We start from the raw sequence: 56723 nt of genomic DNA, 5'->3' as shown, positions 1-56723 counted from the left end.
GCGACCGCGGGCACCGCGACCGCGCCGCGGCCGAGCGGCGCGACGACGAGCAGACCCCGAGGAGCTGACGACGATGACCGACCGCGATCTGAACGACGGCCGTGACGAGCACGGCCACCCCGTCGAGACGGCCGAGAACGGCGACACCCGCGTCGCCGGCGGGCCCGCCGGCGAGGGCGGCTACGAGGAGAACCGGTACGAGGAGGAGCGGCGCTACGACGAGGACGGCGACGACGCCGGCCGCGACCGCACCGGCACCGGCGAGTTCGGCCGCACCGAGGCCGAGGCCGGAACCGGCGAGCGCGCCGGCGAGACCAGCACCGACGAGGTCTCCGCCGACGAGCGCGCGGACGAGCGCACCGGCGAGGACCGCAACGACGACGACCGCACCGACGACCGCACCGACGAGTACGCCGACGAGACCTCGGCGGACGCCCCCGCGGAGGCCTCCGCCGAGACCTCCACCGAGACCGCGGCCGGCATCCCGTCCGACCCGGCGGGCGAGAGCCCCATCGAGCGGATCCTCGACCCGGCCGAGGCGGACCGCTTCAAGGACCGCTGGCACGACCTGCAGTCGGCGTTCGTGGACGACCCGGGCGACGCGGTGCAGCGCGCCGGCGACCTCACCGACGAGGTCGTGGACGCCCTCACCCAGGCGCTCGCCAAGCACAAGGCCACCCTGGACGACTCCTGGACGGGCGGCGACAGCCCGTCCGACACCGAGAAGCTGCGGCTGGCCCTGCGCGGCTACCGCCAGTTCCTCGACCGCATCCTCGCGTCCTGACGTCCCGCACGCGCCGCCCGCCGGGTTCCTCGCCCGGCGGGCGGTTCTTTTTCGCCGCCCGCGGCGCCGATGCGTGATCGGACCGTCACCCCTGGCTAGCGTGGGCGCATGCGTCCCCGTACCGCCGCGACGGTCCTGCTCGCCGTTCCAGCCCTCCTCGCGCCCGTCCTCCTGCCCGGTCCCGCCGGGGCCGCCGCCCGCCCGCTGGACCTCGGCATCGGCGGCCGGGCCGAGCACCGGCGTGCCGTTCCCGACGAGACGCAGACCGTCACCTGGCAGGTGCGCAACTTCGGCGGCCTGCCGGTCGAGCGGGTCGTGCTGGACGCGCGCGTCCCCGCCGGCTGGTCCTGGTACAGCGGCTCCTGCGCGCTGATCGCGGCGGGGCGGCTGCGCTGCCCGCTCGGCCGCCTCGCGCCCGGCGCCGCCCGGACCGCGCGGATCGTCCTCACCGTGCCGCACCGCCCGAGCTTCGGCCCCGCCCGGCTGAGCGCCGTGACGCGCTTCGCCGCGAACGGCGTCGACCACCGCGGTCCGTCGGCCGGGATGCGCTTCGCCGTCGTACGGCATCGCTGACCGGGGGTGGCCGCCGGGCCCCGCGAGGTGAATACTGAATCGCGTTCGGTATGCCCCGCGAAGGAGGATCGGCGTGTCAGAGCACACCATGACCATCGGTGGCCGGGCGGTGGCCGCGCCCGCGACGTTCGGGGTGGTCAACCCCGCGACGGGCGAGGTCGCCGACCGGGCCCCGGACGCGTCCCGCGAGCAGCTCGACGCGGCGATGGCGGCCGCCCGCGACGCCTACCCGGCCTGGCGGAGCGACGAGCAGGCCCGCCGCAAGGCGCTGCTCGCCGCCGCCGACGTGCTGTTCGCGCGGTCGGAGGAGATCGGCCGGATCCTCACCCTGGAGCAGGGCAAGCCGCTCGCCGAGGCGACCATGGAGGTCGTCGGCGCCGGCGTCTGGCTGAAGTACTACGCCGAGCTGGAGCTCGCCCCCGAGGTCATCCAGGACGACGCCGCCGCGCGCGTCGAGGTGCACCGCCGCCCGCTCGGCGTGGTCGCCGCGATCACCCCGTGGAACTACCCGCTGCTGCTCGCCGCCTGGAAGATCGCGCCCGCGCTGGTGGCCGGCAACACCCTGGTCCTGAAGCCCTCGCCCTACACCCCGCTGTCCAGCCTGAAGCTCGGCGAGGTGCTGCGCGACGTGCTGCCGCCCGGCGTGCTCAACGTGGTGAGCGGCGGCGACGACCTCGGCGCGTGGATGACCTCGCACCCGGTCCCCCGCAAGGTCAGCTTCACCGGCAGCGTCGCGACCGGCAAGCGGGTCGCCGCCTCGGCCGCCCCCGACCTGAAGCGCGTCACGCTGGAGCTCGGCGGCAACGACGCGGCGATCCTGCTCGACGACGTCGACCCCGCCGCCGTCGCCGACCGGGTGTTCGGCGCCGCGTTCATGAACAACGGCCAGGTCTGCTCGGCGATCAAGCGCGTGTACGTGCCCGAGGCGCTGCACGGCGACGTCGTGGAGGCGCTCGCCGCCAAGGCGCGCGGCGTCAAGGTCGGCGACGGCTTCACCGAGGGCGTGCAGTACGGACCCGTCAACAACAGGCCGCAGTTCGAGCGGGTCGGCGAGCTCGTCGCCGACGCCCTCGCCGGGGGCGCGCGCGCCGCGGCGGGCGGCGGGCCCGTCGACGGGCCCGGCTACTTCTTCGAGCCGACCATCCTCACCGACGTCTCCCCGGACGCCCGGATCGTCGTCGAGGAGCAGTTCGGCCCGGCGCTGCCGGTCCTGCCCTACCGGGACGTGGACGAGGCGGTCGCGCAGGCCAACGGCACCGAGTTCGGCCTGTCGGGCTCGGTGTGGAGCGCCGACGCCGACCGCGCCGGCGAGGTCGCCGCGCGGCTGGAGTGCGGCACCGCCTGGGTCAACACCCACCTCGCGCTCGCCCCCCACCAGCCGTTCGGCGGGTTCAAGTGGAGCGGCGTCGGCGTCGAGAACGGCCCGTGGGGCCTCTACGGCTTCACCGAGCTGCAGGTGCTGCACCGCTCGAAGGGCTGATCCGGCCGCGGTGCACCGGGCCGCGCCGCCCGGTGCACCGGCCCGTCCCTTGATGGGACACTTTGCGCACCGGCGCGCCGACCGCCGCGCCGCGCGTGAGGGGAGGGCCGGATGGGCACCTGGGAGCTCATGCGCCAGGACGACAACGGCGTGGAGTACCCGATGGGCTCGCACGCCTCGCGGGCGGGCGCGCTCGCGCGGCTGCTGGTGTTCGAGAGCGGCGTCCCCCACAAGCAGACCTACTGGGTGGCGGGCCCGGCCGAGCCGGTCCTGCGCACCAACCGCGACCTCTACCTGCATCTGCTGCGCCTCGGGCAGGACCTGCGGGCCGCCTCCTGGTCGCTGTCGGGGTACCTGCGCGGGCTGTGGCGGGCGGCGGGCCCCCTAGCCGACCGCGACGAGCTCTCGCCGGACGACGTCGCCGCGCTGTTCAGCGCCGCGCAGCTCGTCCCGCCGGTCCCCTACAACGGCGCCTGGACCGTCACCGACTTCACGCTGCCGCGCGGAGAGCCGTCGTCCCACGCCGACTGGGAGCGGGTGGTGCTGTCCCAGATCGCCTACCTGGAGGACTTCGTCACCGCTCCCCCGGGGCCGCGCGCCCGCTTCGGCGCGGACGCGCCGCGGCCCCCCGGGTCGGGCCGCCGGGCGACGCCCGCCCGCTGGTGCAACTTCGACCCGGCCACCTACCTGGAGTGCGCGGTCGCCGGCAGCGTCGGCGGCTGGGACGCCGGCGACGGCGCCCGCGAACCGCGCGCCGGCGGCCCCGCCCGCTCGCCCGTCCGCGACCTCGCACCGTTCGGGTGGGGCGACCTCTGCCGCATGCTCGCCTGCGGGCAGCTCTACGAGTAGGCGTCCACGAGGAGGCGCCGCCGCTGTTCTGTCGGTGCCCGGTGCGACACTGGCCCCGTGGGCCGAAGACCGGTCGTGGTGGACGTGGGCGGCGGCTGGCGGCGGGCGACGTCCCCGCCCCACCCGGCGCTCCGCCCCTTCCTGCGCGTTTATGTGGGGTACCGAGGCCGGGCGGACGCGCCGGAGCGGGTGCGGACGCTGCCGACGCGGTCCGCCGTCCTGATCGTCAACTTGGGCACGCCGCTCCGCCTGGAGGCGCCCGCCGCGCCCGAGGCGGCCTTCGCCTCGTTCGTCGCCGGCCTGCACGACGGGCACGGCTCCTACACCAGCCCCGGCGGCCAGCGCGGCGTGCAGCTCGACCTGACGCCGCTCGGCGCCTACACGCTGCTCGGCGCGCCGATGTCCGACCTCACCAACCGGATCACCGATCCCGCCGAGCTGTGCGGTCCCGGCTTCGGCGAGCTCGTCGAGCGCATGGCGGCCGCCCCCGGCTGGCCCGAGCGGTTCGACCTGCTCGACGGCTTCCTGCTGCACCGGCTGGACATCGGCCCCTCCCCCGCGCCGGAGGTGCGGCGCGCGTGGCGGTTGCTGGCCGCCGCGCACGGCGGCGTCCCGGTCGAGCGGCTGGCGGACGAGGTCGGCTGGAGCCGCCGCCATCTGGCGGAGCGCTTCCGCGCGCAGGTCGGGCTGCCGCCCAAGGTCGCCTCCCGGGTGCTGCGGTTCCAGCACGCCCTGGAGACGGCGTCCGCGGGCGCCGAGAACTGGGCCGCGGTCGCGGCGTCGTGCGGCTACGCCGACCAGGCGCACCTGAACCGCGAGTTCCGCGCGCTGGCCGGCTGCACCCCCACGCGGCTGCTCGTGGCGCAGTCCGGATCCCTCTCCACCACCGCCGACCTGCGCTCGGACCCCGCACCCGCATGAAACGGCTCCTCCGGGCTATACCGGGAGCGACTCGTGGAGGTGCGACATGGTCTGGGCCGGTCTGCTGCTGATGGTCGTCGGCGTCACGCTCGCGTTCTACGTGCGCGGCGACCTCGGCGGCGTCGATCTCACCCTCGCCGGGGCGATCGCGATGGCCGCCGGGGCCGTGCTCGTCATCGCGGCGATCCTGCAGCTGCGGCGGGCCCGCCGCACCGGCGGCACCGGCCTGCGCGGCCGCGCGGCGCAGGGCTACTACAAGACCGGCAAAGGCAAGATCATCGCGATGATCGTGGCGGTCGTCTACATCGTCTCGCCCATCGACCTCGTCCCCGACTTCCTGCTGCCGATCGGCATCGTCGACGACGCGAGCGCGCTCACCTGGCTGCTGTTCGCGTTCGGCCAGGAGTACCGCCGCCGCCACGGGCAGGCGCTGCCGCCCGCCTGACGGTCTAGGCCAGGCCGGGGCCGATCGCCTCGAACACGCTCTCGTCGGCCGCCCACGGGGTGCCCGGCCGCGGCCAGTGCACGGCGATGTCGGTGATGCCGAGCGCGCCGTAGCGGCCGGCGAGGTCGGCGAAGGTCTGCGGCGACTCCAGCCACGGCTCGTCGTTGAACCCGGTGAGCAGCAGCCGCCGCACGTCGCGCGGGTCGCGGTCCTCCCGCTCGCAGGACCGCTCCAGCAGCGCGACCTTGTCGCGGACGACGGCGGCGAGGTCGCCGCCCTTGTTCACGGCGGCACCGCTGTCGATGATCCAGCCGTCGCCGACGCGGGCGGCCAGCGCGACGCCGCGCGGACCGGTGCCCGCGACGTAGATCGGGACGCGCGGCCGCTGCACGCAGCCGGGACCGGTGAAGGCCTCGCGGACCTCGTAGTACTCGCCCTCGAAGCTGGTCTCGGGGCCGCGCAGGATGCGGTCGAGCAGCGTCGTCCACTCGGCGTAGCGGTCGGCGCGCTGCCGCGGCGTCAGCTCGGGCCCGCCGAGGATGTCGCCGTCGGAGGTGCGGTTGGCGCCGCCCGCGCCGACGCCGAGGGTGAGGCGCCCCCCGCTGATGTGGTCGATGGTCTTGGCGGCGTGCGCGGCGAGGACGGGGTGCCGCAGGTTCGGGGACGTCACCAGGGTGCCGAGGCGGATGCGGGAGGTGGTCGCGGCGGCCGCGGCGAGGGTGGTGTAGGCGTCGTACCAGGGGGTGTGGCCGCGCCAGGCGGTGTGGTCGTACACCCAGGCGGTGTCGAAGCCCAGCTCCTCGGCGCGCCGCCACTGCTCCCCGGCCTGCGGCCAGGACTGCGTCGGCCACATCACGACGCCCACCCGCGGTGCGCTCACCGGTCTCCCCCTCCGCCTGCGGTCCTTCCGGCCCCTACTCCATCACGTCCGGTCCGCCGCGCCCGCACCGAGGTGGGTGCGGAGGGCCCACCACCAGTGGGCGGCGCCGGCGACGGCGTCGCCGCCGGCCGGGAGCGGCCGGCCGGTGATCTCGCGGAGCCGCCGCAGCCGGTACTTGACCGTGTTGGCGTGGACGTGCAGCGCCCGCGCGGTGACGTCGACGCGGCCGCCGTGGTCGAGGTAGGCGAGGGCGGTCTCGGCCAGCTCGCGGTGGAAGGCGTCGGCGGCGTCCAGGCCGGGCAGCAGCTCGGCGGCGAGCAGCCGGCCGAGCTCGGGTTCGGCCTCGGTGGCGGTGAGCAGCGCGAGGCCCGCGAGGGGGCGGAGGCCGGTGAGGCCGGCGGCGGTCCCGGCGCGCAGGGCGCGGCGGGCCAGGCCGTACTGGGCTCCGACGCGGGCGGGCGGCACCGCGGGCGCCGCGACGAGCAGGGGGACGTCCGCGGGCAGGTCGGGCAGGCGGGCGAGCAGCGCGGCGAGCCGCCCGTCGACCAGCCCGCAGAGCGCGGGCCCGGCGGCGGTGAGCGCCGTCTCCAGCCGGGACGCGACGGCCGGGTCGCTGACGTCGGAGACCACGCAGTGGTAGGAGCCGGCGGGGTCCAGCGGGGCGCCGCCGGGGACGGGCTCGCCGTGCAGCAGCAGCCGCAGCGCCTGCTGGCGGGCGTCGCGGACGGTGCGGGCCATCTCCAGCTCGGCGCCGCGGTGGGCGTGCACCATCCGGTGCACGAGGGCGCTGGTGATCTCGTCGATCCGGGTGACGCCCTCCAGCAGCACCTCGGCCGGGACGCCGGTGCGGCGGCCCTCCTCGACCAGGGCGCGGACCAGGTGGGCGCGGCCCGCCTGGAAGCCGTCGAGGAACGCCGCGACCGGGACGCCCTGGCGGGCCCGGTCGGAGCCGAGCCGCTCGGCGGCCGCGAGCACCTCCGGGCCGGGGCCGCCGTCGCGGAGGGCGGCGAGGACGCCCCGCACCAGGGCGCGGGTGTGGCGGCGGGTCTCCTCCTCGGGCAGCGCGGCGACGAGGTCGGACTTACCGCGCGCGGCGCGCACGGTCGCCTCCAGCAGCCCGGGGTCGTCGCTGCGGCCGGCGAGCAGCCGCAGGAAGGCGTCGTCCACCGCCCCACCCCCCGTCTTGTCGCTCGAGGACAACGGCCCCCGGCGGGCTTGGACCACATCACTCTAGGCGAGCCCCCCGCGATGGTGTTCGGTGGAGGCAGACGAAAGCAAGGAGTGCCCCATGTCCGACGAGGAGAAGTTCCTCGACAGCCTGGCGACCGATCTGATCTTCCGGCTGCCGCCCACCTTCGACGACGTCGAGGACGAGCGCCGCCACCGCAAGGAGCGCCTCACCGCGGCCCTGCGGATCTTCGGGAAGTTCGGCTTCGAGGAGGGCGTGGCCGGGCACATCACCGCCCGCGACCCGGAGCGCACCGACCACTTCTGGGTCAACCCGTTCGGCATGTCCTTCAAGCACATCAAGGTCAGCGACCTGATCCTGGTGAACCACGAGGGCAAGGTCGTGCAGGGCCGCTACCCGGTGAACGAGGCGGCCTTCGCCATCCACTCCCAGGTGCACCAGGCCCGGCCCGACGTGGTCGCCGCCGCGCACAGCCACTCCACGCACGGCCGCGCGATCTCCGCGCTCGGCCAGACGCTGGAGCCGATCACCCAGGACGTGTGCGCCTTCTACCAGGACCACGGCCTGTTCGACGACTACACCGGCGTCGTCACCGACCTGGAGGAGGGCAAGCGCATCGCCGCCGCCCTCGGGGACCACAAGGCCGTCATCCTGCGCAACCACGGCCTGCTGACCGTCGGCGACACCGTGGACGCGGCCGCCTGGTGGTTCATCACCATGGAGCGCTCGTGCCAGGTGCAGCTCCTCGCCAAGGCCGCGGGCCAGGTCGTCCCGATCGAGCACGAGAACGCGGTGCTGACTCACCGGCAGATCGGCAACGACCTCGTCGGCTGGATCAACTACCAGCCGCTGTACGACCAGATCACCCGCGAGCAGCCCGACCTGTTCGACTGATCTCCGGGAGGGCCCGGTCCCGCGCCGCAGGCGCCGGGCCGGGCCCTCGCCGTTCTCAGCGGACGCCGCCCGCGCGGGGGTCGTGGTGGGCCAGCACGCGCAGCAGCAGGGCGTGCAGCTGCGCGCGCTCGCCGGGGTCCAGCGGGGCGAGCAACTCGGCGTCCAGCCGTGCGGCCCCGGCCGTGACGGCGTCCAGCTCGGCCCGCCCCGCGGCGGTCGGCTCGACCAGGTAGCGGCGGCGGTCGGCCGGGTCGCGCTCGCGGCGGGCGAGGCCGAGGCCCTCCAGGCGGCCGACGACCTCGACCAGGTCGCTCGGGTCGATGCCGAGCCGCGTGCCGAGGGCGCGCTGCGAGACCGGCGGTCCTTCGGCGAGAGCGGCGAGCACCGCGACGTGCCACAGCCCGAGGCCGTGCCCGTCCGCCAGCGCGCCCATCCGCGCCCGCCCGGCCCGCCCCGCCCGGGCGAGCACGAAGGTCGTCACGCCCAGCAGCCGCTCGGGCAGCCCGTCGTCCATCCGGCCAGTGTAGGGTCGCACCAATCATTGGTGAACACCTACGATTGGACGACGATGGACGCCCTGTACCCGCGCCTGCTGGTGGACGACTTCCCGGCGTGCGCGCTCTTCTACGAGCGGGTCCTGCGCGAGCTGCTCGGCATCGAGCCCGCGAAGGTGGTGCCGCAGGCGCGCTACGCGTCCTGGGACGCCGAGGGCGGGACGCTGCTGTCGCTGTTCGACCGGGCGGCGCTCGCCGAGGCGGTGGGCGCCGGCGGCCCGCCGGACGCCGCCGCGCGCGACCGCGCCATGCTCACGTTCCGCGTCCCGGACGTGGACGCGGCGGCCGCGACGCTCACCGGGTTCGGCGCTCGGCCGGTGGCGGCGCCGCAGGACCGTCCCCAATGGGGGCCGGGCCTCCGGACCGCCCATCTCAGGGATCCCGAGGGAAACCTGCTGGAACTCCAGTCCTACTGATCCGCCGCGCCCCGACCTTCTCACCCGAGGGGAAGGCCGGGCGGCCGACTTTGCCAACGAAAGGCCTCACCCGACCCGATCATCACCCTAGACTGCGTACAGTCGTCGACTGATTACACAGAGTCGCTGAAGGTCCGGGCGGCGGCACGGTCGAGCGGACCGCACGCCGGGGCGGACAGGGCGGTGGGAGGACGCGGTGAACACCTCGGCGCGCGAGGCCGCCGACCAGCTGGTCCGGCTCACCCGGCTCGTCGTGCGGGCCGAGGTGCTCCCCGACGACGGCCGGTGGGACGGCCGCGCGGGCGCCGGCCCCGAGGACGGGGGCGGCGACCGCATCCTGCGGCACAACCAGGTGACGCTCACCGCCCTGGAGCAGCAGGTCATGGGCCTGATCGTGCAGGGGCGCTACAACGGCCGCCTCGCCGGCCTGCTGGACATCCCGCCGCGCGTCGTGGAGGACCACCTCGCGGCCCTGCTCCGCGACTTCGGGGGGCGGCCCGGGGCGGCGGCCGTCCCCGCGCCCGAGCCGCGGCGCGGCGGGCGGCGCGGCACCCTCACCCTGCTCCTCGCGCCGATCACCGCGAGCATCCTGGTCGGCGGCGCGGCCGCGGCGTTCGCGCTCCAGGCGCCGCAGGACGCGCCGCGCGCCGCCCGGAGGGCCCCGGCGACCGACGCGCTCAGCCCGCTCGCCGCCTACGGGGCGTCCGTCCAGGGCGGCCTGCAGCTGCGGCTGCCCGCCGACGTCGAGGCGTCCGAGGACCGCCTGCCGCGCGGGCTGTCCACCGCCACCTCGTTCTGGGACCGCTCGACCTCGCGCGGCGCCCCCATGTCCTACGCCACGATCGCGAGCCCGTACTGGCCGCTCGGCACCCGGGTCCGCATCACCTACGGCGGGCGGAGCACCGAGGGGATCGTGCAGGACTTCGGCCCGGCCGAGTGGGCGGTCGCGCAGCACCGCGTCCCGGCCATCATCGACCTGTCGGAGAAGATGATGGCCGACCTCACCGGCTCGGCGCGGAACACCGTCCTGGTGCGGTTCCAGGTCGTGCGGTGGGGCCGCGGCGAGGTGTACCGGGTGTCGGGCACCGGCTACCGGCTGGCGTTCGGCCGGGACTGAGCGCCCGCCGCGGCACCCGCGTCAGTCCTCGTCCGCCGCCGCGTCGTCGTCGCCGCGCTGCTCGGTGAGCGGCAGCCGCACCCGGAAGACGGTGCGGCCGGGCTCGGACTCGACCTGGATGTCGCCGTGGTGGCGGTCCACCACGATCCGCCAGGAGATGTCGAGGCCGAGGCCGGTGCCCTCGCCGACCGGCTTGGTCGTGAAGAACGGCGTGAAGATGCGGCTGAGGTCGTCGGGCGGGATGCCGTCCCCGGTGTCGGCGATCTCCACCAGGGCGTCGCCGTTCACCCGGCCGGTGCGGACGGTGAGGACGCCGACGCCGTGCATCGCGTGGAGGGCGTTGACGATGAGGTTGGTCCACACCTGGTTCAGCTCGGCCGCGTACACCGGGACGGGCGGCAGGCCGGGGTCGTAGTCGGTGACCACCTCCACCTTCTCGCCGATCTTGCGGCGCAGCATGGTGAGGGTGCTGCCCAGCAGGTCGCGCAGGTCGACCGGCTGGTAGGGGGCGCGGTCGAGCTGGGAGTACTGGCGGGCCGAGTCCAGCAGCGCGGTGATCCGCCCGGTGGCGTCGGCGATCTCGGCCTGCAGCGCGGCGACGGCGAGCACCTCGGCGAGCCAGCTCATCGCGGCGGGCAGCCGGTCGCCGGCGATCGCGGCGACCTCCTCGGCCTGCTCGACGCCGACGCCGGCGGCGACCAGCTCGGGGCTGAGCTCCCAGGCGCCGGCGACGCCGCGGTCCTCCAGCCAGTCGCCGAGCTCGTCCTCGGCGTCGTTGACCTGCAGGGGCGTGCGGTTCGGCGGCCGGGTCCCGCCGGGCTCGCGGAGCCGCTCGCGCAGCCGGACGAGGTCGCCGACGCGGTCGCAGTCGACGCCGCCGGACGCCAGCTCGGCGAGGCGCTGCTGCGCCACCACGAGCCGCTCGCCGAGCTCGCTGGCGGCCCGGGACGCGGCGGCCGCGGGGTTGTTCAGCTCGTGGGTGAGGCCCGCGGTGAGGGTGCCGAGGGCGGTCAGCCGTTCGCGCTGGTCGACGATGCGGCGCGCGGTGGCCGAGCCGAAGAAGGCGCCCTCCAGCAGGTGGGTCGCCATCGGGAACCACTTGCGGACCGCCATCGCGAACTTGCGGGCGGGCAGCACGAACATCTCGCTCGGCCGGACGGCGCGCAGCGAGTGCCCGTACCGCTGCTCGATGCGGTCGCCGATGTAGGCCTGGGTGGCGCCGCCGTAGGAGCCGATCTGGCTGCTGCGGGTGGTCTCGATGACGTTCCCGCGCACGTTCTGGAGCATCGAGATCTCGCCGTCCAGCAGGACGTAGAAGAACTCGGCCGGCTCGCCCTGCGCGCAGATGAGCGCGCCCGCGTCGTAGGTGCGGACCTTGCCGTAGCCGGCGAGCCAGGCGAGCTTGTCCTCGTCGAGGTCCTCGAACAGGAACAGGGTGCGGAGCCGCTCGGGGGTGACGACGGTCATGACTGCTCCAGGTAGCGGTGCACCAGTGCGACGGCCATGGCGCCGTCGCCGACGGCCGAGGCGACCCGCTTCATGGACTCGGCGCGCACGTCGCCCGCCGCGAACACGCCGGGCAGGCTGGTCTCCAGGTGGTAGGGCTGGCGGGGGACGCCCTCGGGAAGCCGCCCGGCGTCGATGAGGTCGGGGCCGGTCAGCACGTACCCGCGGTCGTCGCGCTCGACGACGCCGTCGAGCCAGTCGGTGCGGGGCTCGGCGCCGATGAAGACGAACAGGTAGTGCGCGTCGACGGTGCGCTCCCCCTCGGGGTCGCAGAGGCGCAGGCTCTCCAGCCGGTCGGTGCCGCCGCCGGCGATGACGGTGGTCAGCGGGTGCACCTCGATGTTGGGGATGCCCGCGATCTGCTCGATGAGGTAGTGCGACATCGAGCGCTGCAGGCCCTCGGCGCGGATGAGGATGTGCACCTTCTCGGCGATGCGCGCCAGGTTCACCGCGGACTGCCCGGCCGAGTTGGCGCCGCCGACGATGTAGACCTCCTCGCCCTTGCACTCGGGCGTCTCGGCCATCGCGGCGCCGTAGTAGACGCCGCGGCCGGTGAACTCGTCCACGCCCTTGGCGGCGAGCCGCCGGTAGTCCACGCCGGTGGCGAGGATCACCGCGTGCGCGGCGATCGTGCCGCCGTCGGCCCGGTGCACCACCCGCGCGCCGCCCGCCTCCTCCAAGCCGGTGACCTGGCCGGTGGTGATGAGCTCGGCGCCGAACTTCTCGGCCTGGCGGCGGGCCCGGTCGGCGAGCTGGGCGCCGGACACCCCGTCGGGGAAGCCGAGGTAGTTCTCGATGCGCGAGCTCTGCCCGGCCTGCCCGCCGGAGGCGTGCTGCTCGATCAGCACGGTCCGCAGCCCCTCGGACGCGCCGTAGACGGCGGCGCCGAGGCCGGCCGGGCCGCCCCCGACGACGATCAGGTCGTAGAAGTCGGCGGCCGGCGCCGTCGTCAGGCCGACGGCGGCGGCGACCTGCGCGTCCGTCGGCGCCGACAGGCACGTCCCGTCGGCGGTGACGACGATCGGCAGCTCCGGCGACCCGGCGGCCGCGACCAGCTCGGCCGCCTCGGGGGCGGTGTCGAGCAGGAAGGTGTAGGGCACCTGGTTGCGGGCCAGGAAGTCGCGGATCTCGTAGGAGCGCGCCGACCAGCGGTGCCCGACGACGCGCAGCTCCTCGGGCGCCCACCGCTCGGTGTGCTTCCACGCCTTCAGCTGGGCGTCGATCACCGGGTAGAACTTCTCCTCCGGCGGGTTCCAGGGCTTCAGCATGTAGTGGTCGAGGTCCACGACGTTGATCGCCCGGATGGCGGCGTCGGTGTCGGCGTAGGCGGTGAGCAGCACCCGCCGCGCGTAGGGGTAGAGGTCCATGGCCCGCTCCAGGAACTCCACGCCGTTCATCTCGGGCATCCGGTGGTCGGCGAGCATGATCGCGGTGTCCTCGCCGCGCAGCTTCAGCTCGCGCAGCGCGTCGAGCGCGACCGGCCCGGACTCGGCCCGCACCACCCGGTACCGCTCGGCGTAGCGGCGCCGCAGGTCGCGCGCCACCGCCCGGGACACGCCCGGGTCGTCGTCCACCGTCAAGATCACTGGCTTGGCCACGCAGTTCACATTCCCCTCAGACCAGTCAGGCAAGTTCAAATCGTACGTCGTGCGGGGATCGTTTTACCGATCCGTGCACCTGCCCACACCTGCCGCGGCGGACATCGGGAATGATCCCTCCATGACCCTCAACGTGGCTCTCATCGGATACGGCACCGGAGGGTCGGTCTTCCACGCGCCGCTCGTCTCGTCGGTCCCCGGCCTGCGGCTCGCCGCCGTGGTCACCGGGAACCCCGAGCGGCAGGCGCGGGTCCGCGACCGGTACCCGGACGCCCGGGTGCTGGACTCGGCCGACCGGCTCTGGGAGGCCAGCGGCGCCTACGATCTGGTCGTGGTGACCGCTCCGAACCGCCAGCACGTCCCGCTGGCGCGCACCGCCCTCACCGCCGGCGTCCCGGTGGTGCTGGACAAGCCGGTGGCGGCGTCGTCCGCCGAGGCGCGGTCGCTCGCCGCGCTCAGCGCCGTGCGCGGGCTGCCGGTGTTCCCCTTCCACAACAGGCGCTGGGACGGCGACTTCCGCACCGTCCGGCGGCTCGCGGCCGAGGGGGCGCTCGGCCCGGTGCAGCGGTTCGAGTCGCGGTTCGAGCGCTGGCGCCCCGAGATCAAGGACGGATGGAAGGAGAGCACCGATCCCCTCGACGCGGGCGGCATCCTCTACGACCTGGGCTCCCACCTGATCGACCAGGCGCTGGTGCTGTTCGGCCGCCCCGTCCGCGTCTACGCCGAGATCGACGCGCGGCGCCCCGGCGCCCGCACGCCCGACGACGTGTTCGTGGCCCTGGAGCACGAGGGCGGGGAACGTTCCCATTTGTGGATGAGCGCGACGGCCGCCCAGCTCGGCCCCCGCTTCCGCGTCCTCGGCGGGCGGGCCGCCTACACCGTGTCGGGCATGGACGTGCAGGAGGACGCCCTCCGCGACGGGGCGACTCCGCTGGACCCGGGCTGGGGCGAGGCATCGCCGGAGGACTACGGCACCGTCGGCACGCCGGGCGACGCCCGTCCCGAACCCACGGACCCCGGCGCCTACCAGGACTTCTACGCGGGGGTCGCCGACGCGCTGCGGCACCAGGGGCCGCCGCCGGTCGCCCTGGCCGACGCCATCGCCGGCCTGGAGGTCATCGAGGCCGCCCAGCGCTCGGCCCGCGAGCACCGCGTGACCGTCCCGGAGTCCCCGGGCCGCTGACGCGCCGCCCGGTCAGAGGACCGAGACGTGCACGTGGTCGTAGTGGTTGGCGGTGATGCTGCCGCGGTCCTCCATGGCCTTCCAGCCGCCGCTGCCGCGCATGTCGTAGATGCGCTGCCTCCAGATGACGTACTTGATGCCGAGGCTGGAGGCGTTGGCGATGACGTAGGCGGCGACGCGGTCGCCGTGGGCCTGCGCGGACGCGCTCGGCATCTTGCCGCCGGTGCTCTCCATGAAGTCGCAGGCGTGGCCGGATCCGTGGTCCTGCGGGTCGCCGGGCCGCGAGCAGCCGATGGTCGGGAACGGGCCGAAGCGGCCGTCGATCGCGAGAAGGACGGTCCGCATGCGGGCGGTCATGGAGTTGCCGACGATGGGCGACTTGCCACCGCTCGCCCCGTCGGGCCGTCCGGGGCCGCTCACCTTGGCCTCGTCGGGCTTGTACTTGGCGAGCAGCTTCTTGACCCGGGCGCGCTGCGACTCCAGGTCGTCGATCTCCTTGCGCACCTTCGCGATCTTGGTGGTGGCGTCCTGCCGGGACCGCGCGGCCTTGGCCGCGAGGTCCTGCAGGTTCTGCACGCGCAGGCCGTTGTTGCGGGCCAGGTGCCGCATGACGGTGGCGTCGCGGATGGCGCCGCCGGGGTCGCCGCCGATGACGATCGGCATCTCGCTGGTGCCGTTCATGTAGGAGGTGGCGGCGAGGCGGGAGACGGCCCGGCGGGCGTCCTCGGCCTCGGCGGCCAGGTCGCGGGCGTCCTTCTCGGCCTTCTCCGCGGCGTCCTTGGCCTGGTCCAGGGAGATCAGCTCGCCCCGGTACTCCTTGGACAGGGCGGCGGCCCGCTTCTTCAGCTTGGCGTACTCGCGGGCGTCCTTGTCCTTGGGCGCGGCGGGCGCGGCCGGCACCGTCAGCGCCGCCGTGGCGCCCGCGGGCAGGACGGCCGAGACCGCGACGGCGAGGACGACCGCCGAACCGGTCGCGCGGAGCCGCCGGGCGCCGCCCTGCTCACGTCGCGTTGGTCGAAGCGCCGCCACTGCCCTCTCCTCCGTCGCTGGCCGAAGATTGGCGGCACGCTATCACGATTGTCGCATTAGCAACGCTTTTCCGAACTAATACCCAGCGTCACCGACCGTACGGTATTCGCGGGCGCCCGAACGAAGGCGAGCCGTCCGGTGTTCCTGCCATCACGACCGCGATGGCGGGAGCACCGGACGGCTCGCTTGCGGCGGCGTCGGGTGTCAGTGGCCGACCAGCTCGTCCCAGCGCGGGACGCGCGGCTCGACGTTCAGGCGCAGGCCGGCCTGCTGCGGCGTCCGGTCGCCCTTGCGGTTGTTGCACCGGCCGCAGGCGAGGACGGTGTTCTCCCAGGTGTCCTCTCCCCCGCGGGACTGCGGGACCACGTGGTCGATGGTGTGGCCGCGCTTGCCGCAGTACCCGCACACGCCGCGGTCGCGCAGGTAGACGCCCCGCTTGCTCCACGGCGGGCGGCGGCCGTGCCGCCAGCGCATCGCGACGTAGCGGACGAGCCGCAGCACCTTCGGCACCGGGAAGGTACCGATCGTGCGGCCCTCCTCGGCCTCCTCCACGACGGCCACCTCCCGCACCAGCATGCGGATGGCGTGCCGCAGGTCCACCTTCTGTAACGGCTCGTAGGACGCGTTCAGGACGAGCACGTGCACGGGGTCACCTCCCTACCCTGTTCCGCCGCCGCTCCCCCGCGCCGCCAGGGTGCATTACCGCATTGGCGGCAGGGCGCTCCGAGGCTGAATCGCAGGAGAATGGACGGGCAATTCCCGGGCTCGCCGTTTCCGGGAAGCCCCCCTCAGAGTGCCGACGCCCCGCCCCCCGGGCAACGCATTTTCGGCCCTCCCCTTGCCCCTCCCCCGACCGCCGCTACCCACCCCGACCCACACCCTCGCAACACCCCGCACCACCGCCCCGCACCGCCCCGCACCGCACCGCCCCGCGGCACCACCACACCGCCACGCCACGCACGCCGCACCACGCCGCACCACGCCACGCCGCACCACGCCGCGCACGCCACGCCGTGGACGCCACGCCGCACACGCCACGCCGCACACGCCACGCCGCACCGCGTCGTACCGCCACACCCGCGCACCGCGTCGTACCGTCACACCCGCGCACCGCGTCGTACCACCGCACCCGCGCGCCGCGTCGTACCACCGCACCCGCATCGCATTACTGCGGCAGGATGTGCCACTCCGCTTCCGCTCACCGCGTGGACCGGATCGGGCTCAGACCGTTTCCTTCCGCACGACCATTCGGCCGCTCGGAGTCGCGCCTTCCCGCGCGGGCTCGGCGGCCGGGAGGAGGACGGCGGGGACGACCGCGGCGACCGTGATGCCGACCGTCCACCAGAACGCGCCCTGGAAGGCGCCGGCTGCGCCGTGGGCAAGGAGTGACTGCAGGGCGACGGCGACAATCGCGGTGCCGAACGAGGCGCCCACCTGCTGCACGATGCGGGTGTTCATGGTGGCGTGCGGGATGTCCACCGGCCGGGTGTCCTGGTAGGCCACCGACATCGGCGGGATCAGCACCGCCCCAGTCCCGAGTCCGCGGACGAACAGCACGGCCCCCAGCCACCAGGGGTTCGTCCCCGGACCGGCGAGCGCGAAGGGGACGGTGGCGACGGCGGCGAGCAGGAAACCGGCGATCGTCACGGTGCGCGCCCCGAACCGGTCGACCAGCGCGCCGACCACGAAGCGCGAGGCGAGCGCGCCCACCCCTTGCGGGATGAGCAACAGCCCGGCGGCCAGCACGCTCTCACCCCGCAGCTGCTGGTAGTAAAGCGGCAGCAGGAACATCCCGGCGTACATCACCGCGCCGGCGGTGAACAGGACCGCGGACGCGCTGCCGAGCGACCGCAGGCGCAGCAGGCGGACGTCGACGACCGGCCGGCGCGCGCCGGGCCGCGACGCCCGGAGGACGAACACGATCAGCAGCGCGATCCCGGCGAGCAGCGGCGCCAGCACATCGGCGTGGCCGATCCCGCCGTCCTCCGACAGGCGCGAGAGGCCGAGCAGCATCCCTGCCAGCGACGGCGCGAGGAGCGCCAGGCCGATCCAGTCCAGGCGCGCGGCGCGCCCGGCCTGGGATGCGGGCCGGTCCGCCGGCAGGAACCGCCACGCCAGCAGCAGGCCGACGGCGATCAGCGGCACGTTCACCAGGAACAGCCATCGCCAGCTCAGCCAGTTCAGGATCACGCCGCCGATCACCGGCCCGAGGATCGGGCCGAGCGCGATCGGCAAGCTGACGGCCGCCATCAGCCGGCTGCTCACCCGCCCACCGGCGGCCCGCACCGCGAGCGTCTGCATCAGTGGCAGGATCAGCCCGCCGCCGAAACCCTGCAGCACACGGAAGCCGACCAGGCTCGCGGCGTTCCAGGCCACGGCGCACAGCACCGAGCCGAGCAGGAACAGCACCAGCGCGGCAGTCCAGACCTGCTTACCGCCCCAGCGCCCCTCCGCCCACCCGGTGACCGGGATGGCGACGGCCATCGCGAGCAGGAAGCCGGTGGTGACCCATTGGACCGTGCCGGCGGTCGAGTGCAGCTCCACCACCAGCGTGCGGATCGCCAGCGTCACCATCGTGGAATCGAGGATCGCCGCGATACCGCCGACGACCAGTGCCAGCAGCACCCCCTTCACCTCCGGCGACAACTTCGTCCCGGTGTCCTCCACCATCGCTCCACCCCTCCGTTAAGAGAATAATTCATCTCTTATCAGAGTAGGTCGCCGCGATAAGGAAAGCAAACCTTCCTTATACTGGTCCCATGGACACTCCTTCCGCCGCTCCCTCGCGCCGCCGCCGGCGCGGGCCCGAACTCGAGGCCGCACTGCTGGACGCGGCCTGGGACGAGCTGGTCGAGGCCGGCTTCGCGAAGCTGACCATGGAGTCCGTCGCCTCCCGCGCCGGTACCGGCGTCGCCGTGCTGTACCGCCGCTGGGCCAACAAGGACCAGCTCGTGCTCGCCGCGCTCGAGCACCAGCGCGCCAGCCACCCGGTGGAACTCCCCGACACCGGCAGCCTGCGCGGCGACCTCCTCGCCGCGCTGACCGGCATGGGCGAGGCCCGCGCCGGCTTCTTCGCCGTCACCGCGGCCGCCGCCTTCTCGGGGCTGCTGGTGGGCAGCGGCCTCACCCCCTCCCAGGTGCGCGACCGCATCATCGGCGACCAGCGACTCCCCCGCGTCCAGGCCATCTACCGGCGCGCCCACGAGCGCGGCGAGATCGACCTGGACCGGATCCCGCCCGCCGTGCTCGCGATGCCCTTCGACCTGGTCCGCCACGACCTGCTGATGGATCTCGAACCGCTCAAGCCCGAACGCATCCGCTCGATCGTCGACGAGCTCCTCCTCCCCCTCGTCCTCGACCACCGCCCTCCGACTGAATCCGACAGAACCGACCCCGACTCCTGATCCCTGGCACCTGGCCGGTGATCGGTGGCCCCCGACCGATGACCAGTGACCGCTGACCGACCGGCCGACCGGCCGTCCACTGTGCGACCGCCTACCTCCTGTCTCCCGCCCTCCACCTCCGGCTGCCCTCTACCTGCCGTCCCCGCCTTGCCGCCTCGCCGCCTCGCCGCCTCGCCGCCCTCCTGCTTGCCGCTCCTGTCACCTACCGCCCGTCACCTGCTGCTGCCTTCCTGCTTCCTGCCGCCCGTCGCTCGCTGTCTGTCGCCTGTCGCCTGTCGCCTGTCGCCAGCTATTAACTGCCTGCCGCCTGTTGCTTGTCGCTTGCGGCTGTCGCTTGTTGAGGGTCAAGGGAAGGTGGGTGGTCTTACTACGGGTAGTGCCCTTTCCACTTTGGACCACCAGGCGGCCAGGGCGTGTCCTAGTGGGGAGCACACCTCCAAGGCGCCCGCGCAGGACACGCAGACCGGACAGGTGGGCCGGGTCCAGGCCAGGTGCACGGCGACGCCGCCCAGGCCGGCGGGTTCCATCCCCCAGAAGCGCAGGACGTCGTCGCCCGCCAGGTCTCGTGCATCCGAGAGGAACCACTCGCCCGGGCCGTCCTCCGCCCCCCGTTCGCACTGCTCGGTGAACAGCGCCTGGGCCAGGGACCGCAGCACGGCCGCACCGGTGTGCATCGTGCCGTAGGAGAGTCCGCGCACTGCGAGCTCGGGCAGACCGAAGCGGTGCAGGCCGTAGGTGTCGGCGCGCAGGTGCGGGCCGGCTCCAGGGGTGATGTAGATCTGCACCCAGTGCTCCCCGAGCACGAAGCGGCCAGGGCGAGGCGGAGGTTCATGGCCTCGGGGCAGCAGATGGCCGGCGTCCATGTCGATGACGCGTCCGCCCGTCAGGGACGCCAGGGTGCGGGCGGCGAAGCGGGTGGACTGGGGGTGCAGAGGCCAGTTCGCCGGAGCGGAGAGGCCGGTCAGGACCACATGGTGGGAAGCGCGCGTGATCTCGTCGAGATCGCCGGGCTCGAGCCCCGCGATGGTGCGGAGCCGCGCCGACCAGGGTGTGGGAGTGCTTCGCGCGTCGAGGGTGAGGAGCGGTGAGCCGAGCAGCCCCGCGGCAGTGCGCGCGTGAGCGTCGGACGGGCGGGTTGCGGGCGTGGGGGTGTCGAGCGTGCGGGTGTCGAGTCCGGGGCGGCCTTCGGCGGGTGGGTGCCGGTGGCGGTGCTCGTGATCGGGCGGCGTTCGGGTGAGAGCCGTGCGAAGGGCCGCGACGGTGGGCGGCGGATGCTCGGACGTGACGAGGAAACGGCTGGACGCCGAACCGGGGATGCGGATCTTGAGCCGTCGGGACATGTGCGCCTCCTGGCGCCCCGAGTCCCCGGGCGGGACTCGAAGGGCGTGCTTCCAGGGTGGCGGGCGGCGCACATGAGGAGAACACGAACGGCGTTCTGTGGATAACTCCCCGTAGATAGAGCTCGCGGGATCAGATTCGGGGCTTTTGTCCCGGTTGTGAGCCTGCTCGATGGTCCGGCGCGGGGTGCGGCGGGTGCGAGGACGGCCGCTCGCGCGTGGGCGCGAGCGGCCGTTGTAACGCATGGCTTCCCTTGTTCGTCGGAGACGAGGCGTGCCGGGCGGCCGGCTACGGGTGCTCTTCGGTGGAGCGGGAGTCGGTGAGGGTGAGCGCGCCGCCCGCGGCGACCAGGCCGACGACCACCGCCAGCACGGCGTAGGCGATCCGCTCGCCGTGGAAGAACGACGCCACGAGGTCGCTGCTCCAGACGCCCGCGGGCAGCCGCGTGGTGACCAGCGCCGCGATCATCGTGCCGATGACGGCGGTGCCGACGCTGGTCCCGACCTCCTGGGCGGTGTCGTTCAGCGCGGTGCCGATCGAGGTGCGGTTGGCCGGCATCGCGTCGACCAGGGCGATGGCGCAGATCGTCATGACGGTGCGCAGCCCGATGGTCATCACGACCATGCAGGCCGCGATGGCGGCGTAGCCGTGGTCGACGCCCCAGGCGAGGCCGGCCAGGGCCGCGGCCAGGCAGGCCGCGCCGACCAGGCAGGCGACGCGGTGGCCGAACCGCTTGGCCAGCCACTCCGACAGCGGGGTCGCGGCGATCATGGTCGCGATGAGCGGCAGGTTCGCCAGGCCGGCCCGCACGGGGCTCCAGCCGTAGGCGTACTGGAAGTGCAGGATCAGCCCGAACATCACGCCGGCCATCGCGATGGCCGTCCCGATCTGCGCGACGGCGGCGCCGCGCACGGTGCCGTTGGAGAACAGGCCGAGGTCCAGCATGGGCGCGGCGCTGCGGCGCTCGTGCCACACGAAGGCGGCGGCCGCGGCCACGGCGCCGGCGATCGAGGCGATCGTGGCGGCGGACAGCCAGCCGTGCTCGACGCCGCTGGTCAGCGAGTAGCAGGCGAGGCCGATGGCGAGGACGCTGAGGACGGCGCCGGGCAGGTCCAGGCGGTCGCGGGTCAGGTCCTCGGGCCGGTCGGCCGCGACGCCGAGCCGGACGCCGACGGCCGCGACCAGGGCGATCGGGGCGTTGACGACCAGGAGCCACTCCCACCGCACGTGGGCCAGGGCGGTGCCGCCCAGCAGCGGGCCGAGGACGAAGCCCGACATGCCGACGATGATCATCAGGGTCATCGCGCGCATGCGCAGCGCCTGGTCGCCGAACAGGCGGAAGACCAGCGAGTTGGTGATGGGCGCCATCGCCGCGGCGGCGATGCCGAGACCGGCCCGCAGGGCGATGAGCTCGCCCGCCGAGTCGACGGCGACCACGCACAGGCTCAGCAGGCCGAACACCGCGAGGCCGACGAGCAGCACGCGGCGGCGCCCCAGGCGGTCGGCCAGCGATCCGGCCGTGAGCAGCAGGCCGCCGAACGTCAGGGAGTAGGCGCCGGTGACCCACTGCAGAGCGGTCGTGCCGCTGCCCAGGTCGCGGCCGATCGTGGGCAGCGCGATCGAGAGCAGGGTGTTGTCGACCATCTCGACGAAGAAGGCGAGGCAGAGCGCGGTCAGGGGGATCCAGGCCGCGCGGAGGGACGGATAGGTGCGGGCCGTCGGGGCCGCGGCCGCATCGGCGGTGGTGGTCATGGTCGGCCTCCTCTCGGGGCGTCAACGATTATCGAACCGTGTTCCATCATAGAACCATGTTCGATGATGTGGCAAACATGGTTGGATGGACACCATGACGAGCCCGCGACCACGACCCGCCGAGCGCCCGCCCCGGGGACGGCGGCGCGCCTCGCACTCCATGGAGGCCGTCCTGTCGGGCGCCGTGGCGCTGCTCGACGAGGCGGGCGCGTCGGCGCTGACGATCCGGGCCCTGGCGGCCCGCCTCGGCACCGGCGTCGGCAGCATCTACTGGTACGTCTCCGGCAAGGAGGACCTCGTCGACCGCGCCGTCGACCACGTGCTCGGCGGCGTGCTCACCGCCTTCGAGGAGCGGGCCGACACCGCCGACCCGATCGACGACCTGCGCTGGATGGCCGTGACGCTGTTCGACGCGATCGTCGACCGGCCGTGGCTGGGGGGACCGTTCATGCTGAACGTCGGCTCCCCGAACAACTCGCTCCGCATCTACGAGAAGATCGGGCAGCAGACGCTGCGGCTCGACCTCACCCCCCGGCAGCGCTTCCACGCCGGGTCGGGGATCGTGAGCCTGGTGGTCGGCAACGCCGTCGACCTCGGGGAGGAGCCTCCCCCCGAGGTGCTGGAGGGCGCCACGGACCGCGACGCGTTCCTCAGGCGCTACACCGACATGTGGCGGACGCTGGACCCCGACGAGTTCCCCTTCATGCGCCAGATCGCCGGGGAGGTCGACGGCCACGACGACAGGGAGCAGTTCATCGCCGCGCTGGACCTGACGCTGGCGGGTCTCCGCCTCCAGGCGGGGGCCTGACCGGCGCCCGGATGGGTCAGGGCAGGTCGGCGGCCAGGGCCTGGTACTCGCGGGACTCGCGCTGGCGGCGGAAGCCCAGCTCGGTGTTCACCGCGAGCATGTGGACGTTGTCGCCGGCGTTGTCGGTCTCGATCTCGCGGACCTCGGGGCGCTCGGCGGCCAGCCACTCCAGCATCGCGGCCTTCACCCAGATGCCGAGGCGGCGGCCGCGGTGCTCGGGGACGACGGCGGTGTCGTACTGGGCGGCGCGGCCCGGCTGGTCGGCGGAGGTGACGACCTCGGTGAAGCCCGCGATGACACCGTCGCGGACGGCGGCGACGGTGTACAGGGCGTCGCCGCGCTTGGCGACCAGCTCGCCCATCTCGCGGACCCGGCCGGCGTCCCAGGGGGCGCCCTCGTACTCGGCGAGGTCGGCCATGGCCTCCTTGGCGCGGGCGAGGTCGGCGGCGTGCTCGTCGGGGACGACGCCGCGCCAGCGGATCAGCTCGTAGCCGGGCGGCCCGGCGGCGACGAGCGCGCCGACGCGCCCGGCGGGCAGCGCGTCCAGATCGAGGACGAGGCCCTGGAGCACCAGGACGCAGGCGAAGCCGTGCGCCTCCAGGAACGGGACGGCGGGGGTGCCCGCCAGGACCTGCGCGATCACCGAGGCCCGCCCGTCGGCGCGCAGCGCGGCGGCGGCGACGGTGAGCAGGGCGCGGCCGACGCCGGCGCGGCGGTGCCCGGGACGGACCTGGATGTCGATCTCGCCGGGCCGGGCCGCGCCGGGCTCGCCGGGCAGCCGGAGCGCCGCGACGGCGACGGTCTCGCCGTCGCGCACGGCCGTCCAGAGCCGCTGCCGCGAGCCCTGCTCGGCGCCGAGCAGGCGGGCCGTCGTGTGCTCCGGCTCGGGGGCGGGCTCGCCGGCGGGGTCGGCGGCGTGGACCGCGGTGAGGACGGCGTGCCACTGGCGGATCTGCGCGTCCGTCGGATCACCGAGCTCGATGACGTCCATCAGACTTTTTTACCGGATCCCGGCGGCGCGCGACCCGGTCCCCGGGCAATCACCGCGGGTAATCAGCGGGAGAAGGCGTCCAGGATGCGCTGCGCGGCGAGCGCGGGCGGCAGCGTCCCGTCGGCGACCCGCGCCTCCAGCTCCGGGGCGAGCGCGCGGACGGCCGGGTCGGCGTGCAGCTCGGCGAGCAGGCGGTCGCGCACCATCGCCCACGTCCAGCGGACCTGCTGGGCGCGGCGGCGGCGCTCCAGCTCGCCGGAGGCGCGCATCCGGTCCTGGTGGTCGGTGAGCTTGCGCCAGACCTCGTCCAGCCCGTCGCCGTCGCGGGCGCTGCACGTCAGCACGGGGACGTCGTGCTCGCGCTCGGCGCTGCGCAGCAGCCGCAGCGCGCCCGCGAGCTCGCGGGCGGCCTTCTCGGCGTCGCGCTTGTGCGGCCCGTCGGCCTTGTTGACGGCGATGACGTCGGCGAGTTCCAGGACGCCCTTCTTGATGCCCTGGAGCTGGTCGCCGGTGCGGGCCAGGGTGAGGAACAGGAAGGAGTCGACCATCTCGGCGACGGTCGTCTCCGACTGCCCGACGCCGACGGTCTCCACCAGGACGACGTCGTAGCCGGCGGCCTCCATGACGACCATCGCCTCGCGGGTGGCGCGGGCGACGCCGCCGAGCGTCCCGGCGGTCGGCGACGGGCGGATGAAGGCGTCCGGGTCGACCGACAGCCGCCGCATCCGCGTCTTGTCGCCGAGGATGCTGCCGCCGGTGCGGGTGGAGGACGGGTCCACCGCGAGGACCGCGACCTTGTGCCCGGCGCCGGTGAGGCTCGTGCCGAGGGCGTCGATGAAGGTGGACTTGCCGACGCCGGGCACGCCGGTGATCCCGACGCGCCGCGCGTCCCCGGCGTGCGGGGCGAGCTCGGCGAGCAGCCGCTGCGCGAGCTCGCGGTGGTCGGGCCGGGCGGACTCCACGAGCGTGATCGCGCGCGCGGTCCAGGCCCGCGAGCCCGCCCGGACGCCCTTGACGTAGTCGCCGAGCTCCCTCACCAGGTCACGCCGCCGGGTGGCCGAGCCGGGCCGCCAGGTCCGCCAGCAGGCCGAGGGCGGCCTCGGCGAGCACGGTCCCGGGCGGGAAGATCGCGGCGGCGCCGGCGGCGCGCAGCTCGGCGAAGTCCTGCGGCGGGATCACCCCCCCGACGACGATCATGACGTCGCCGGCGCCGAGCGCGGCGAGCTCCTCGCGCAGCGCGGGCACCAGCGTGAGGTGCCCGGCGGCGAGGGAGTTGACGCCGACGACGTGCACGTCGGCCTCGACGGCCTGGCGGGCGACCTCGGCGGGCGTCTGGAACAGCGGGCCGACGTCGACGTCGAAGCCGAGGTCGGCGAACCCGGTCGCGATGACCTTCTGGCCGCGGTCGTGGCCGTCCTGGCCCATCTTGGCGACCAGGATGCGCGGCCGGCGGCCCTCGGCCTCGGCGAACGCGTCGGTCGCGGCGCGGGCCTCCTCGATCGCCGACACCCGGCCGGCCTCCTCCCGGTAGACGCCGGAGATGGTGCGGATCTGCGCGGCGTGGCGCCCGTAGGCGCGCTCCAGCGCGTCGGAGATCTCGCCGACGGTGGCCTTGGCGCGGGCCGCGTCGATGGCGAGGGCGAGCAGGTTGCGCTCCAGGCCGGGGCCGCGGGTGCCCTTCTCGGCGGCGTCCGCGGCGGCCGTGAGGGCGTCCAGGCTCGCGCGCGCCGCGGCCTCGTCGCGCTCCTCGCGCAGGCGCCGCAGCTTCTCGATCTGCCGGGCGCGCACCGAGGCGTTGTCGACCTTCAGGACGTCGATGGACTCGTCGGCGTCGGGCCGGTACTTGTTGACGCCGACGACGGGCTGGCGGCCGGAGTCGATGCGGGCCTGGGTGCGGGCCGCGGCCTCCTCGATGCGCAGCTTCGGCAGGCCCTCGTCGATGGCCTTGGCCATGCCGCCCGCTTCCTCGACCTCGGCGATGTGGCCCCAAGCGCGGCGGGCCAGGTCGTAGGTGAGGCGTTCGACGTAGGCGCTGCCGCCCCACGGGTCGATCGTGCGGGTGGTGCCCGACTCCTGCTGCAGGAGCAGCTGGGTGTTGCGGGCGATGCGCGCGGAGAAGTCGGTGGGCAGCGCGAGGGCCTCGTCCAGCGCGTTGGTGTGCAGCGACTGGGTGTGGCCCTGCGTCGCGGCCATCGCCTCAATGCAGGTGCGGGCGACGTTGTTGAAGACGTCCTGCGCCGTCAGCGACCAGCCTGAGGTCTGCGAGTGGGTGCGCAGCGACAGCGACTTGGGGTTCTTCGGGTCGAAGCCCTTCACCAGCCGCGCCCACAGGAGCCGCGCGGCCCGCAGCTTGGCCACCTCCATGAAGAAGTTCATGCCGATCGCCCAGAAGAACGACAGGCGCGGCGCGAACGCGTCGATGTCGAGGCCCGCCTCGCGGCCCGCGCGGATGTACTCCACGCCGTCGGCGAGGGTGTAGGCGAGTTCCAGGTCGGCGGTGGCCCCGGCCTCCTGGATGTGGTAGCCGGAGATCGAGATGGAGTTGTACTTCGGCATCCGCTGCGAGGTGAACGCGAAGATGTCGGAGATGACCCGCATCGAGGGGGCGGGCGGGTAGATGTAGGTGTTGCGGACCATGAACTCCTTGAGGATGTCGTTCTGGATGGTGCCGGCGAGCTCCTCCGGCACTACCCCCTGCTCCTCGGCGGCCGCGATGTAGAGGGCGAGGACGGGCAGCACCGCCCCGTTCATGGTCATCGACACGCTCATGCGGTCCAGCGGGATGCCGTCGAACAGCTGCCGCATGTCGTAGATGGAGTCGATCGCGACGCCCGCCATGCCGACGTCGCCCGCGACGCGCGGGTGGTCGGAGTCGTAGCCGCGGTGGGTGGCGAGGTCGAAGGCGACCGACAGGCCCTTCTGGCCGGCGGCGAGGTTGCGCCGGTAGAAGGCGTTGGACTCCTCGGCGGTGGAGAACCCGGCGTACTGGCGGATCGTCCACGGCTGGGTGGCGTACATGGCCGGGTAGGGGCCGCGCAGGTAGGGCGCGATGCCCGGCAGGGTGTCCAGGAAGTCCAGGCCGGCGAGGTCGTCTCCGGTGTAGAGCGGCTTCACGCCGATGCCCTCGGGGGTGTCCCAGGCGAGCGCCTCGGGGTCGCTCCCGGTGGACTCGGCAACAGCGGCGCGCCAGCGCTTGGCGGCGTCGGCGGCGGGCGCGGGGGCGCCCAGCTCCAGCCCGGCGAAGTCGGGGATCATCAGCTCACTCCCAGATCCTGCAGCGTGGCCTCGAGGACGGCGACGGCGTCGCAGCCCGCGTGGACCCGGTCGTCCACCCCGTCGTAGGAGCCCTTACCCGCCAGCCACACCTTCACCGCTCCGGCGCCCTTCAGCGTGGCGGCGGCGTCCGCGGCGTGCTCGGCGTACAGCGTGTCGCTGGAGCAGAGGACGGCGACGGCGGCGCCGGAGGCGGCGAAGTCCTCGGGCGGGCCGCTGACGGTGGCGATGCCGCCCGCCTGGAACAGGTTGGCGGCGAAGGAGGCGCGCGCGGTGTGGACGGCGATCGGCCCGAGCGTCGCCAGGTAGACCGCGGGACGCGCGCCGGTCGCGGCCTCGTGCGCGTCGCTGCGGTCGCGCAGCGCCTCGAAGTCCTGCGCGTAGTGCACGGCGGGCAGGCCGCCGGACGGGGCGGGCGGCGCCGGGGCGCGCTCGGGCAGCTTCTCGGCCAGGTTCGGGAACTCGCTGACTCCCGTGAGAGGGGCCTTGCGGCGCGCGATGTCCTTGCGGCGCCGCTCCCAGGTCGCGGCGAGCCGTTCGGCGATGAGGCCGGAGTCCAGGGCGGCGGCGAACCCGCCGGCCCGTTCGATCTCGGTGAAGCGGTCCCAGGCGGCCCGCGCCAGCTCCTCGGTGATCTTCTCGACGTACCAGGAGCCGCCCGCCGGGTCGGCGACGCGCGACAGGCTGGACTCCTCCAGCAGCAGCGTCTGGGTGTTGCGGGCGATGCGGCGGGAGAAGGCGTCGGGCAGCCCGAGGCGGGCGTCGAAGGGCTGCACGGTGACGGCGTCGGCGCCGCCGACCCCGGCGGCGAACGCCGCGACGGTGGTGCGCAGCATGTTCACCCACGGGTCGCGGCGGGTCATCATCGCCGAGGAGGTGACGGCGTGGACGCGCGCCGCGGTCCCGTCGGCGGCGCCGCTGGCCTCGGCGACGCGCGCCCAGAGGCGGCGGGCGGCGCGCAGCTTGGCGATCGACAGGAACTGGTCGGCGTTCACCGCGAGCCGGAACTCGATCTGCCCGAACGCCTCGTCGACGTTCAGGCCGGCGTCGGTGAGGGCGCGCAGGTAGGCGACGCCGGCGGCGACGGCGCCCGCCAGCTCGTCGGCGTCCGAGCCGCCCGCGTCGTGGTGGACGGTGCCGTCCACGGTGACGGCGCGCAGCCTCGGGAAGTCGCGGGCGCAGCGCGCGGCGAGCTCGGCGGCGGCCTCCACCGGCAGGACGTCGCCGGTGCGGGCGCGCAGCCCGAGCGGGTCGGCGCCGAGGCCGCCGGCCACCCGGGCCGCCTTGCCGGACTCGGCGGCGAGGGCGAGGAACGCCTCGGCGGCCTCGGGGGTGCGGCGGCCGGCGTCGAGGACGACCGGCGCGAGGTCCAGGTGGACGCCGCGGAGCGCCTCGGCGAGGCCGTCCACGGGCAGGCCCGCCTCGCCGAGGACGAGCCACACCGAGGTGGCGCCGTTCTCCAGGTCGGCGAGGACCGCCTCGCGGACGGCGGCGGGGTCGGGCGCGGCGTGCCGCTGGCGGACGTCCCAGCCGGCGAGGCTCTCGGCGTCCGGGCGCACCTCGCGCACGTAGGGGGCGAGGCCGGGACGGCCCGGCGCGCCGTCGCCGGCGGTGTAGAGCGCCGCGATCGGCACGCCGTCGTAGGAGGGGCGCGCGAGCAGGCCCTCGATCTCCTCCAGGGGGGTGTCCTCGGTCGCCGCGCCGGACTTGCGCAGCACCCCCTTCACCATCTCCCGCCACCGGTCGCGCTCGGCCGGGGGGAAGGCGGCGGCCAGTTCGAGTTCCTCAGGCGGCACCGTCATGCCAGGGATGGTAAGCGAGCGCGTACCCGCCGCCGGCGACCGGGTCCCCCGTTCGGCGCGGCCGGCCCCCGGCCCTCGCCCCATCCAGCCCCGGACCTGGACAGATTAGGGCGTTGGCGGCGGGGCAGGAGGGAGGCCATGACCCTAGATGCCATCCCCGGTGACCTTTACCACATGCAGGATCTGCTGGCTCCGCGCGAGCAGGAGATCCTCGGCAGGGTGCGCGACTTCCTGTCCACCGAGGTCGCCCCCCTCGCCGACGAGCACTGGGCGAAGGCGGAGTTCCCCTTCGCGCTCATCCCCAAGTTCGGCGAGCTGAACGTGGCGGGCCTGGGGTTCGAGGAGTGCGGCGGCGAGACGCCGAGCAGCCTGCTGACCGGCTTCCTGGCGCTGGAGATGGCGCGCTGCGACCCGTCGATGTCGACGTTCTTCGGCGTGCACACCGGCCTCGCCATGGGCAGCATCGGCGCCTGCGGGTCGCCCGAGCAGCGCGAGCGCTGGCTGCCGGAGATGGGCCGGATGGACAAGATCGGCGCGTTCGCGCTGACCGAGCCGCACGGCGGGTCCGACGTCGCGCTCGGCCTCCGCACGACCGCCCGCCGCGACGGCGGCGCATGGGTGCTGAACGGCGCCAAGCGCTGGATCGGCAACGGCACGTTCGCCGACTACATCGTGGTCTGGGCGCGCGACGAGGACGACGGCCAGGTCAAGGGCTTCGTGGTGGAGAAGGGCACCCCCGGCTTCGCCGCCACCCGCATCGAGAACAAGATCGCGCTGCGGACCGTGCAGAACGCCGACATCGTGCTGAGCGACTGCCGCGTCCCCGAGGAGAACCGGCTCGCCGCGGCCGGCTCGTTCAAGGACACCGCCGGGATCCTCCGCCGGACCCGCAGCGGCGTGGCCTGGCAGGCCGTCGGGGTGATGCTGGCCGCCTACGAGATCGCCCGCGAGTACGCGGTGCAGCGCGAGCAGTTCGGGCGGCCGATCGCCGAGTTCCAGCTCGTCCAGGACCTGCTGGTCAAGATCCTCGGCAACGCCACCTCCTCGCTCGGGATGGTGGTCCGCCTCGCCCAGCTCCAGGACTCGGGCCAGTACCGCGACGAGCACTCCGCGCTCGCCAAGGCCCACTGCACCACCCGCATGCGCGAGGCCGTCGGCTGGGCCCGCGAGCTCATGGCGGGCAACGGGATCGTGCTCGACTACGGCATCGGCCGGTTCGTCGCCGACGCCGAGGCGCTCTACTCCTACGAGGGCACCCGCGAGATCAACACGCTGATCGTCGGCCGCGCGGTGACCGGGCACGGCGCGTTCGTGTGAGCCCGCCGCCGCCCGGCCCCGCCCCGTCAGGTGCCGCGGCCGGGCGCCAGCGGCGTCACCCTGATGCGCCCGTGGGCGCACACCATGCCCTGCGACCAGGTCCCCGAGAGCCGCGTGCGCTCGTCGGGCGGGGTGACCTCCAGCCGCTCGGGCGTCGGCTCGCAGGGCCCGGTCGCCGACTCGCCGCCGCTCGCCACCACCGTCCACTGCAGGCGCGCGTACGCGCTGCCGTTCGGCTTCAGCACCAGCGGCGACGGTGACGGCTCCGCCCGCCGCACGTCGGTGGGCAGCCGCCCGTCCGGTCCGTACAGCTGCATCCCGACGTAGCCGTAGACGCGGCACGCGCTCCCCGACCGGTTGGTCAGCACCAGGTAGGCGTACCGGCTCCCGGCCGCCGCTCCGGCGGGCTCCAGCGCCATCCGCAGGTCCGCCGTCGAGCAGCGGGGCGTCGTGCCGCCCGCCGCCGTGCCGCCCGCCGTCGGCGTGGCGGACGGCGTCCCGGACGGGCCGGACGGGCCGGGCGACCCGGACGCGGGGGGCGTCGCGGCGGGCGCCGAGGAGGACGGTCCGGGCGAGCCGCCCGCCGCGCCGTCCCCGCCGCTCGAGCAGGCGGCCCCGGCCAGCATGAGCGCGGCTCCCGCGACGGGCGCGGCGGCTCTCGCGGCGATCCTCACGGCGCACGTCCTCTCTCCGGGTGCCCCCTCTGTTTCCAGCACCGCCGCCGGGCAAACCGGGCACGCCGCCCGCCATCGGCCGGTTCCGGGAGGTGCGAACGGCGGCCGGGGCACGTACCGTCGAGGATGCGCCGGCCGCGCAGCGCCGTTCACGACGACCCCGACCGCGAGGTGGTGGGATGGCCCTGAGATTCGGCATCGAGGAGGAGTACTTCGTCGTCGATCCCGTCTCCCGGGAGGTCGTCCCCCGCGCGGAGGCGGTGGTGCGGCGCGCGGAGGCGGTGCTCGGCGACCGCGCGTCCACCGAGCTGGTCAGCTTCCTGGCCGAGGCGAAGACCCCGCCGTGCGACGACCTCGCCAAGCTGACCGAGCAGGTCCGGTCGATGCGGGCGGCGATGGCGGCCGCCGCCGAGCGCGAGGGGGTGCGGCTCGCCGCCTCCGGCACGCCCGTCCTCGGCGAGCTGCTGCCGCCGCCCATCGCGGCGGGCGCCCGGTACGCCGACAGCCTCGCGACCTACCGGGCGCTGGACGACGAGCAGTGCATCTGCTCGTGCCACGTCCACGTGGAGATGCCCGACCGCGACCGCGCGGTGCGGGTCGGCAACCACCTGCGGCCCTGGCTGCCGGTGCTGCTGGCGCTCGCCGCCAACTCGCCCTACTGGGCGGGCCGCGACACCGGGCACGCCTGCTGGCGGGTCCTGTCGTGGTCGCGGTGGCCGGTCGCCGGCCCCCCGCCGCTCTTCGAGTCCGCCGCGCACTACGACGACGTGGTCGCCGCCCTGCTCGGCTGCGGGGCGCTGATGGACCACGGCACGATCTTCTGGGACGTGCGGCCCTCCGCGCGGCTGCCGACGATCGAGGTCCGGCTCGGCGACGTGGCGCGCACCACCGGCGACGCGGCGGTGTTCGCCGCGCTCGTCCGCGCCCTCGTGCAGGTGTCGCTGGCGGCGGTCGAGGACGGCGCCGCGCCGCCGGACCCGTCCGCGGAGATGCTGCGCGCCGCCTACTGGCTCGCCGCGCGCGACGGGCTGACCGGCCGCGCCCTGGACCTGCGGACGGGGCGCCCGGCCGCCGCCGCCGACCTCGTCCGCGACCTGCTGCGGCACGTCCGCCCCGCCCTGGACGACAGCGGCGACCTCGCCGCGGTGACGGCCGGCGTCGCCGCGCTGCTGGAGTCGGGGAACGGCGCCGACCGGCAGCGCGCGGTGTTCCGCCGCCGCGGCCTGCTCACCGACGTGGTCGACGACGTCCTGCTCTCCCCCGCCCCGGAAGGGGGCTGACCGAGCGGTCCCGATCACACCGCCCGTCCCCCTGTTTTCACCGGCCGCCGTAGGGTAGCGATCGTCTTGTCCACGTCAGCAGGCCCGGGGGGAGGTAGAGATGCCCCTGCGTCGCCCTGCCGGCCCGCCGGTGCGTACCCTCGACCCGATGTCCCAGCAGAAGCCACCCGCCGCGGCCCCGGAGTTCTCCGGGCTGCCCCCGGACGGCTTCGTGCACGCCGCGCTGATCTACCAGGACGCCGACGCCTACGTGGCGGGCGTCCTGCCGTTCCTGCGGGCCGGCCTGCGGGACGGGACGCCGGTCGCGGTGGCGGTGCCCGGCCCGCGGCTCGGCGCGCTCCGCGACGCCCTCGGCGCCGAGGGGGCCCGCGTCACCTGGATGGACATGGCCGACGTGGGCCGCAACCCCGGCTGGATCATCCCGGGCGTGCTGCGCGCCTTCACCGACCGCCACCCCGGGCCGGGGCGGGCGCGGATCGTCGCCGAGGCGGTCTGGCCGGGCCGCTCCGCCCTGGAGTACCCGGCCTGCGCCCAGCACGAGGCGCTCGTCGGCCTGGCCTTCGAGGGCCGCGACATCGCGCTGCTCTGCCCGTTCGACGCCGCCGGCCTCGCGCCGTCCGCGCTGGACGACGCGCGCGCCACGCACGGCTGGCTCGGCGCCGGCGCCGACGCCCGCCGGAGCGGGGGCTTCGCGCCCGAGCGCGTGCTGGCCGACTGCAACACGGCGCTGCCCGAGCCGGCGGACGCCGCCTCGCTGGACTTCGACCGCGACGCGCTGCCGGCGCTGCGGCGCTTCGCCTGCGAGCATGCGGCGGCGCTCGGCCTCGGCCGGCGCCGGGTCGGCGAGCTGGAGCTCGCGGTGAACGAGATGGCCGCCAACTCGGTGGTGCACGGCGGCGGCCGCGGCCGGCTGCGGGTGTGGGCCGAGGACGGGTACGTGGTCTGCGAGATCGCCGACGCCGGGCGGATCCGCGACCCGCTGGCCGGCCGGCGGCCGGTCGCGATGTCCACCGACGGCGGCCGCGGGCTGCTCATGGTGCACCACCTGGCCGACCTGGTGCGGGTCCGCAGCGGCCCCGAGGGCACCGCCGTCCGCGCCTACCTGCGCGCCTGACCCGCCGGCCCGCCCGGCCGCCCGGCGCGGGGGCCGATGCTCTAGCCTCCTGCCCGACAGGTGATTACCGACCGGTAGCGAAGGTGAGGCGGTCCCGTGGGCGCGAGCGAGGACAGGGTGGACGGCATGGCGGGCAGGGTCGTCGTGGTGACCGGGGCCGCGCGCGGTCTCGGCGCGCTGCTCGCCAAGGGCGCCGCGTCGCGGGGCGCCCGCGTCGCGCTGCTCGGGCTGGAGCCGGCGGAGCTCGCCGCCGCCGCCAAGGCGTGCGGCCCGGCGGCGCGCTGGTGGGAGGCCGACGTCACCTCCCCCGAGGCGCTCGCCGCCACCGCGGGCGAGGTCCTCGCCCACTTCGGCCGGGTCGACACGGTGGTCGCCAACGCCGGCATCGCCACCGGCGGGCCGGTGCAGTACTCCGACCCGCGCACCTTCGACAAGGTCATCGAGGTGAACCTGCTCGGCAGCGTCAACACCGCGCGCGCCTTCCTGCCCGCGCTGCGCGAGTCGCAGGGCTACTTCTTCCAGATCGCCTCGCTGGCCGCGCTCACCGCCGCGCCGATGATGGCCGCCTACTGCGCCTCCAAGTCCGGCGTCGAGGCGTTCGCGCACAGCCTGCGCGCCGAGGTCGCCCACACCGGCGTCGGCGTCGGCATCGGCTACCTCAGCTGGACCGACACCGACATGGTGCGCGGCGCCGACGAGAACCCCGCGCTCCGCCGGATGCGCGCGAGCCTGCCGTTCCCCGGCAACCGCACCTACCCGCTGCGCCCGACCGCCGCCCGGCTGCTCGCCGGGATGGCCGCGCGCCGCCCGCACGTGTACGGGCAGGCGTGGCTGCCCGCCGCGCAGGCCGCGCGGGCGCTGATGCCGGCCGCCATCACCTGGAACGCGCGCAAGGTGATGGGGCGCTACGAGGCCGAGTGGCTCGCCGGCGGCGGCGACACCCGGCTGGTCGGCGCGGGCGGTGCGGCCGCCGGGCGGGGCTGAGCACGCGCGCCCGGCGGTACGGTGGTTCCAAGGCGGCCACAATTCCCGGCGGGCGCGTTCCGCCCGGCCTTCGAACAGTATGGTTCGATCATTGTGCCGGGCCCTTCAGGCCGGGACCGGCGCGCGAGGGCAGGAGCGGGGTCACAGTTGACCGGGATGGCCGGTGCACCGGGGGGTCCGGTGCGCAGCGCGGCGGCGCGGGGCACCAACGGCCTCGCCGACGGCGACGAGCCGGAGCACCTGCTGCTGGTCGAGGACGACCCCGGCGACGCCCTGCTCATCGAGGAGTTCCTCGCCGACACCGGCCTGCGCATCCGGCTGACGTGGGCGCGCACCATCGCGCGGGCGCTGGAGCTGCTCGCCGACGGCGAGCGGCCCGCCTGCGTCCTGCTCGACCTGCACCTGCCCGACTCCCAGGGCCTGGACGGCCTCAGCACGATGCTGGCCGCCGCCCCGCAGGCCGCGGTCATCGTCCTGACCGGCCTGTCGGAGGCGCAGGCCGGGCTCGCGGCGGTCGGGGTCGGCGCGCAGGACTACCTGCTGAAGGGCCAGCTGGAGCCCGAGTGGCTCGGCCGCGCCATCCGCTATGCCGTCCAGCGCAAGCAGGTCGAGCTGTCGGCCGCCGCGCTGCAGGCGGGGCGGCTGCGCGCCGAGGAGAACGCGCGCCTGGAGCGCGGCCTGCTGCCGCGGCCGCTGGTGTCGGGCGACCGGCTGGACGTGGTGACCCGCTACCGGCCGAGCCGCATGCACGCCCTGCTCGGCGGCGACTTCTTCGACGTGGTGGAGACCGCCGACGGCGCGGTCCACGCCGTCATCGGCGACGTCGCCGGGCACGGCGCGGCCGAGGCGGCGATGGGCGTCTGCCTGCGGGTGGCCTGGCGGTCGTTCGTGCTGGCCGGCCTGTCGGGGCCGCCGCTGATCGAGATGCTGGAGCGGCTGCTGCTCGCCGAGCGCGCCGACAACGAGGCGTTCGTCACGCTGACCAGCATCACCCTCACCCCGGACCGGCGGGCGGCGCGGGTGGTGCGCGCCGGCCATCCGGGGCTGCTGCTGCGCGACGGCGCCGGCGAGGTGACGCTGGTGGAGACCGCCGGCGGCATCGCGCTCGGCATGATGCCCGGCCTCGGCGAGTGGCCGGAGGAGCGGGTCGCGATGCCGCCCGGAAGCGGCCTGCTGCTGTTCACCGACGGGCTGTTCGAGGGGCTGACCGGCCCGGAGGGGCAGCGCCTGGACCTGTCGGGGCTGCTGGTGCTGGCGCGGCGGCGCGCGGGGCTGCCGGCGGAGGAGTTCGTCGACGCCCTCATCGCCGGCGCCGAGGCGGCCTCGGCCGAGCACGGCGGCCTCGCCGACGACGTGGCGGTCATCCATCTGGGGTGGCGGCCCTCCTGACGGCGGTCGACGCGGCGGCGGCGAACTCGCTGAGCCCGCTCAGCAGCCGTTCGCGGCCGTCGGGCGACATCCGCCGCAGGACCTCCTCCAGGTCCCGCTGGCGGCGCAGCGCGATGTCCCGGAGCAGCTCCTCCCCGGGCGCGGTGATCTGGAGCGTCACCTGCCGCCGGTCGGCGTCGCTGCCGGCCCGCGCGAGCAGCCCCGCCGCCTCCAGCCGGTCGCACAGCCGGCTGGCGGAGGAGGGGATGACGCCGAGCTCCCCCGCGAGCGCCCTCAGGTTGAGGACGCCGCGGCGCTGCACGGCCTCCAGGGCGCGCAGCTGGGAGGGCGGCACCCGCTCGGGCGCGGCGTCGTGGGCCCGCCGCCAGACGGCGAGCAGGCTGCGCGCGGCCCGCTCGACGAGGGCGCCGGACACGGCGGTCCTGCTGATCTCCTTGCTGGATTCGGTCACGGGCTCGTTCCCTGCGTGGGCGTGCGGTGCCATGGCGGTGCCCCATGGCGGTGCCCCGTGTGGTGCCCCGTCGGCCGCGTCCGATGCGTCCGCGGGCGATCGCTTCGCGCCGGTCCCCCGGCCGCCTCACCGGCGCCCGCCGCCCGCCTCGGCGAGCAGGCGGAGCCAGGCCGGCCCGACGCGGTCCAGCCGGTACTCGCCGGCCGAGTGGCGGGCCCGCTCGCCGAGCCGGTCGCGCAGCGCCGCGTCCGCCATCACGGCGCCGAGCGCCCGGGTGAGCGCGGCGATGTCGGCGGGCGGGACGAGCAGCCCGTCCACCCCGTGGGTGATCAGCTCGGCGGGGCCGGTCGGGCAGTCGAAGGCGACCACCGGCAGGCCCTGGTGCATGGCCTCCAGGATCACCATCGGCATGCCCTCGTGCCGCGAGGACAGGGCGTAGACGGCGGCGCGGGTCATCTCGCCGGCGAGGTCGGCGGTGCGCGGCAGCAGCTCGACCCGGCCGGCCAGTCCGAGATCGGCGATCTGCCGGCTCAGCCGGGCGTGCCGGACGCCGCTGCCGAACACCCGCAGCGTCCAGTCGGGGTGCTCGGCGGCGAGCGGCGCGAACGCGCGGATGAGCAGGTCGAAGCCCTTCTGCCGGACCAGCCGGCCGGCGGCGAGGACCACCCGCCGGTCGCGGGGGGAGGGGCCGCCCGGCAGGTCGGGCAGCGCGTTGGGGATCCGCACGATCCGCACCGGGGCGCCGTCCAGGGCCGCCGCGTACTCGGCGCGGGACGCCTCGGTGAGCGCGGCCAGGACGCCGAGGCGCCGGTAGTCGCGGACGATCTCGCGGCGCAGGGCGGGCCGGTAGGAGCCGAGGTTCAGGTGGTCCTGGGCGATGGTGGCGGTGCCGCGCCGGGCGACCCGGGGCAGCAGCAGGTTCAGCGCCGGGCGGGTGCCGATCAGCACGTCGGGCGCGGGGCCGGCGAGCGCGCGGAGCAGCGCGAGGTCGGTCCACAGGCTCACCTTGCCGAAGGAGTTCTCCGCCGCGGGGGTGAGCACGCTCGGCAGGCGCGACAGCAGCCGCGCGAGGCGGCCGCGCGGGCCCGTCCGGTCGTCGCAGAAGCGGACGGCGACGCCTGGCGGGATGGGGTAGAACGCCTCGGGCCGCGTCCGCACGACGCTGACGATCTCCACGTCGTGGTGCCGGGCGAGGTAGCCCGCCAGGTTCAGCACCGTGCGGACGGTGCCTCCGGTGCCGTACGCGTGGTGCAGCAGGATCCGCACTTTCAGCCGCCGTCCGGGGCGCGGTCCCGGCGCCGTCCGGGCGAGCACCGCCAGGGCCGCCAGCACGGTCCGGCGCGCCCCGCGGTGCGCGGCCCTCTTCGCCGCGGCCGGGACGAGACGCCCCCGCCGGGTCCTGCCACCGGGCATCCCGGTCCCCCGCTCTCCAGGTGGTGGCGCGCTGCGCCCTACCTGTTAGGTGCCCGGAGAGCGGTCCGGGTTCTCCTCGCGTCCCCGGTGATGTCAGGCGGTGGTGACGGACCGGTCGAGGGCGCTGCCCTTGACCCACTTGGTCCAGGGCATCTGGTAGAAGCTCCAGCCGTTGTTCCACTCCAGCTTGCGCTTGGTGCCGGTGATGATGACCGGGTCGCCGAGCTGGGAGAAGCTGTAGAACCAGCGGGCCGCCGCGGGCGGGGAGTTCAGGCAGCCGTGGCTGACGTTCTGGTGGCCCTGCGCCCACACGGTGGAGGCCATCGAGTGGATGTACTCGCCGCTGTTGGAGATCCGCACCGCGTAGGGGATGACCTCCTTGTAGCCGCCGTTGGCCTTGTCCTCGGGCTTCACGCCCATCCAGTCCGACGTCATGATCGCCGGGTTCTCCTTGCCCATGGCGAGGTGGACGCCGCTGGTGGTGAGGTAGGTGTCGACGCCGTTGACGACGCGGCCGCCGCGGCCGGCGCTGATGCCCCAGCTCTTGACCTTCTTGCCGTTCTTCCTCACCGTCAGCCGGTGGGTCTTGGTGCTGGCGGTGATGATGTGCTCGTCGCCGATGCGGAACCGGCGGGTGAGGTCGGCGTCGCCGTAGGTGTTCTTGCCCGAGCGGACCCCGGCGAGCCGGGCGGTGAGGGTGACCTGCTGGTTGGGCTGCCAGTACCGGCCGTTCTGCGTCCGGAAGATCACCTGGGTGTCGCTGGCCCAGTACCAGGCGCCGGTGGCGGCCTTGGTGGACTTGACCTCCAGGGCGCGCTCCACCGCGGCCTTGTCGCCCACCGCGCGGTTGAAGGTCACCTGGATCGGCATGCCGACGCCGACCTTCTGCCCGGCCGAGGGGGTGACGTCGCTGATCTCCAGCTCGGCCGCGGCCTTCAGCGTGGTGAAGGCGGCGGTGACGGTGGTCGACCTGCCCTTGGGGTTCTGCGCGACGGCCGTCACCCGGTACTGGGAGGCCGGCCGCAGGGTGCGCGACTGCCAGCCGGTCTTGTCGGCGCTGAGGGTGCCCTCGACGGGCTTGCCCTTGCGGGTCACCGTCACCGAGGTGAGGGTGCCGCCGGCCGCCTTCACCTGGACGCCCTTGTCGGGGCGCGCCTTGCCGGAGCCGTCGCCGGGGGTGATGGTCACCTGGGGCGCGGCGGCGTCGCCGGTGTTGCCGACCGTGACGCCCTTGTCCTTCTCGCCGCCCGAGCAGGCCCCGAGGGCCAGCACGACACCGGCCAGTCCCGCCCCCGCGCGCACTCCCGAGGAAAGCCGATGCTGCACCGTAGGACCTCCCGTACCCCGCTTCTACCCGATCCAGCAGACATTAGCGACAAAAGATGTTCAGGATGCGGGCAGGCGGGTACAAGAGGGCGCTCCGAGATCAAAGCGTTGCACGCCGGGTGCCCGCCGGACGCGCGGCCGGGAGGCGTCAGCCCAGCGTGGCGGGGGCGGCGTCGCCGTTGACGTGCAGGAGGCAGCGCCGGAACCCCCAGACCGAGACGGCCACGGCGGCCGCGCCGAGGGCGGCGACGAGGCCGGTGCGCACCCACAGGAACGTGCCGATCGACTCGTGGAACAGCATCCACAGGCTGATGACGGCGTTGACGAAGAACACCAGCGACCACAGCAGGGAGATCCGCAGGAAGAACCGGCGGACGCGGGCGTGGCGCAGGAACGCCTCGGGCATCGGCACCATGTCGGTGGCGACCTTCTGGGCGAGCGGCCGCCCGAGCGGCACCGAGGCCAGGAACGTCACGGCGACCGTGAGGGTGCCGAGCGTCGGCTGCAGGAAGTAGATGACGGCGCTGTGGGTGGCGGCGGCGAGCACCGCGCGGGCGGTCACGCCGACGGCGGCGAGCAGCAGCATGGCGCTGACGCCGTGGCCGCGCGCGTAGCGCCAGGCGATGCCGCCGTAGACCCACGCCACGGCCGCGACGAGCCCGCCGTTCAGCCCGAGCAGGGCGAAGGCGGCGTAGAAGACCGCGACGGGGGCGATGACGCCCTCGACGAAGCGCGGCAGGGCGTGCCGGAGCATCGAGGTCAGGCGGGGCGGCTCGAAACCGTGGTGGCCGCCCGTCCGCTGCTCGTGCGCGCCGCGCGTCCGCGCGGGCGTGGTCGCCGCTTCCTCCATCGAGTGGGTTGCTCCCCTGCTGTCCGTCCGGCCGCCGGCCCGCGGGCCGGCGCGCCCGGGTCTCCGTCCGGTCATGACCCGGCCCACGGTACGTCAAGATCGGTACCGGCCCGGCCCGTTCCGTCCCGTTTCCTCAGTCGTTCCGGGGAGGGCCGGGGTCCGGTTCGCGGGCGGCGGCGTAGAGGGCGCGCAGCGTCACCTCGACCGATGGGCGGCGCAGGCTCGCGCGGCGCACCACCGCGTACACCTCGCGGGCCAGGTCGCAGCCGGGGATCGCGCGGACCGCGACGCCGGGATCGGCGGCGAGGGCCAGGGCGGGCACCGCCGTGATGCCGATGCCGCGCGCGACCAGGCTGAGGATCGTGTGCAGGCCCTCGAACTCCCACGGCACCGGCCGCGCGCCCCCCACGGTGTCCAGCAGCCGTTCCACGGCCGCGCGGGACGGCTCGCCGGCGGGCGCCGCCATCCAGGACTCCTCGCGGAGCGCCTGCAGGTCCACCGGCCGCGCCGGGTCGGCCATCGGGTGGCCCGCCGGGACGACGAGCAGCAGCGGGTCGCGCTGCAGCCGCAGGAACTCCAGCGCCGCCGGGCCCTGCTCGGGCAGCTTGCCCGTCCAGTCGTCGACCAGGGCGATGTCCGCCTCGCCGCTCTGCACCTGGCGGATGCCGTCGCCGGGGCGCGTCTGGCGCAGCACGAAGGTCATGCCCGGGTGGTCGGCGAGGCCGCGCGCGAGGGCCGGCGCGAACGCGACGGCGGCGGTGGGGAACGCGGTGACGGCGATCCGGCCGGCCGGCAGCCCGGCCTGCGCCGACAGCTCGGCCTCGGCGCTCTCCACGAGGGCGAGGATCTCCCCGGCGCGGGCCGCGAGGCGGCGCCCGGCGTCGGTCAGCTCGGCGCTGCGCGCGGTGCGGTCGAGCAGCGGGACGCGCGCCTCGCGCTCCAGCGCGGCGAGCTGCTGGGAGACCGCCGAGGGCGTGTAGCCGAGCGCGGCGGCGGTCGCGGCGATGCTGCCGCGGCGGGCGAACTCGGCCAGCAGGCGCAGCCGCCGCACCTCCAGCATCGGCCCTCCTTACGGTCAGCATCGACAAGGCTCGCTTGTGGTGATGCTAGCCGCGCGAAAGCATGGACGCGTCCCCGGCCGGGTCGCTGACCAGCGATTTCCTCCCGCCCCCTCGGCCCCGCACGCCTTTCCCTCACCGTTCTGGAGCCCTCTCGATGCCTGCCCCCGACCCTTCTCCCTCCCCTGCCGCGACCGCGCTGCGGCCGGTCCCGGTGTCCCCGACGCTCGCCATCAACGAGGCCATCGCCCGCAAGCGGCGCGAGGGGGTGCGGGTGCTGCCGTTCGGGTTCGGCGAAGCCGGCATCCCCCTGCATCCGTCGCTGACCCGGGAGCTGGCCGCGGGCGCCGGGCGGGGCGCCTACGGCCCGGTCGCCGGGTCGCCCGCGCTGCGCGCCGCCGCGGCCGGCTACTGGAACCGCCGCGGCCTCGCCACCGATCCGGACCTGGTCGTCGCCGGGCCGGGCAGCAAGCCCCTGCTGTACGCGCTGATCACCGCGCTCGGCGGGGACCTGGCGGTGCCCGCGCCGAGCTGGGTCACCTACGCGGCGCAGGCGGCCCTCTCCGGCGCCGCGGCCCTGCACGTGCCGACCCGCCCCGGCGAGGGCGGCGTCCCCGACCCCGCGCTGCTGGCCGCGGCGGTGACCGGCGCCCGCGCGCGCGGGCGGACGGTGCGCGCGGTGGTGCTGACGCTGCCCGACAACCCCACCGGGACGCTCGCCTCGGCGGCCACCGTGCGCGAGGTGTGCCGGGTCGCCCGCGACCTGGACCTCGTCCTGGTCTCCGACGAGATCTACCGGGACCTCGTGCACGATCCGGCCCGGGACGTGCCGAGCCCCGCCCGCTGGGCGCCCGAGCGGACGGTGGTGACCACCGCGCTCAGCAAGAACCTGGCGGCGGGCGGCTGGCGGATCGGGGTGGCGCGCCTGCCGGACGGCCCGTTCGGCCGGGCGCTGCGCGCCTCGCTGCTCGGCCTGGCGAGCGAGATCTGGTCGAGCCCGCCCGCGCCGGTGCAGCACGCCGCCGCCCACGCCTTCGCCGAGCCCCCCGAGCTCGTCGAGCGGGTGGACCGCAGCCGCCGCCTGCACGCGCGGATCGCCGGCGCCGTCGCGGACCGCTTCGAGCGGGCCGGGGCGCTGCTGCACCGCCCGCAGGCGGCGTTCTACCTCTACCCCGACCTGGAGCCGATGCGGGACCGGTTGGAACGTTCTCACGGGGTGCGCGAGGGGTCGGACCTGACGGACCTGCTGCTGGAGCGCTACGGCGTGGGCGTCCTGCCCGGCGCGGTGTTCGGCGACGACCCGGCGGCGCTGCGGATGCGGGTGGCGCCGAGCCTGCTGTACGGCGCGGACGACGAGCAGCGCCTCGCCGCGCTCGGCCATCCCGACCCCGCGTCGCTGCCGTGGATCGCCGCCGGGCTGGACCGCCTGTCGGAGGTCCTCGCCGATCTCGGCGGGGAGGCCGCTTCCGGACACGGTGCCCCCGGTCGCGGCGGGCAGGCCCCGGCGGCGCTCGCGAGCTGACCGGCCCCGCGACGAGCGGCGGCGGCGCCGCGAACCCCGGGGGTTCGCGGCGCCGCCGCCGTCGTGCGTTCCGTCGCGGATCGCCGGTCGTGGCAGGGGCGGTAGGAGTCGAACCTACTTTTCGCTGGTTTTGGAGACCAGCCGCCTAACCGGTGGCTCACCCCTTCGCGCTTTCGTTCTCTTCGATGCGCACCAGCATGGGCAGGTTCACGATCAGCGGCAATTCCTTTTCCGTCCGCGCGTCCGGAAGGGGGACGAACCGGGCGGTCACGGGCGGCGAGAGGGGCGGGACGAGAGATCCGCGGGAGATAAGCGTGGTGTAAGGTCCAACGTCGCACGGGGTATACGACGCATAACACACGAGTGCGGGCCAAGCCCGGTCGTGTCACGCTTCCCCGTGGTAAACCCAGAACAGTGTGATGTCACGCGAGTGATGGATCGGAAGACGAGGGGCACGCCATGAGGCACGCACGCGACGGGGCCGCCGCGGCGATGAACGCCGCCTCCCGGGTGCTCGTCGCCCGGGGCCGCAACGAGCCCCAGGAGCTGGAGAACCCCGACGTCGCGTGGGGCCAGCGCGCGCGTGACGGCGTGTGGGTGCCGACCAAGGACGGCCAGCGGATCCACATCGGCATCGACGCGACCGCCGCCGACACCGTCGCGCAGGTGCTGCGGCCGAGCCTGCGGGTGTTCGTCGGCATCGACGTGGACACCGACATCGTGGCGCAGACGACCGCGTCCGGGGTCCGGCTGCTGACGGTGATCCACGGCGCCGACGCCCCGGCCGAGTTCCGCTTCCCGATCTCGCTGGTGGACGGCCTCGCGCTGGAGGCGATGCCCTCGGGCGGCTACGACGTGGTGCACCTGCGCTACGGCGCGACGGTGGGCCGGATGTACAACCCGTGGGCGAGCGACTCGATGTTCCGGCCGGTGAAGGCCGACTACGCCCTGGAGGGCTCCTCCCTCACCATGCGGGTGCAGCACACCGGCGCCTACTACCCGGTCGTGGCCGACCCGCACTACGCCCGCTGAGCGGCCGCCGCGGCGGCGGCAGGCCCCCGGGGGGCGGCATAGGCTGGGGCGGCGCCGCCCCCGCCAGGCCCTCCGATACTGGAGTCAGCGTGATCTTCAATCATGACGCCGAGCACGCGCTCGGCGTGGTCGTCGATCTGGTCAACACCTCGCCGGCCGCCTGCGGGCGGGAGGGCCTCGGCGATCTGGAGGCGCTCCGGGCGTTCGTGGAGCGCAACCGGTTCAGCGACGTGAGCGGCCTCGCCCGGGCCGATCTGGAGCGGGCGCACGCGCTGCGGGGGCGCTTCCACGAGGTGTTCCTGACCACCCGGACGGCGACGGCGGTGGCGCTGGTCAACGAGGTGGTCGCCGAGGTGCGCGCCACCCCCCGCCTCACCGACCACGACGGCCACGACTGGCACGTGCACTTCTTCGCGCCGGGCGCGCCGATGGGCGAGCACCTGGCGGCCGAGGGCGGGATGGCGCTGGCGTTCGTGGTGGCGGCGGGCGAGCTGGAGCGGCTGCGGACGTGCGCGGCGCCGGGCTGCGCGCGGGTGCTGGTCGACCTGTCGCGCAACCGGTGCCGCCGCTACTGCGACACCCGTACCTGCGGCAACCGGATGCACGTGGCGGCCTATCGCGCCCGGCGCCGCGAGACGGCGCCCTGAGACCGCGCCCTGAGCGGCCCGCGGGCCGGCCGGCGGGTCAGGCGGTGATCGCCGCGACGGCGGCCAGGGCGCGGCGGGCGCCCGCCGCGTCGTGCACCCGGAAGACCCGGGCGCCGAGCAGCGCCGAGACGCCGAGCACGGCGAGGGTGCCGACGCCGCGCCGCTCGACGGGCTGGCCGAGGGTCTCGCCGATGAAGTCCTTGTTGGAGACCGCGACGAGGACCGGCCAGCCGGTGGCGGTGAGCTCGCCGAGCCGCCGGGTGATCTCCAGCGAGTGCCGGGTGTTCTTGCCGAAGTCGTGCGCGGGGTCGATGAGGACCGCCTCGCGCCGCACCCCGAGCGCGACGGCGCGCTCGGCCTGCGCGGTGACGTGCGCGACGACGTCGGCGACGACGTCGGCGTAGCCGATCCGGTGCGGGCGGGTGCGCGGCGCCAGGGCGCCGGCGTGCGCGCAGACCAGGCCGGTGCCGTACTCGGCGGCGACGGCGGCGAGCTCGGGGTCGGGGCCGCCCCAGGTGTCGTTCAGCAGGTCGGCGCCCGCCTCGGCGACGGCGCGGCCGACCTCGGCGCGCCAGGTGTCCACGCTGATCACCACGCCGGGGTGGCGGTCCCGGACGGCGGCGACGACGTCCACCACCCGGCGCAGCTCCTCGGCGACGCCGACCTCCTCGCCGGGGCCGGCCTTCACCCCGCCGATGTCCACGATGTCGGCGCCGGCCGCGACCGCGCGGTCGACGGCGGCGACCGCCGCGTCGAAGCCGAACGTCGCTCCCCGGTCGTAGAACGAATCGGGGGTACGGTTGATCACAGCCATGATCGAGAAGCGGCCGAGCGCGCGGCCGTTCAGCCGCAGCGGCGGCGCGTCGTCGGTGCTGGTCATCGTGATCCCACGGTCGCACATCCGGGCCGCCGGCGTGAAGTCGAAGCAAATTCGGTTCAAACGGCGCCCTCACTCGTCACCACCGGACGAGTGTCGCTAACCTCGTGTTTCACACCGCTCGCGGCGTTCGCTCCGCGGACGGCCCGCGCCCGACCTATCCAGCCAGGAGGATCCGCTGTCCAGGCGAGCACTCATCACCGGCATCACCGGGCAGGACGGCTCGTACCTGGCCGAGCATCTGCTCGCCCTGGGGTATGAGGTCTGGGGCCTGGTGCGAGGTCAGGCGAACCCGCACGTGTCGCGGCTGCGCAAGCACATCGGCGACGTGCAGATCACCACCGGCGACCTGCTCGACCAGGGCAGCCTGATCTCCGCGGTGGAGCGCGTGCAGCCCGACGAGGTCTACAACCTGGGGGCCATCTCCTACGTGCCGATGTCGTGGCAGCAGGCCGAGCTGACCGCCGAGGTGACCGGCATGGGGGTGCTGCGGACGCTGGAGGCCATCCGGGTGGTGTCGGGGATCAGCCCGTCGCGCACGCCGGGCGGCGAGCAGATCCGCTTCTACCAGGCGTCGTCGTCGGAGATGTTCGGCATGGTCCGCGAGACCCCGCAGAACGAGAAGACGCCGTTCCACCCGCGCAGCCCCTACGGCGTGGCCAAGACCTACGGGCACTACATCACCCAGAACTACCGCGAGTCCTACGGGATGTTCGCGGTGAGCGGGATCCTGTTCAACCACGAGTCGCCGCGCCGCGGGGCCGAGTTCGTCACCCGCAAGGTCACCCTGGGCGCCGCGCGCATCAAGCTCGGGCTCGCCTCGGAGCTGCGGCTCGGCAACCTGGAGGCGCGCCGCGACTGGGGCTTCGCCGGCGACTACGCCCGCGCGATGCAGCTGATGCTGGCGCAGGAGACCCCCGAGGACTACGTCATCGGCACCGGGCAGACCCAGTCGGTGCGCGAGCTGGTGGAGTTCGCCTTCACCAGCGCCGGCCTGGACTGGCAGGAGCACGTGGTGCTGGACGACAGGTACACCCGGCCCGCCGAGGTGGACCTGCTCTGCGCCGACCCCAAGAAGGCGCGCGAGCAGCTCGGCTGGGAGCCGCGGGTCACCTTCGAGGAGCTGGTGACCATGATGGTGGACTCCGACCTGCGCCTGCTCGGCGGGTCGGCCCGGCCCGAGGACGAGCCGTTCAGCCCGGACCACTGGTGAGCCGGTGATCGGCGCCGTGCGACGATGCTCGCATGGCTCTCTGTGAACACGTGACGGACCTGCCCGACGTCGACCCGGCGCCCCGCACCCCGCAGGGGTGCGAGGAGTGCCTGGCCGAGGGCACCCGGTGGGTCCACCTGCGGCTCTGCCTGGCCTGCGGGCACGTCGGGTGCTGCGACTCCTCCCCCATGAAGCACGCCAGCGCGCACTTCCACAAGGAGGGGCACCCGATCGTCCGCTCGTTCGAGCCGGGCGAGGACTGGCGCTGGTGCTTCGTCGACGAGCTGATCGTCTGACGCGCGCGGGATCTCCGCCCGTCTTCTGCCGCTTCGCAACGGTCGTCCCGCCCGTTCGGCGATTCCCCGGGCCGATTCCGGCTATGTCCAAGACCGGAAGGGTTCGTTGTCATACGGTCGTGGCATGAATCTGCGGCAGCTGCGCTACGTCGTGGCGACCGCCGACCACGGCACCATGACGTCGGCGGCTCAGGCTCTCTACGTCGCCCAGCCCGCGCTGTCGCGGGCGGTGCGCGAGCTGGAGCGCGAGCTCGGCGTCGAGCTGTTCGCCCGGTCGGGGCGCGGCGTGGTGCTCACCGCGCTGGGCGAGCAGGTGGTGCGGCAGGCGCGGGTCGCGCTGGAGGCGGTGGAGGCCATCGAGGGCCTGTCGGTCGCCAAGGCCAACGGGCGCGGCGCCGAGCTGCGCATCGCCACCACCGGCTCGCTGGAGCCCGAGCTGACCGGGCGCCTCATCCCCCGCTTCGCCCGCGAGCAGCAGGCGGTACGGGTGCGGGTGATCCGCTGCGCGGGCCGGGACGCGGTGGCCGGGGCGCTGCGCGCGGGCCGCGCCGACCTCGCGCTCACCGACCTGCCGGTGCCCGGCGACCTGTCCGCGCACCCCTTCGAGCAGCGCGAGGTGGTGCTCATCTCGCCGCCGTCGCTCCGGCTGCGCGAGCCGGTGCCGCCCGCCGCCCTGGACGGCCTGCGGCTGGTGCTGCCGGCGCGCGGCGGCGCCCGCCGCGCCGAGATCGACGCGCTGCTGGAGCGGGTCGGCGCGACGCCGGTGGCGGCCGTGGAGTCCGACGAGCGCGGCGCCTGGCTCGGCCTGGTGCGCGCGGGCATGGGCTCGCTGCTCTGGTACCGCAACCAGCTCGACGACACCGCGGGCCTCGCCGTCCGCTCCTTCATGCCCCCGATCACCCGGATGATCGGGCTGGTGCACGCGCACCGGCAGCTGCCGCCGGTCGCGCGCGAGTTCCTGGCGTTCGCCAAGGAGACCGCCCGCGAGGGGCAGCGCCGCGACCCCCACCGCGACGCCCACCGCGACGCCCGCTGACCTGCCCGTCCGGCGGGCGGCGCCGCGCATGCCATGATCGTGGGCGTGGGAGCTACACACGCACTCTGGCTGCTGGCGATCCCGGTCTGCGCGATCGCCGTCGCCGCCCTCGCCCGGCGGTTCGGCACGCCCGCCCCGCTCGCCCTGGTCATCGCGGGCCTGGTGGTGTCCTTCCTGCCGGGGGTGCCGGAGTTCGAGCTGGAACCCGAGATCGTGCTGTACGTGTTCCTGCCGCCGCTGCTGTTCTCGGCGGCGTGGCAGAGCTCGTACTACAACATGCGCGACAACGTCCGCTCGATCGGGGCCCTGTCGGTCGGGCTGGTGCTGTTCAGCACGCTGCTGGTCGGGTTCGCCGCGTACTGGCTGGTGCCCGACCTGCCGCTCGCCCCCGCGCTCGTGCTCGGCGCCATCCTGGCGCCGCCGGACGCGGTCGCGGCGGTCAGCGTCGCGCAGCGGCTCGGGCTGCCGCGGCGCCTGGTGACGATCCTGGTCGGCGAGAGCCTGTTCAACGACGCGACCGCGCTCACGGTGTTCCGCGTCGCGCTCGCGGCGGCGGTCGGCACCGGCTTCAGCCTCGCCGAGGGCGCCGGCCGGTTCCTGTACGCGGCCGTCGCGGGCGCCGTCGTCGGGCTGCTGCTCGGGCCGCCGCTGCACTGGCTGCGCACCCGGCTGAACGACCCGCTGGTGGAGAACTCGGTGGCGCTCGCCGCGCCCTTCGCCGCCTACCTGATCGCCGAGCTGGTGCACGCCTCGGGCGTCATCGCGGTCGTGGTGAGCGGCCTGTACCTCGGGCACCGGTTCACCGACTCCCCGGCGATCACCCGGCTCATCGGCCACTCCTTCTGGAAGGTGATGGTCTTCATCCTGGAGTCGGTGGTGTTCCTGCTGATCGGCCTGCAGCTCCCGCCGGTGCTGGACGGCCTGTCGGACCGCGGCTGGGGCAGCCTGGCCTGGTGGGCGGCCGCGGTGTTCGGCGTGACCGTCCTCGCCCGCTTCCTGTGGGTGGTGGCCACGTCCTACCTGCCGCTCTGGTCGGGCCGGGGCGAGGAGCGGTGGGCGCCGGACTGGCGCGGCCGGGTGGTGATCGGCTGGGCGGGGATGCGGGGCGTGGTGTCGCTGGCGGCGGCGTTCGCGATCCCGTTCGTCACCTCGGCGGGCGACCCGTTCCCCGGCCGCGACCTGGTGCTGTTCCTCACCTTCACCACCGTGCTCGCCACGCTGCTGGTGCAGGGCCTGACGTTCCCGGCGCTGATCCGGCGGATGCGCGTCGGCGGCGGCCGCGAGCGCTACGCCGACACCGTCGCCGAGGCGGGGGCGCAGCACGCCGCGGCGCGGGCCGCGCTGGACCGCCTGGAGGAGCTCACCCGCGACGACGGCGCCCTGGACGCCGATGTGGTGGAGCGCCTGCGCACCCTCGCCGAGCAGAACCAGCTGCGCGCCTGGGAGCGGCTCGGCGGCGGCACGGGGCAGGACGGCGCGGAGGTGCCGTCGGCGACCTACCGGCGGCTGCGGCGCGAGATGCTGGCCGCCGAGCGCGCGACGTTCGTGCGGATGCGCGACGAGCGCCGCATCGACGACGAGGTGCTGGAGCGCGTCCTGCACGAGCTGGACCTGGAGGAGGTCTCGCTCGCCCGCGACTGACCCCCGTGGCCCCGCGCGGCGCCCGGCCGCCGCCCCCGGCCGCTCAGATGCCGTTGAGGGGCTTGTCGGGCAGCTCGACGGCGTAGGACTCCTTCACCACGTCCAGGTGGTGCCAGGACTCGCTGACGGTGGCGCCCGGCACCGCGCGGACGGCGTCGAGCACCGCGACCAGCTCGGCGCGCGAGGCGGCCTCGGCCTGCCCGACGATGTCGTAGCGGCCGAAGCCGGTGGCCAGGTAGCGCACGCCCTCCTGCCGGGCGACGGCCTCGGCGACGCGGCGCAGCCCGCCGGTCACCACGAGCCCGAAGCCGCCGAGCTCGGCGGCGCCGAGCGCGAGCGGGTCGGCGAGGCCGGTGACCTGGATGACGCCGGTGCGCATGAGCCGCACCACGCGGGCGCGGGTGGCGGCCTGCGACAGGCCGATGATGCCGGCGAGGCGGGTGTAGGGGGCGCGGCCGTCGCGCTGGAGCTCCTGCAGGAGCCGCCAGTCGATGTCGTCGAGGGTGATCTCGCCGAGGTCGCGGACGACGGCGTGGGTGTCGCGGACGGTGGCGACCGAGCGGAACACCTCGGCGGAGCGGACGCCGGGCACCGACCGGATGTGGTCGACCTCGGCGGCGAGCGCGGCGTCGTCGCGGGTGCGCACCTGCGCGACCAGGTCGCAGCGGCCTGCGGTGAGCGCGGTGAAGCTGACGGCGGGCCGCTCGGCGACGGCGGCGGCGGCCTCGCGCGCCGAGCCGTCCACGGTGACCGACACGTGCCCGATGGCCTCGGCGCCGACGACGGCGGCGTGCACGATGCCCACCACCCGCACCACCTGCGTCTCCAGCAGGTTCTGCACCCGCGCCCGCACGGCGGTGCGGGAGAGTCCGACCCGGTCGGCGAGCGCCTGGAAGGTCGCCCTGCCGTCCCGCTGGAGCTCGCGGACTAGCACGGCGTCGACCGCATCCAGCACGGCTCTCCTCCTCGACAGGCAGTGATCGATCGGTTTGTCGGCAACTGCAAGATCATTCCATTTCCGGGCGGTATCCCGTCAAATATTGATCCTGCTCGTGTTCCGCCCGGCCCGGCGCGAACGAAGCGTCGGCGCGCGGACGTTCGGGCGACGAATTCACCGCGGGGTCGCGCGGGCCGGGAGCGCAACGCGGACGGCCGGCGGCCGCGCGCGGCCCGCTGCACTGTCACGGAGCGATACCGGTAGGGGTGTCGATGATCACGGCGGCGGCCCGGCGGGGCGACCGGCGCGCGGGCAGGGGACGCCGGGAATGCGTGCGTGACCTGCATGCGCTACTCCCGGTGTTCTGCTGTGTCGCCGCGGCGGCGGACGGCCCCGCCTCCGCGGCTCATGTAAGAAAAGTGCATCGGGCGCGCGACAACGTCAAGAGGTGACTTTACAGAGAGCTAAACCTCACGTTGCTTGCGATTCCACAATCCTCAGTACCGTGGCGGCCGGTGACGGTGCGCGACCGCCCCCGTGTCCAGCCCCATGCCCGCTCCGTGTCCGCTCCCGACCCGACGGCGAACTACCGCACCGGATGGGGCATTGGTCCGAGCATCTGCGGGTATGGCTCACAATGTACGGTGGCCCAGCCACTTTGATCCGCGATTGGTGTGTAGAACAGCCGTGCGCCTGTTGAACGGTGAGCCTGCCGCTCACGACCTCACCTACAACGACGTCTTCATGGTGCCCCGCCGCTCCGCGGTGGGGTCCCGGCTGGAGGTCGACCTGTCCACGGCCGACGGCAGCGGGACGACGATCCCGCTCGTCGTGGCCAACATGACGGCGGTCTCCGGCCGGCGGATGGCCGAGACGGTCGCCCGCCGCGGCGGCATCGCCGTCCTGCCGCAGGACATCCCGGCCGACGTCGTCGCCGACGTCGTCTCCTGGGTGAAGACCCGCGATCTGGTGGTGGACACCGCGGTGCGGCTCACCCCGGACGCCACCGTGGGCGAGGCGGTCGCGCTGCTGCCCAAGCGCGCCTACGGCGCCGTCGTGGTGGTCGAGGACGGCCGCCCGGTCGGCGTGGTGACCGAGCCCGACTGCCAGGACGTGGACCGCTTCGCGGCGCTGCGCGATGTCATGTCCCGCGACCTGGTGACGCTGCCCGCCGGGCTGGACCCGCGCGAGGCGTTCTCCCGCATGCACGAGCGCGGCCACCGGCTGGCGCCCGTGGTGGACGGCGACGGCGCCCTGGTCGGCGTCCTCACCCGCACCGGCGCGCTGCGCTCCACCCTGTACTCCCCCGCCGTGGACGCCGCCGGCCGGCTGCGCGTCGCGGCCGCGGTCGGGGTGAACGGCGACGTCGCCGGCAAGGCCAAGGCGCTGCTGGAGGCGGGCGCCGACCTGCTGGTGGTCGACACCGCGCACGGCCACCAGGAGAAGATGATCTCCGCGCTGGCCGCGGTGCGCGGCCTGGACCCGCAGGTGCCGGTCGTGGCGGGCAACGTGGTGACCGCCGAGGGCACCCGCGACCTGATCGAGGCGGGCGCCGACATCGTCAAGGTCGGCGTCGGGCCGGGCGCGATGTGCACGACGCGGATGATGACCGGCGTCGGCCGCCCGCAGTTCTCCGCCGTCCTGGAGTGCGCCGCCGAGGCGCGCCGGCTCGGCCGGCACGTGTGGGCCGACGGCGGCGTCCGCCACCCGCGCGACGTCGCGCTGGCGCTCGCCGCGGGCGCCGCCAACGTGATGGTGGGCTCCTGGTTCGCCGGCACCTACGAGTCGCCCGGCGACCTCATGCGCACCGCCGACGGGCGGCTGTACAAGGAGAGCTTCGGGATGGCGTCGGCGCGCGCGGTGCGCCACCGCACCGCCGACGAGTCCCCCTTCGACCGCGCCCGCAAGGCCTTGTTCGAGGAGGGCATCTCCACCTCGCGCATGTTCCTGGACCCGCAGCGGCCGGGCGTGGAGGACCTGGTGGACTCGATCGTGGCGGGCGTGCGCAGCTCCTTCACCTACGCGGGCGCGCGCACCCTGGAGGAGTTCCACGAGCGCGCGGTGATCGGCGTCCAGGGCTCCGCGGGCTACGCCGAGGGCATGCCGCTGGCGACGAGCTGGTGAGGCGTCCGGGCCCCGGCGCCGCCCCGTGGCGCCGGGCCCCGGCGGCCGTTCCCCCAGCGGCCGCCCGCTCGCGGCAAGGTCCGCCCCCGCGCGGACGCCGCCGGTTCTTTTTTCGGTCAATCCCCGCCCTCGGGCAGGCCGGGCGCCGCACTTGATCAACGCCTCGGGGAAGGTGAAGAATGCGGAGGTTCACCGGGGGACGGACCACCGCACTCCGGTGTCGATCGGGACCAGAAGGGTACCGATGGACCGCACCACCTCGAAACATCCGCTGCACTGATCAGAACCACAGCCCGCATTCGGTCGATCACCACCGCAACCCGCCCCCGGTCTTGCGCGTCCACAATGTAGGTCAGGGCCTGAAAGAACCGTGCTTGGGGGATCGGAGCGTCAATGGCGAACAGCACGGCCAGCAGGCCCGCCCCGGACGGCGAGGCCGGCGAGGCCCCGCCCGGCGCAGGGGCCCGGCACGGCCTGCCGCGCGCGCTCGCGCTGACGCTCGCCTCGGCGGCGGTGTGGGGCGTGGCGCATCTGGCGGCGGGCCGCCGCTGGGCCGGCGGGCTGCTGATGGCGGCCTACGCGGCGCTCGTCGCCGCCCTCGCCGTGGTCGCCACGCTCTTCCAGGACCATCTGGTGAACCTGGCGGTCCGGCCGGACTGGCTGTCGGGCATCGCGATCGGCATCGCGGCGGTCGGGCTCGTCTGGATCGCGGTCGTGGTGCGGTCCTACCAGGTGGTGCGCCCCGACGGGATGCGGCCGCAGGCGCAGCTGGCGGGGATCACCGCGGTGGCGGTGCTCTGCGCGGCCGTGGCGGCGCCGACGGCGTGGGCCTCGCGCAACACCTACCTGTACCGCGACGCGCTCACCAGCATCTTCCACGCCGGCGGCAAGGGCTCGCGGCACATCAGCGGCGACGACCCCTGGGCCGGCCGCGCGCGCGTCAACGTCCTGCTGCTCGGCGGGGACGCGGCGGCCAACCGGGAGGGCGTGCGCACCGACAGCGTGACGCTGGCGAGCGTGGACACCGCCACCGGCGACACCGTCCTGGTCAGCCTGCCGCGCAACCTGGAGAACGTGCCGCTGCCGCCCGGCCCGGCCCGCGACCGGTTCCCCGACGGGTTCACCGGCGAGGGCCCCGGGACGCCGGGCCTGCTGAACGAGATCTTCCAGTACGCCGAGGACCACCCCGAGATCGACCCGGGGGTGGCCAAGAAGCACCGCGGCCCCGACATCTTGAAGCGGACGGTCGCCGGCGTCCTCGGGCAGCCGGTGGACTACTACATCCTGGTGGACATGTTCGGGTTCGCCGACATCGTGGACGCGATGGGCGGCGTGAAGATCCGGATCACCCAGCCCATCCCCTACGGCCTGCAGGGCGGGGTGCTGCAGCCCGGCTACCGGGTGCTCGGCGGCAAGGAGGCGCTCTGGTACGGGCGGTCGCGCACCGACAGCGACGACTACACCCGGATGGGGCGGCAGAAGTGCCTGATGCGGGCGATCGCGCAGCAGGCCGACCCCGAGACGGTGCTCCGCAAGTTCGACAAGCTGGCCGCGGCGACCAAGCGGGCGATCTCCACCGACATCCCGCAGGAGCTGCTGCCGGCGCTGATCACGCTGTCGGGCAAGGTGAAGGACGGCGCCAAGATCAGCAGCCTGCCGTTCGTGCCGCCGCTCATCTACACCGGCGACCCCGACTACCCGCTGATCCGGCGGCTGACCGCCAAGGCGCTCGCGCCCGCGGCGGGGCCGACGCCGGGCGCGGCGCTCGCGTCGGCGTCGCCGGGGCCGGTCTCCTCGGCGACGGCCTCCGGCGGGCCGTCCGCGTCCGGCGAGCCGTCGGCGTCGCCGTCGCCGCAGAAGAGCGACATCACCGGCGGCGCCGGCGGCGGCAAGCCCGCGAACGCCGGCACCAAGCCGCTCGACCTCGGGGCGTCCTGCCCGTCCTGACGCCGTCTTGACGCCGCCGACGCCGGGACGTGCCGCGCCCGGCGTCGGCGGCCGCGGCGGCCGGGGCCGCGCGCAGGGTGGATGATGGACGGGCACGGGAACGGTCCACCGACGGAGAGGGCGGCTGCTGGTGCCGGAGATCGACGGCTGTGACGCCTTCCGCGTGGCGATGCCGCGCGGGCGGCGGCCGGAGAGCGTCCTCGTCCGGCTGACCGGCGCCGACGGCGCGGTCGGCTGGGGGGAGGCACCGGTGCCGGGGCGCGCCGCGGACGCGGTGTGGGCCGACGTCGCCGAGCGGCTCGGGCCGGCGCTCCTCGGGCTCGCCTGGGACCGCCCCGAGGACGTGTCGGCGGCGGCCGAGCTCGGCGGGCCCGCCGCGGCGGCGGCGATCGACACCGCCTGCTGGGACCTGTGGTGCCGGGGGCGCGGGCTGCCGCTCGCGCACGCCCTCGGCGGCACCCGCACCTCGATCGTGACGGGCGCGCGGATCTCGCCGGAGCCGCTGCTGGACACGGTGGTGGGGCGGGTCAACCGGGCCGTCGGCGCCGGGCACACGCGGGTGACGCTGGACGTGCGGCCGGGCTGGGACATCGAGCCGGTGCGGGCGATCCGGGAGGCGTATCCGGCGCTCGCGCTCGTCGCCGACGCCGGGCACTCCTACACCTCCTCCCCCGCGCACCTGGCGGCGCTGGAGGGGCTGGACGGCTACGGGGCGGTGGCGCTGCAGCGTCCCTTCGCGATCGGCGATCTCGCCGCGCACGCGCTGCTCCAGCAGCGGGTGCGGGCCGCGGTCGCCCCGGCCGTCACCGACCTGGAGACCCTGGACGCGGCGATCGAGCTCGGCGCGGGCCGCGCCCTGGACCTGCGGGCGGGGCCGCTCGGCGGCCTGACGGCCGCGCGCAGCGCGCACGACCGCGCCTACGCGGCGGGCTGGGACGTGTGGTGCACCGGCGAGGGCGCCTTCGGCGTCGGGCAGGCGGCGGCGGTCGCGCTGGCGGCGCTGCCGGGCATGACGCTGCCGAGCGAGGTGACCGACCCGGCGGGCGGCCCGGTGTTCGTGTCGCCGCCGGTCCGCTCGTCGGGCGGGGTGGTCGGGGTGCCGCTCACCCAGCCCGGCCTCGGGCACGAGGTGGACGAGGAGCGCATCGAGCGCCTCGCGACGCGGCGCCTGCGGATCGGCGCGTGAGCGCCGCCGGGGACGCGCAGGGCACGGCCTGGGTGGTGGCCGGGCCGCCGGGCGCGGGCAAGTCCACGGTCTGCGGCCTGCTGCTGGCGCGCCTGTGCCCCGTCCCGGCTCTGCTGGACAAGGACACCCTGTACGGCCCGTTCGTCGCCGCGACGCTGGCGGCCGCGGGCCGCGACCCGGGCGAGCGCGAGGGCCCCTGGTACGACGAGCACGTCAAGGCGCACGAGTACGCCGGGCTGACCGCGACGGCGCGCCAGGTGCGCGCGGCGGGCTGCCCGGTCCTGCTGAGCGGCCCGTTCACCGGGCAGATCCGCTCGCCGGAGCGGTGGGCGCGGTGGGTGCGCGAGCTCGGCGGCGGGCCGGTGCGGCTGGTGTGGATCCGCACGGACGCGGCGACGCTGCGGGCCCGGCTGACGTCGCGCGGGCTCGCGCGGGACGCGGGCAAGCTCGCCGCGTTCGCCGGCTTCGTCGAGCGGATGCGGCCGGACGAGCCGCCGCCGGTCCCCCATCTGGCGATCGACAACCGGCTGGACGCGCCGGCCGGCCTGGCCGAGCAGGTCGCCGCGCTGCCGGGCGGCTAGCGCGGGGGCGGGCCGCCCTGCTGCCACGGCGGCGGGATCTGCTGCGGCGGCCGCACGTGGATCTGCGGCGGCGGCTGGTACTGCGGCGGCGGCTGGTACTGCGCCGGGGGAAGCTGGGCGAGGGGCTGCTGGGCGGGCGGGAGCTGCGGCAGGTCCGGCTGCGCCGCCGGCAGGGCGCGGCGCTTGATGCGGCCGCCGAGGCGCCGGCCCGACGCGCCGGCCTGCCGGGCCGCCCTCCGGCCGTGCGCGGCGGCCTGCTGGGCGTGCACCGCGGCCTGCTGGGCGCGCTCGTTCTGGGCGAGGCGGGCGGCGTTGTCGCGCGCCACGCGGCGGGCGGTCTCGGTGGCGCGCTGGTAGGTGCGGGCACGGACGACGGTGGTGCCGGCGAGCAGATCGGCGACGCTGCGGCGGCGCGCCCCGGCGAGCGTCGGCAGGGCGTTCGCCGTGAACAGCGCGACGGCGGCCAGCCACAGCAGCACCGACAGCAGGAACCAGCCGTTGAGCAGCAGCACCCAGGCGAGCGCGTAGACGCCCGTCCCGGCGGCGGTGCTGACCAGGGCGCGGCGGGCGGCGCGGCCCTTGCCGACGCTGCTCCCGCCGCTCTCGCCGGCCGCCGCGGGGCGGTGGACGCGGATGTCCATGACGGCCTTGCCGACGGTGCGGCCCTTCCAGGCCGTCGCGGCGAAGTGGTAGGCCAGCTCGACCAGCACCAGCAGCAGCAGGGCCTGCTCGATGTCGGCGACGACGGTGCCCCACAGGTCGCCGCCGATCTTCCCGGCCGCGCCGCCGACGTCGCCGGCGGAGGTGGCGAGGCCGAGCACCGCCTCACCGACGCGCCACGGCACGTCCTCGACGAACTGGCCGTGCATGCGCCCCCAGGTCATCGCGGCGAGCAGGACGGCGACGGCGGCGAGGAGCGCGGCGTCGATCGTCCAGGCGGCGAGGCGGCGGCCGCGCGGGGCGGCGTCGCCGCGGTCCGGGGCGGCCGGCGGGCCGGCCGGCGGCAGCGCGGGCGGCGACACGGGAGGCAGGGCGGGGGGCA

52 protein-coding genes and 1 tRNA gene (1 of these 53 running past the window's edge) are annotated in these 56723 nt (G+C 75.0%); 29 read left to right on the top strand and 24 right to left on the bottom strand.

The window, feature by feature from the left end:
* From K1Y72_RS32515 to K1Y72_RS32485, 7 genes are all read left to right on the top strand, one after another.
* A protein-coding gene (locus K1Y72_RS32515; protein ID WP_220170364.1) for a hypothetical protein crosses the window boundary here: on the top strand, positions 1–68 show its 3' end. It extends 631 nt beyond the left edge of the window; 68 of the gene's 699 nt are visible here — the last part of the coding sequence; its start codon lies off the left edge, out of view; the stop codon is at positions 66–68.
* Positions 69–73: 5 nt separating this feature from the next.
* Positions 74–784, top strand: a complete 711-nt coding sequence (locus K1Y72_RS32510) for a hypothetical protein (RefSeq protein WP_220170363.1) — start codon at positions 74–76, stop codon at positions 782–784.
* Positions 785–892: 108 nt separating this feature from the next.
* Positions 893–1357 carry an NEW3 domain-containing protein gene (locus tag K1Y72_RS32505; RefSeq protein WP_220170362.1) on the top strand — a complete coding sequence of 155 codons (465 nt, stop codon included), beginning with the start codon at positions 893–895 and terminating at the stop codon, positions 1355–1357.
* A gap of 73 nt (positions 1358–1430) precedes the next feature.
* Complete coding sequence (locus tag K1Y72_RS32500; protein WP_308287333.1) at positions 1431–2837, top strand: aldehyde dehydrogenase family protein; 1407 nt, start codon at positions 1431–1433, stop codon at positions 2835–2837.
* Between the two features lie 111 nt (positions 2838–2948).
* Complete coding sequence (locus K1Y72_RS32495) at positions 2949–3686, top strand: hypothetical protein (protein WP_220170361.1); 738 nt, start codon at positions 2949–2951, stop codon at positions 3684–3686.
* A gap of 57 nt (positions 3687–3743) precedes the next feature.
* The gene (locus K1Y72_RS37450) at positions 3744–4607 is read left to right on the top strand and encodes a helix-turn-helix domain-containing protein (RefSeq protein WP_220170360.1); all 864 of its coding nucleotides are present in this window, start codon (positions 3744–3746) and stop codon (positions 4605–4607) included.
* Between the two features lie 46 nt (positions 4608–4653).
* Entirely contained in the window at positions 4654–5052 is a 399-nt protein-coding gene (locus K1Y72_RS32485) for a YkvA family protein (protein ID WP_258574327.1), read from the top strand.
* A 4-nt stretch (positions 5053–5056) separates the two neighbouring features.
* Here the strand turns inward: K1Y72_RS32485 and K1Y72_RS32480 are convergent, their stop codons facing one another.
* Positions 5057–5932, bottom strand: coding sequence for an LLM class flavin-dependent oxidoreductase (locus K1Y72_RS32480; protein WP_220170359.1), 876 nt, complete (start codon positions 5930–5932; stop codon positions 5057–5059).
* 42 nt (positions 5933–5974) lie between these two features.
* Complete coding sequence (locus K1Y72_RS32475; RefSeq protein ID WP_220170358.1) at positions 5975–7099, bottom strand: PucR family transcriptional regulator; 1125 nt, start codon at positions 7097–7099, stop codon at positions 5975–5977.
* Between the two features lie 121 nt (positions 7100–7220).
* Here K1Y72_RS32475 and K1Y72_RS32470 point away from each other — a divergent pair, with 121 nt between their 5' ends.
* Positions 7221–8015 carry a class II aldolase/adducin family protein gene (locus K1Y72_RS32470; RefSeq protein ID WP_220170357.1) on the top strand — a complete coding sequence of 265 codons (795 nt, stop codon included), beginning with the start codon at positions 7221–7223 and terminating at the stop codon, positions 8013–8015.
* Positions 8016–8070: 55 nt separating this feature from the next.
* On the opposite strand, the gene K1Y72_RS32465 is transcribed toward K1Y72_RS32470, so the two are convergent.
* On the bottom strand, positions 8071–8529 hold the full coding sequence (locus K1Y72_RS32465; protein WP_220170356.1) for a MarR family winged helix-turn-helix transcriptional regulator: 459 nt from the start codon (positions 8527–8529) through the stop codon (positions 8071–8073).
* A 30-nt stretch (positions 8530–8559) separates the two neighbouring features.
* Between K1Y72_RS32465 and K1Y72_RS32460 the strand changes: the two genes are divergently transcribed.
* Positions 8560–8985, top strand: coding sequence for a VOC family protein (locus tag K1Y72_RS32460; RefSeq protein WP_308287332.1), 426 nt, complete (start codon positions 8560–8562; stop codon positions 8983–8985).
* Positions 8986–9181: 196 nt separating this feature from the next.
* Complete coding sequence (locus tag K1Y72_RS32455; RefSeq protein ID WP_220170355.1) at positions 9182–10102, top strand: hypothetical protein; 921 nt, start codon at positions 9182–9184, stop codon at positions 10100–10102.
* Positions 10103–10123: 21 nt separating this feature from the next.
* Here the strand turns inward: K1Y72_RS32455 and K1Y72_RS32450 are convergent, their stop codons facing one another.
* Entirely contained in the window at positions 10124–11569 is a 1446-nt protein-coding gene (locus tag K1Y72_RS32450) for an ATP-binding protein (protein ID WP_220170354.1), read from the bottom strand.
* Positions 11566–13206 (bottom strand): NAD(P)/FAD-dependent oxidoreductase, encoded by a 1641-nt coding sequence (locus K1Y72_RS32445; RefSeq protein WP_220170353.1) that lies wholly within the window; start codon positions 13204–13206, stop codon positions 11566–11568. Before K1Y72_RS32445 ends, K1Y72_RS32450 begins: the two co-directional genes overlap by 4 nt.
* Positions 13207–13327: 121 nt before the next feature.
* Here K1Y72_RS32445 and K1Y72_RS32440 point away from each other — a divergent pair, with 121 nt between their 5' ends.
* The gene (locus K1Y72_RS32440) at positions 13328–14389 is read left to right on the top strand and encodes a Gfo/Idh/MocA family oxidoreductase (protein ID WP_220170352.1); all 1062 of its coding nucleotides are present in this window, start codon (positions 13328–13330) and stop codon (positions 14387–14389) included.
* 12 nt (positions 14390–14401) lie between these two features.
* Here the strand turns inward: K1Y72_RS32440 and K1Y72_RS32435 are convergent, their stop codons facing one another.
* The 3 genes from K1Y72_RS32435 to K1Y72_RS32425 all read right to left on the bottom strand — a co-directional run bounded on the left by K1Y72_RS32435 (position 14402) and on the right by K1Y72_RS32425 (position 18088).
* Positions 14402–15418, bottom strand: coding sequence for a coiled-coil domain-containing protein (locus K1Y72_RS32435; RefSeq protein ID WP_220170351.1), 1017 nt, complete (start codon positions 15416–15418; stop codon positions 14402–14404).
* Positions 15419–15622: 204 nt separating this feature from the next.
* The gene (locus K1Y72_RS32430; protein ID WP_220170350.1) at positions 15623–16063 is read right to left on the bottom strand and encodes an HNH endonuclease; all 441 of its coding nucleotides are present in this window, start codon (positions 16061–16063) and stop codon (positions 15623–15625) included.
* A 576-nt stretch (positions 16064–16639) separates the two neighbouring features.
* The gene (locus K1Y72_RS32425; RefSeq protein ID WP_220170349.1) at positions 16640–18088 is read right to left on the bottom strand and encodes an MDR family MFS transporter; all 1449 of its coding nucleotides are present in this window, start codon (positions 18086–18088) and stop codon (positions 16640–16642) included.
* Positions 18089–18177: 89 nt separating this feature from the next.
* Between K1Y72_RS32425 and K1Y72_RS32420 the strand changes: the two genes are divergently transcribed.
* Entirely contained in the window at positions 18178–18822 is a 645-nt protein-coding gene (locus tag K1Y72_RS32420) for a TetR/AcrR family transcriptional regulator (RefSeq protein WP_220170348.1), read from the top strand.
* 344 nt (positions 18823–19166) lie between these two features.
* On the opposite strand, the gene K1Y72_RS32415 is transcribed toward K1Y72_RS32420, so the two are convergent.
* Together K1Y72_RS32415 and K1Y72_RS32410 are read right to left on the bottom strand one after the other, a co-directional pair.
* Positions 19167–20162, bottom strand: coding sequence for a hypothetical protein (locus K1Y72_RS32415; protein WP_220170347.1), 996 nt, complete (start codon positions 20160–20162; stop codon positions 19167–19169).
* Between the two features lie 286 nt (positions 20163–20448).
* On the bottom strand, positions 20449–21912 hold the full coding sequence (locus K1Y72_RS32410; RefSeq protein WP_220170346.1) for an MFS transporter: 1464 nt from the start codon (positions 21910–21912) through the stop codon (positions 20449–20451).
* Between the two features lie 85 nt (positions 21913–21997).
* Between K1Y72_RS32410 and K1Y72_RS32405 the strand changes: the two genes are divergently transcribed.
* The gene (locus K1Y72_RS32405; RefSeq protein ID WP_220170345.1) at positions 21998–22720 is read left to right on the top strand and encodes a TetR/AcrR family transcriptional regulator; all 723 of its coding nucleotides are present in this window, start codon (positions 21998–22000) and stop codon (positions 22718–22720) included.
* 16 nt (positions 22721–22736) lie between these two features.
* Here K1Y72_RS32405 and K1Y72_RS32400 read toward each other — a convergent pair whose 3' ends face one another.
* From K1Y72_RS32400 to K1Y72_RS32385, 4 genes are all read right to left on the bottom strand, one after another.
* Entirely contained in the window at positions 22737–23711 is a 975-nt protein-coding gene (locus K1Y72_RS32400) for a GNAT family N-acetyltransferase (protein ID WP_220170344.1), read from the bottom strand.
* A gap of 62 nt (positions 23712–23773) precedes the next feature.
* Positions 23774–24751 carry a methylmalonyl Co-A mutase-associated GTPase MeaB gene (gene meaB, locus K1Y72_RS32395; RefSeq protein WP_258574358.1) on the bottom strand — a complete coding sequence of 326 codons (978 nt, stop codon included), beginning with the start codon at positions 24749–24751 and terminating at the stop codon, positions 23774–23776.
* A 1-nt stretch (position 24752) separates the two neighbouring features.
* The gene (gene scpA / locus K1Y72_RS32390) at positions 24753–26966 is read right to left on the bottom strand and encodes a methylmalonyl-CoA mutase (RefSeq protein ID WP_220170342.1); all 2214 of its coding nucleotides are present in this window, start codon (positions 26964–26966) and stop codon (positions 24753–24755) included.
* Positions 26966–28786: a methylmalonyl-CoA mutase subunit beta gene (locus tag K1Y72_RS32385; protein ID WP_220170341.1), complete on the bottom strand. Its 1821-nt coding sequence runs from the start codon at positions 28784–28786 to the stop codon at positions 26966–26968. Before K1Y72_RS32385 ends, scpA begins: the two co-directional genes overlap by 1 nt.
* 174 nt (positions 28787–28960) lie before the next feature.
* Between K1Y72_RS32385 and K1Y72_RS32380 the strand changes: the two genes are divergently transcribed.
* Positions 28961–30103: an acyl-CoA dehydrogenase family protein gene (locus K1Y72_RS32380; RefSeq protein ID WP_258574326.1), complete on the top strand. Its 1143-nt coding sequence runs from the start codon at positions 28961–28963 to the stop codon at positions 30101–30103.
* A 26-nt stretch (positions 30104–30129) separates the two neighbouring features.
* Here K1Y72_RS32380 and K1Y72_RS32375 read toward each other — a convergent pair whose 3' ends face one another.
* Positions 30130–30777 carry a DUF4232 domain-containing protein gene (locus tag K1Y72_RS32375; RefSeq protein ID WP_220170339.1) on the bottom strand — a complete coding sequence of 216 codons (648 nt, stop codon included), beginning with the start codon at positions 30775–30777 and terminating at the stop codon, positions 30130–30132.
* A gap of 179 nt (positions 30778–30956) precedes the next feature.
* Between K1Y72_RS32375 and K1Y72_RS32370 the strand changes: the two genes are divergently transcribed.
* The 4 genes from K1Y72_RS32370 to K1Y72_RS32355 all read left to right on the top strand — a co-directional run bounded on the left by K1Y72_RS32370 (position 30957) and on the right by K1Y72_RS32355 (position 35544).
* On the top strand, positions 30957–32057 hold the full coding sequence (locus K1Y72_RS32370; protein ID WP_220170338.1) for a carboxylate-amine ligase: 1101 nt from the start codon (positions 30957–30959) through the stop codon (positions 32055–32057).
* A gap of 148 nt (positions 32058–32205) precedes the next feature.
* On the top strand, positions 32206–33171 hold the full coding sequence (locus tag K1Y72_RS32365) for an anti-sigma factor RsbA family regulatory protein (protein WP_258574325.1): 966 nt from the start codon (positions 32206–32208) through the stop codon (positions 33169–33171).
* Positions 33172–33297: 126 nt separating this feature from the next.
* Positions 33298–34155: an SDR family oxidoreductase gene (locus tag K1Y72_RS32360; RefSeq protein WP_220170393.1), complete on the top strand. Its 858-nt coding sequence runs from the start codon at positions 33298–33300 to the stop codon at positions 34153–34155.
* Positions 34156–34311: 156 nt separating this feature from the next.
* Positions 34312–35544 carry a PP2C family protein-serine/threonine phosphatase gene (locus tag K1Y72_RS32355; RefSeq protein WP_220170337.1) on the top strand — a complete coding sequence of 411 codons (1233 nt, stop codon included), beginning with the start codon at positions 34312–34314 and terminating at the stop codon, positions 35542–35544.
* Here K1Y72_RS32355 and K1Y72_RS32350 read toward each other — a convergent pair.
* The 5 genes from K1Y72_RS32350 to K1Y72_RS32330 all read right to left on the bottom strand — a co-directional run bounded on the left by K1Y72_RS32350 (position 35516) and on the right by K1Y72_RS32330 (position 40644).
* Entirely contained in the window at positions 35516–35995 is a 480-nt protein-coding gene (locus K1Y72_RS32350) for a MarR family winged helix-turn-helix transcriptional regulator (protein WP_220170336.1), read from the bottom strand. The genes K1Y72_RS32355 and K1Y72_RS32350 overlap by 29 nt on opposite strands.
* Positions 35996–36121: 126 nt before the next feature.
* Entirely contained in the window at positions 36122–37327 is a 1206-nt protein-coding gene (locus K1Y72_RS32345; RefSeq protein WP_308287330.1) for a glycosyltransferase family 4 protein, read from the bottom strand.
* A gap of 174 nt (positions 37328–37501) precedes the next feature.
* The gene (locus tag K1Y72_RS32340; RefSeq protein ID WP_308287329.1) at positions 37502–38734 is read right to left on the bottom strand and encodes a L,D-transpeptidase; all 1233 of its coding nucleotides are present in this window, start codon (positions 38732–38734) and stop codon (positions 37502–37504) included.
* A gap of 148 nt (positions 38735–38882) precedes the next feature.
* Positions 38883–39584, bottom strand: coding sequence for a VC0807 family protein (locus tag K1Y72_RS32335; protein ID WP_220170334.1), 702 nt, complete (start codon positions 39582–39584; stop codon positions 38883–38885).
* A gap of 133 nt (positions 39585–39717) precedes the next feature.
* Positions 39718–40644: a LysR family transcriptional regulator gene (locus K1Y72_RS32330; protein WP_220170333.1), complete on the bottom strand. Its 927-nt coding sequence runs from the start codon at positions 40642–40644 to the stop codon at positions 39718–39720.
* A 155-nt stretch (positions 40645–40799) separates the two neighbouring features.
* On the opposite strand from K1Y72_RS32330, the gene K1Y72_RS32325 reads away from it, so the two are divergent.
* Positions 40800–42164 carry a pyridoxal phosphate-dependent aminotransferase gene (locus K1Y72_RS32325; RefSeq protein ID WP_220170332.1) on the top strand — a complete coding sequence of 455 codons (1365 nt, stop codon included), beginning with the start codon at positions 40800–40802 and terminating at the stop codon, positions 42162–42164.
* A gap of 90 nt (positions 42165–42254) precedes the next feature.
* Here the strand turns inward: K1Y72_RS32325 and K1Y72_RS32320 are convergent.
* Positions 42255–42329, bottom strand: a tRNA-Trp gene (locus K1Y72_RS32320).
* 294 nt (positions 42330–42623) lie between these two features.
* On the opposite strand from K1Y72_RS32320, the gene K1Y72_RS32315 reads away from it, so the two are divergent.
* Together K1Y72_RS32315 and K1Y72_RS32310 are read left to right on the top strand one after the other, a co-directional pair.
* Positions 42624–43196 carry a hypothetical protein gene (locus K1Y72_RS32315; protein ID WP_220170331.1) on the top strand — a complete coding sequence of 191 codons (573 nt, stop codon included), beginning with the start codon at positions 42624–42626 and terminating at the stop codon, positions 43194–43196.
* A gap of 89 nt (positions 43197–43285) precedes the next feature.
* Positions 43286–43843, top strand: a complete 558-nt coding sequence (locus tag K1Y72_RS32310) for a CGNR zinc finger domain-containing protein (protein ID WP_220170330.1) — start codon at positions 43286–43288, stop codon at positions 43841–43843.
* A gap of 37 nt (positions 43844–43880) precedes the next feature.
* Here the strand turns inward: K1Y72_RS32310 and folP are convergent, their stop codons facing one another.
* The gene (gene folP / locus K1Y72_RS32305) at positions 43881–44723 is read right to left on the bottom strand and encodes a dihydropteroate synthase (protein ID WP_220170329.1); all 843 of its coding nucleotides are present in this window, start codon (positions 44721–44723) and stop codon (positions 43881–43883) included.
* Positions 44724–44898: 175 nt separating this feature from the next.
* On the opposite strand from folP, the gene K1Y72_RS32300 reads away from it, so the two are divergent.
* From K1Y72_RS32300 to K1Y72_RS32285, 4 genes are all read left to right on the top strand, one after another.
* Positions 44899–45933 (top strand): GDP-mannose 4,6-dehydratase, encoded by a 1035-nt coding sequence (locus K1Y72_RS32300; RefSeq protein WP_220170391.1) that lies wholly within the window; start codon positions 44899–44901, stop codon positions 45931–45933.
* 32 nt (positions 45934–45965) lie between these two features.
* Entirely contained in the window at positions 45966–46229 is a 264-nt protein-coding gene (locus tag K1Y72_RS32295; protein ID WP_220170328.1) for a ubiquitin carboxyl-terminal hydrolase 14, read from the top strand.
* Between the two features lie 124 nt (positions 46230–46353).
* On the top strand, positions 46354–47265 hold the full coding sequence (locus K1Y72_RS32290) for a LysR family transcriptional regulator (RefSeq protein ID WP_220170327.1): 912 nt from the start codon (positions 46354–46356) through the stop codon (positions 47263–47265).
* Positions 47266–47310: 45 nt separating this feature from the next.
* Entirely contained in the window at positions 47311–48906 is a 1596-nt protein-coding gene (locus K1Y72_RS32285) for a Na+/H+ antiporter (protein ID WP_308287328.1), read from the top strand.
* 43 nt (positions 48907–48949) lie between these two features.
* Here the strand turns inward: K1Y72_RS32285 and K1Y72_RS32280 are convergent, their stop codons facing one another.
* Entirely contained in the window at positions 48950–49861 is a 912-nt protein-coding gene (locus K1Y72_RS32280) for an Lrp/AsnC family transcriptional regulator (protein ID WP_220170325.1), read from the bottom strand.
* Between the two features lie 669 nt (positions 49862–50530).
* On the opposite strand from K1Y72_RS32280, the gene K1Y72_RS32275 reads away from it, so the two are divergent.
* The 4 genes from K1Y72_RS32275 to K1Y72_RS32260 all read left to right on the top strand — a co-directional run bounded on the left by K1Y72_RS32275 (position 50531) and on the right by K1Y72_RS32260 (position 55681).
* On the top strand, positions 50531–51967 hold the full coding sequence (locus K1Y72_RS32275; RefSeq protein ID WP_220170324.1) for a GuaB1 family IMP dehydrogenase-related protein: 1437 nt from the start codon (positions 50531–50533) through the stop codon (positions 51965–51967).
* 393 nt (positions 51968–52360) lie between these two features.
* Complete coding sequence (locus K1Y72_RS32270; RefSeq protein ID WP_220170323.1) at positions 52361–53914, top strand: LCP family protein; 1554 nt, start codon at positions 52361–52363, stop codon at positions 53912–53914.
* Between the two features lie 130 nt (positions 53915–54044).
* Positions 54045–55100 carry an enolase C-terminal domain-like protein gene (locus K1Y72_RS32265; protein WP_220170322.1) on the top strand — a complete coding sequence of 352 codons (1056 nt, stop codon included), beginning with the start codon at positions 54045–54047 and terminating at the stop codon, positions 55098–55100.
* Positions 55097–55681 carry a P-loop nucleotide/nucleoside kinase family protein gene (locus tag K1Y72_RS32260; RefSeq protein WP_220170321.1) on the top strand — a complete coding sequence of 195 codons (585 nt, stop codon included), beginning with the start codon at positions 55097–55099 and terminating at the stop codon, positions 55679–55681. The genes K1Y72_RS32265 and K1Y72_RS32260 overlap by 4 nt, the downstream gene beginning before the upstream one ends.
* Here the strand turns inward: K1Y72_RS32260 and K1Y72_RS32255 are convergent.
* On the bottom strand, positions 55678–56723 hold a 1046-nt coding region (locus K1Y72_RS32255; RefSeq protein ID WP_220170320.1), incomplete at its 5' end, for an RDD family protein. The genes K1Y72_RS32260 and K1Y72_RS32255 overlap by 4 nt on opposite strands.

Origin of the sequence: Actinomadura parmotrematis, assembly GCF_019458805.1 — a bacterium.
GTDB classification, from domain to species: domain Bacteria; phylum Actinomycetota; class Actinomycetes; order Streptosporangiales; family Streptosporangiaceae; genus Spirillospora; species Spirillospora parmotrematis.
The sequence above is the reverse complement of the archived record's forward strand: the minus strand, read 5'-3'. Positions and strand labels throughout refer to the sequence as shown.

Excerpts from the sequence above, each read along its gene's own strand:
- K1Y72_RS32290 (WP_220170327.1), top strand. The coding sequence starts at position 46,354 with ATGAATCTGCGGCAGCTGCGCTACGTCGTGGCGACCGCCGACCACGGC.
- K1Y72_RS32365 (WP_258574325.1), top strand. The coding sequence starts at position 32,206 with ATGTCCCAGCAGAAGCCACCCGCCGCGGCCCCGGAGTTCTCCGGGCTG.
- K1Y72_RS32440 (WP_220170352.1), top strand. The coding sequence starts at position 13,328 with ATGACCCTCAACGTGGCTCTCATCGGATACGGCACCGGAGGGTCGGTC.
- K1Y72_RS32295 (WP_220170328.1), top strand. The coding sequence starts at position 45,966 with ATGGCTCTCTGTGAACACGTGACGGACCTGCCCGACGTCGACCCGGCG.
- K1Y72_RS32485 (WP_258574327.1), top strand. The coding sequence starts at position 4,654 with ATGGTCTGGGCCGGTCTGCTGCTGATGGTCGTCGGCGTCACGCTCGCG.
- K1Y72_RS32385 (WP_220170341.1), bottom strand. The coding sequence starts at position 28,786 with ATGACGGTGCCGCCTGAGGAACTCGAACTGGCCGCCGCCTTCCCCCCG.
- K1Y72_RS32425 (WP_220170349.1), bottom strand. The coding sequence starts at position 18,088 with ATGGTGGAGGACACCGGGACGAAGTTGTCGCCGGAGGTGAAGGGGGTG.
- K1Y72_RS32355 (WP_220170337.1), top strand. The coding sequence starts at position 34,312 with ATGGCCGGTGCACCGGGGGGTCCGGTGCGCAGCGCGGCGGCGCGGGGC.
- K1Y72_RS32325 (WP_220170332.1), top strand. The coding sequence starts at position 40,800 with ATGCCTGCCCCCGACCCTTCTCCCTCCCCTGCCGCGACCGCGCTGCGG.
- K1Y72_RS32495 (WP_220170361.1), top strand. The coding sequence starts at position 2,949 with ATGGGCACCTGGGAGCTCATGCGCCAGGACGACAACGGCGTGGAGTAC.
- K1Y72_RS32450 (WP_220170354.1), bottom strand. The coding sequence starts at position 11,569 with ATGACCGTCGTCACCCCCGAGCGGCTCCGCACCCTGTTCCTGTTCGAG.
- K1Y72_RS32470 (WP_220170357.1), top strand. The coding sequence starts at position 7,221 with ATGTCCGACGAGGAGAAGTTCCTCGACAGCCTGGCGACCGATCTGATC.
- K1Y72_RS32465 (WP_220170356.1), bottom strand. The coding sequence starts at position 8,529 with ATGGACGACGGGCTGCCCGAGCGGCTGCTGGGCGTGACGACCTTCGTG.
- K1Y72_RS32505 (WP_220170362.1), top strand. The coding sequence starts at position 893 with ATGCGTCCCCGTACCGCCGCGACGGTCCTGCTCGCCGTTCCAGCCCTC.
- K1Y72_RS32370 (WP_220170338.1), top strand. The coding sequence starts at position 30,957 with ATGGCCCTGAGATTCGGCATCGAGGAGGAGTACTTCGTCGTCGATCCC.
- K1Y72_RS32315 (WP_220170331.1), top strand. The coding sequence starts at position 42,624 with ATGAGGCACGCACGCGACGGGGCCGCCGCGGCGATGAACGCCGCCTCC.
- K1Y72_RS32510 (WP_220170363.1), top strand. The coding sequence starts at position 74 with ATGACCGACCGCGATCTGAACGACGGCCGTGACGAGCACGGCCACCCC.
- K1Y72_RS32420 (WP_220170348.1), top strand. The coding sequence starts at position 18,178 with ATGGACACTCCTTCCGCCGCTCCCTCGCGCCGCCGCCGGCGCGGGCCC.
- K1Y72_RS32360 (WP_220170393.1), top strand. The coding sequence starts at position 33,298 with ATGGCGGGCAGGGTCGTCGTGGTGACCGGGGCCGCGCGCGGTCTCGGC.
- K1Y72_RS32380 (WP_258574326.1), top strand. The coding sequence starts at position 28,961 with ATGCAGGATCTGCTGGCTCCGCGCGAGCAGGAGATCCTCGGCAGGGTG.
- K1Y72_RS32335 (WP_220170334.1), bottom strand. The coding sequence starts at position 39,584 with ATGGAGGAAGCGGCGACCACGCCCGCGCGGACGCGCGGCGCGCACGAG.
- K1Y72_RS32330 (WP_220170333.1), bottom strand. The coding sequence starts at position 40,644 with ATGCTGGAGGTGCGGCGGCTGCGCCTGCTGGCCGAGTTCGCCCGCCGC.
- K1Y72_RS32405 (WP_220170345.1), top strand. The coding sequence starts at position 21,998 with ATGGACACCATGACGAGCCCGCGACCACGACCCGCCGAGCGCCCGCCC.
- K1Y72_RS32400 (WP_220170344.1), bottom strand. The coding sequence starts at position 23,711 with ATGGACGTCATCGAGCTCGGTGATCCGACGGACGCGCAGATCCGCCAG.
- scpA (WP_220170342.1), bottom strand. The coding sequence starts at position 26,966 with ATGATCCCCGACTTCGCCGGGCTGGAGCTGGGCGCCCCCGCGCCCGCC.
- K1Y72_RS32270 (WP_220170323.1), top strand. The coding sequence starts at position 52,361 with ATGGCGAACAGCACGGCCAGCAGGCCCGCCCCGGACGGCGAGGCCGGC.
- K1Y72_RS32415 (WP_220170347.1), bottom strand. The coding sequence starts at position 20,162 with ATGTCCCGACGGCTCAAGATCCGCATCCCCGGTTCGGCGTCCAGCCGT.
- K1Y72_RS32410 (WP_220170346.1), bottom strand. The coding sequence starts at position 21,912 with ATGACCACCACCGCCGATGCGGCCGCGGCCCCGACGGCCCGCACCTAT.
- folP (WP_220170329.1), bottom strand. The coding sequence starts at position 44,723 with ATGACCAGCACCGACGACGCGCCGCCGCTGCGGCTGAACGGCCGCGCG.